Raw genomic sequence first — 54,755 nt, 5'->3', positions numbered from 1 at the left:
CCCCGGGGCGCGGAACGCGGCCGGGAGACAGCGGGCGGACGCCCCCCGGTCGCGGTCAGCTGCCGACGAAGGTGCTGAGCAGCAGGACGCCGCCGAGGCTGAGCAGCGACTGCAGGGAGAGCATCAGAGTCCAGGTGCGGAACGTCTGCGCCACAGAAAGCTGGAAGTACTCCTTGAACAGCCAGAAGCCCGAGTCGTTGACGTGGGACAGCATGACGGCGCCCGAGGCGCTGGCCAGCACCATCAGTTCGGGGGAGAGTCCCGGGTAGGCCCCGAGCAGGGGGGCGACGATCCCCGTCGCGGCGGCGGTGGCGACCGTCGCCGAGCCGAGGCAGATCCGTAGCAGCGCGGCGACCAGCCAGGCCAGCAGCAGCGGCGGCACCGACCAGTCGACCGCGTAGTCCGAGATGAGTTTGTCGATGCCGGTGGCTGTCAGCATCGCCTTGAGGCCGCCTCCGGCACCCAGGATCAGCACGATGCCGCCGACCGGTCCGAGTCCCTTGCCCGCCATCTTCTGGAGCTGTCCGAGGCCGAAGCCGGAACGGACGCCGAGGGCGAAGAAGGCGAAGACGACAGCGGCCAGCAGTGAGAGGACCGAGGAGTCGCACGCCTCGAACACGGCGTACGGGAGAGACCCCTTCGCCGTGTTGGACGTGCCGAGGGTGCCGATCAGCATGAGGACGGGCGGCAGCAGCACCGTGATCAGCGCGAGCGTGAAGGACGCGGGCCTGCGCTGGTTCTCCGGCAGGGGCTCCGGTTCGGGGACCGGGCCCTTGTCCAGGTCGGGAGCGGGCCCGAACCAGCGGCCGGCCACCTTGGTCAGCAGCGGCCCGCTGATCACGGCGATCGGGATCCCGATGATGAGTCCGTAGAGGATGGTCAGGCCGGTGTTGGCGCTGTACGCGGAGACGGCGAGGGTCGGCGAGGGGTGCGGGGGCAGCAGCCCGTGCGAGATGTACAGACCCGCGGCCATCGGCAGTCCGACGTACAGCAGATGGGTGCCGGTGCGCTTGGCGACCGCGTACACCAGGGGTACGAGCATCACGAAGCTGACGTCGAACAGGTGCGGCATGCCGATGAGCAGGGCAGCCGCGGTGATGGCCGTCGGGATCCACTTGACCGGCCGGGCTCCGATGAAGACGGTCGCGATGCGATCGGCGCCGCCGGAGCCGAGCAGGATGCCGCCCAGGACGGTGCCGAGCCCGATGGTGGGGCCGGTGCTCTTCAGGGCGTCCCCGAAGCCGTTCTGGAAGTTCTCGACGGTCTGGCCCGGACCGATCCCGGCCGCCAGCCCCAGCCCCAGCGCGGCGATGCTCAGCGCCAGGAAGGGGTGGAGTTTCGCCTTGGTGATCAGCAGGATCAGAACGACGACAGCCGCGGCGCCCAGGAGCAGATGCTGTATGTCCGTGTCCACTACTGCGCTCCCCCGGTGACGGTGGTGCGGGAGGACCGGCCAAGGGTCCAGGCCAGCAGCAGGTCCTCGTCCGCGTCGGCCAGGTCGGCCAGCCCGATCAGTTCACCGGTCGCGACGGGGCGGGCGAGGGTGCAGTGGGCGGCCAGGTAGAGCGGGGCGACGTCCGCAGGGGTGTTCTCGTCGCGCAGCAGCACGGCCTGGACACCGGTCACGTCGTGGTGGTGCCCGCCCATGGTGAGGACGGTCCCGGCGGGCAGGTCCTGCTGGGCGCGGCCGGCGAGGGTGGCGTGGGCGCGCGGGTCCGTGCCGCCCGAGGGGCGGTGGTGCAGGACGGCCGAGAGGAGGGAGAGCGGGGTCTCGACGCCCATCAGGTGGTAGGGCAGATAGATCGCGGCGTAGCGGCCGTCGCGGCTGACGACATGGCCCTTGCCGCGCAGGGTCTCCCAGGTGACCGGGTCCGTCGTGCGCACGACGACGAACACGCCGCCGGCGAAGGATGCCTCGTCGGGCAGCCGCAGCGCACTGAACACGTCGACCGCTCCGGGGCGGTGGAGGAGTCCGCCGTCCTCGCGCAGCGCGTAGACGTCGGCCAGCTCGGCGATGCGCGCGACCGGGTAGTGCAGGCGCTCCACGTCGGGGCGGAAGCCGGTGTTCGTGGCGACGACGGCCATCTCGCAGTAGTCGGCGGTGGCGCCGGTGGGCAGTGCCGCCACCGCCGCGGCGCGGGCGGCGAGGGTGGCGCGGGTGGCGTCGCCGAGGGTGAGCAGGCCGGCCAGCTCCGGGGCCGGGACCGTGGTGTCGAGCTGGGTCACGGTGCCGGTGGCGGGGTCGAGGACGAGGTCGTACTCGCTCGACTTCCCGATGGCCACGATGTCCAGGCCCAGCAGCTGCGCCCACGTCACCAGGCCGATCAGGTTGGCCGGCTGGTCGCCGTCCGCCGTCGTGTAGACGACGCCGTTGTCCTTCGCCAGGTCGGCGAGGTGCAGTCCCGCGACGGAGTCGACCTCCTTGCTCACCATCGCCACGTGCCGGCCGAGGGTGAGGGCCTCGCGCGCCATCGCGTATCCGTCGGCGGGGCTGCCGGTGGCCTCGACCAGGATGTCCCAGGGAGCGGCGGGCAGCAGGGCGCCGTCCGCCACGAGGGCGACGCACCCGTCGCCGGCCGCTGCGGCGACCTCGTCCGCCGTGCCGCAGGCACGCAGCTCCGACGGGTCGTGACCGAGTTCCAGGAGCATCGTGCGCAGGCGTTCCACATCGCGGTCGCACAGGACGGCGGGCACCAGCCGGCCGAGCTGCCGGGTCTGGGCCAGCAGGGTCCGGGCGAAGCCGCCCCCGGCTCCGGACAGTGCGTACCGCACGGTCCGGTCGCCGGCGTCGGCGAACAGGTGGTGCAGGTTCATGGGCCCTCCTGGGTGGCGCGAGCAAAGTGGTGACGTGCTCCCGGCGCGGGCGGACTCGTCAGCAGAGCGAGAGCCACGAGGAGCGTGTTAACAAGATGTATCAGCAGATCCCATTCTCGTAAAGTCTGTTAACATTTTTTCACAAACACCTGGTCGGCACCGCCTCCGGCCAGCAGGACAACGCACCGCACCCAACGCAAGGAGGCCTGATGCCGACCCTCGGGGCCATCGCCGACGATTTCACCGGAGCAACGGACCTCGCGACGATGCTCGTCGCCCGCGGCCATCGCACCGTGGTGACCGTCGGCCCCGGCGCAGTCGCCGACGACCATGCCGTGACGGCGGACGCCGTCGTGGTCGCGCTCAAATCGCGCACCGCACCGGCTTCCGAGGCGGTCGGCTCCTCGCTCGCGGCACTCCGCGCGCTGCGCGCGGCCGGCTGCGAACGTTTCTACTTCAAATACTGCTCCACCTTCGACTCGACCCCGCACGGCAACATCGGGCCGGTGGCCGATGCGTTGCTGACCGCGATCGGTGAGCGACGCGCTGTCGTCGTGCCCTCGTTCCCTGACACGGGCCGCACCGTCCGGGGCGGGCACCTGTTCGTCCACGGCCGGCCCCTCGACGAGAGCCCGATGCGTCACCATCCGCTCACACCGATGCGCGATTCCGACGTGGGCCGGCTGCTGACCCCGCAGACCACGCACCCGGTGCGCCGCGTCGGGCTGGAGACGGTGCGGTCCGGAGCCGAGGCGCTGGAGGCCGCACTGGACGACCCCGCGCTGGCGGACGCGCTCGTCGTCGTGGACGCCATCGACAACGAGGACCTGCGCACGGTCTCGGCGGCCACCGCGCACCACCGCCTGGTCACCGGCGCCGCCGGCCTCGCACTCGGCCTGACCGGCCCGCACCCCGGGGCCTCGCGTGCACCGGCTGCCTCGCGCCCCGGCGATCCCGCGGTGGTTCTCTCCGGCAGCGCCTCCGAGGCGACCCGCGCCCAGGTGGCCCACGGCCGCGCGCACCTGCCGCACCGCAAGCTGGACATCGCCGCCCTGCGGGCGGACCTCGACGGCGCGGTGGAGGAGCTGGTCGGCTTCGCCCGCGCCTGCTGGCAGGACGACCCGCAGCGGCCACCCCTGCTCTACGCCGTCGACGACCTGCGCGACCTGGCGGAGACGGCGGAGGACACCACACCCCCGGCCGCCGTGCTGGTCGAGCAGGCGCTGGCCGACTGTGCCGTACGCCTGGTCGGTGCCGGGGCGCGACGCCTCCTCGTCGCGGGCGGCGAGACCTCGGGGGCGGTGATCACCGCACTCGGCGTGCGCACGCTCGCCATCGGCTCCCCCATCGCCCCCGGCGTCACCTGGGCCACGGCGGCCCTGGCCGCCGAGGACGCCGGTCCGGCGGTCGACGTCGCGCTCAAGTCCGGCAACTTCGGCGGCACGGACATCTTCACCGAGGCCTGGAGCGCCCTGGCATGAGCGATCCCCGAACCGAACTCGCCGCTGCGGGCGCCCATCTCGCCGCGCTCGGCCTCAGTCCCGGCTCCTCCGGCAACCTGAGCGTCCGTGAAGGCCCGTACGTCTGCATCACCCCCACCGGCACGGACCTCTCCCGGATCGACCCCGCCGGACTCAGCGTCCTCGACACGGCAGGCGCCCACCTCGACGGCCCGAAGCCCTCCAAGGAATTCCCGCTGCACACGGCGTTCTACCGCCGCGATCCGGCCACCCGCGCCGTCGTCCATCTGCATTCCCGGCACGCCACCGCGGCTGCCTGCCTGCCGGCGTGGAGCGAACACAGCGCAATACCGCCGCTGACGCCGTACTTCGTCATGCGGGTGGGCCAGACACCGCTTCTGCCCTATGCCGCGCCGGGTGACATGGGACAGGCGGAGCGGATGTACGCCCTGCCGTTCCCGTTCCGGGCGGCCCTGCTGCAGAACCACGGACCCGTCGTCGCCGGCCACTCGATGTCCGCGGCCGTGGACGCCGCCGTGGAGCTGGAAGAGGTCTCCGCGCTGCTCCTCGCACTCGGCGACCGCACTCCGCGGCTCCTGACACCCGAGGAGATCGCCCCGCTGGCGCAGAAGTACGCCTCACCCTGGACGGGCAGTCCGGCGGCCTGACGCACGAACCGCCGGAGAGCCCCTGCCGTACGACGGCGGGGGCGGGCGCACTTGCCCCGCAGGCTGAGGCCGGATCCCAGGGTGGCACCGGGGCTCCTGGCAGGACGGCCTTGTGGGGTGGGTGGAGCTGTTCTGTCCGCCGCGTGGTGGTTCGTCTCAGGCTGGTTGCGGGAGGGAGGGCTGGTGGCCAATGTGCTGGAGGTACCAGTGGTAGTACTCGGCGAGGTCGGCGACGTCGAGGTCGAACGCGGGCAGGGCCGCGGTCGGGACGGCGGTGAGCAGCGCGCTCTGGTCGAAGATTTTCTCGCCGCGCATGTAGGACTTGTAGAAGTCCATTTGCCGGGAGATCACCCGGTCGATGGCGGTGGCCTGCACATTGTCGAGGGAGTAGCGGGGTGGGGCGAGGCCGGTCATGGCGCTGGCCAGATCCAGGGTCTGGCCCAGAGCCAGGGGGCGGGGGTGCGTCAGGTGGAAGATTCCGGCGTCGGCGCGGGCGGTGCTGAGGGAGACGGCGTCGTCGGCGACGAGGTCGACGGGGACGAAGTTGATCGGGATGGCCGGGTCGGCAGGCAGCAGGACGCTGACCTCGTCGGTGACGCCACGCCTGGCGAGCGCCTGCTGCGCCTGGGCGAGACGGTGGACGACGGAGTATGCGCCGGTCAGCCCGCCGACTGCCTTCTTGGTCACGCTGTGGCCGATGACGATGCTCGGCCGGAGGATCCGTGTGGTCATCCCGGTCGCACGGCTGACGATGTCTTCGCCGGCGACTTTGCTCTCTTCGTAGCGGTTGTTGACGCAGGAGGGGGCCGCGGGTTCCTCGTACAGGATTCCTTCACGGGATCCTGCGACGTAGGCGGTGCTGACCTGGTTGTAGACCTCGCAGCCGAGTGTCTCGGCGAGTGTGACCGCGTGCCGGGTGCCGGTGATGTTGGTGCGCTGCAGGTCGGGCCAGTACCGGTCTTCGTAGCGGAGGTCGGCCGCGCAGTGCCAGAATTCCCGCGCCCCGCCGGCATGGGAGGTGGGGGCGACGCCGCAGAGGGGCTGCGTGAGATCGGCGGAGACCGCTCGGCAGCGCCCGGCGATCTCCGCGTCCAGCGTGGCGTCGTGACCGTATGCGCGGGCCGCGGCCTGCAGGACCTGCGTGAGGCGTGCCTGGGGTGCCAGTCCCTCCTTGGGGCGGGTGGGGCAGACGATGCGGTGGTCGGTGCGCGTCAGCAACTCCACGACAAGTGCGGCCCCCACGAGGCCGGTGCCCCCGGTGACCCACTGCGCTTCGGACATCATCTGGCTCCTTGAAAGGACGTTGGTGTGAGAGTTGTTGCTGGTTGGCCGTCTCTGCGAACCGGCTGTCAGCAGAATCGTTACGGCGCGCCTGGACGGATCAGCACAACGAGTGATCTTGGTAGGCAGTGTGCCGGGGGCGCGCTACCTGTCGGGCTCGCACGGGTTGTCCGGTCACGGGCGTTCATGCCCGTGACCGTCTCGCCCTGGCCCTGTCAGGCGAGGCGGACAGGGCGCGGATCTATTCCGCAGACAGGACGGAACACCCTTGTACGCGCAGACGGCTCTTGCGGCGCAGGCTGGTGATGTGGTGCTGATGGACATGGCCCCGCTGACGCACGCGGCGCAGATGTACATCTCCACTGCCCTGATCCTGGAGGGCGCCGCACCCGGGGTCGCTGAGGTCGCGGATCACCTCGCACCCCGTCTGCGGCGCGTTCCCGGGCTGTTCCAGCGGTATGCCGAACGGTCCGGCCGGCCGGGCTGGCACGCGCAGCAGGTGCGGGCCGCTGACCATGTCGCCCTGCTCGATCTGGGTGGGGACGAGGCGGAGGCCGGTATCGAGGGGCTGATGGGGGAGGTGCGGCGGCGTCCGCCGGTCTCTCCGGCGGGGGCGCCGATGTGGGATGTACTGATCGCGGCCGGCTTCGCTCCGGGCCGCTGGGCGCTTGTCCTGCGCTGCCATCACACGCAGATGGACGGTGGGGCCATCACCCACGCCCTGGACCATCTGTTCGGAGACGGGGTGCCAGCCCGGCGCCGTCCCCTTCTGTCCGGCGCACTGCGAGCCGGGCTGCGGTATCTGCCGTCCGCGGCAGCCTCCATCCTGCGGGCCGCTCAGCCCACCTCGCCCTGGCCCGCCCCGAAGGCAACTCTTCGCGAGGGTGAGGCCACCTATGCGGTGACCGGGCCGTTGGACGTGGCGCACATCAAGCAGCCCGGCGCCACCCTCACGCAGGTATTCGCCGCCTGCTTCGCACTGGCTGCCGACTCCTGGTGGCCGCTTCCCGGCGACCGGGAGGTCCACGTCGTGGTCCCGATGGACCTGAGGGAGCCCGGCGAACAGCGGGCACTGGGTAACCACTTCGCGCCGATGCGCCTGGCACTGCCCACCGGAGAGCCCGACCGCGTCCTGCGCGAGACCGGAAGGCAGCTGGCCGCCTGGCAGCGGTCCGGATTCCGGGCCGCCCTCGACCTGACCATCCGGCGGATCACTCCGTTCCCGGCTACCCTCGCCCTCGGCAAGCGCATCAGCTCGGGCACCCGCTGCCGTGCCGTGGTCTCCTCCGTCCGCTCGAAGAACCCCCTGTCCTTCAAGGGTTCCCCGGTGCTGGACCTAGTTCCCGCTGCCCCCACGTTTCCCGGGCACGCCCTGTCGTGCCTGCTCTGGTCCTATCAGGGACGCGCTCGCGTCGCGTTCGGCTCGCACACGGTCATGCCCGGTGTGGGCGACCTCCCCGGTGCATGGGAGCAGGCCCTCAAATCGGTCCAGGTCGGAGAAGCATCTTCCCTCGGTTAGCACCGGCACCAGGAGGAGGGTGCTGCCGGTCATCTCTTCCCGGCCCGGACCGGCTTCCCGCGCTTCGCCGGCCCGGGAAGCCGGTCCGGTTCCATCGACTCGTCGGCCGGAACCGCCGCACCGTGCCCGCTCCTGTGCCCGTGGCCGTGAAGGTCCAGGCGATTCAGCATGCGCTGCACAGGTGCGGGGGCCCACCAGTTCGCTCGGCCCGCCAGGCACATCGAGGCGGGCACCAGGACGGCGCGCACCACAGTGGCATCGACGAGGACCGCGAGGGCCAGGGCGAAACCGAGGACTTTGAGCAGTGCGACGGACGAGGTGATCAGTGCGCCCACCGACACCGCCAGAGCCAGCGCTGCAGTCGTCACCAACCGTCCGGTCTGCTCGACGCCCTTCGCCACCGCAGCACGGTTTCCGGCGCCGAGCAGGTGTTCCTCCTGAATGCGCGACAGGAGGAACATCTCGTAGTCCATCGACAGCGCGAAAGCCAGGCAGAGCGCGAGCAGGAGCATGCAGGCGTCCACCGGACCGGTCCGGGAATCCATACCCACCAGTGCGGCGAGCAGGCCGTCCTGGAAGACCAGCACCACCACCCCGGATGAAGCCCCCAGACTGAGTGCACCCACCACGATGGCCTTCACCGGGATCAGGACACTACGGGTGAACAGCAGCAATAGGACCGCCATACAGGCCACGGCCCACACCGCTGCGGGCCCCAGCGCGGCCCGCAGGGCGCTCGTGGTGTCGCTGAAGCGGGCCGCCTCGCCCCCCCACCCACACGGTGCCGCCAGGGGCGGGCAGCGCTCTGACGTCGTGCACCAGTGCACGGGCGGCCGGCTCCGCCGCGTCCACGCCCGCATGCACCGCCAGCCACGTCCCGGCAGCGTTGTGCGTGAATCCTGCGGGCGCCGATGCGATCCGGCGGCCGTCCCGGTAACGGCCTGCCGCGCTGTCCACCGCGGTGACCGCGGGCAGCCGGGAGAGCACGGCCGCATAGGGTTTCAGTTCCGTCCCGGGCGCCGAGGACGGCAAGGTCACCACCACAGTCGCTCCGGGGAAGAGCTGGGGGAAGCCGGCGCTCAGCTGGTCGGCGGCGCTGTGTGAGGAGGCGTCCGCGGGCAGGGTCCGTTCGTCGATCGGTGCGACGTTCAGCCGGGCCAGGGGCAGGCTCATGGCCGACAGCAGCACGAGGGCAGCCGCCAGCCATACGGCGGGTCGCTGGCATACGAGTACGGCGAAACGATGCCAGCCGGCGCTGAACTCCCACTCGCCCGCACGGCTGCGCTGCGACCCGTCCCCGGCCGGCCGGGGGTCGGCCAGACGAGCACCGGCCAGCAGCAGCACCGCAGGCACCAGCACCGCCACCACCGCACCTGAGCACACCGCGACGGTAATCCCGGCCCAGGCCATCGAGTGCAGGAAAGGGACTGGGAAGGCGAAGAGGCATGCCATCACCAGAGCCACTGTCACCACCGAGAACATGACCGTGCGGCCAGCGGTACGCACGGAGGCCGCGACCGCGGACGGCACATCCAGCCCTGTGGCTCTCTCCCGGCGGAAGCGCGTGAGGAGGAACAGGCAGTAGTCGACCGCCAGCCCGAAGCCCAGTGCCGTCGTCAGATTCGGAGAGAACGTCGACAGATCCATCACCGAGGCCAGCGGCCGCAGCAGCGCCAGGGTGATCACCGACGACACGGCAGCCACGGCCACCGGCAGCAGTGCCGCCAGCAGTGAACGGAACGCGAACACCAGCAGGAGGAACACCAGGGGTGCGGTGAGCAACTCGGCCTGCAGCAGATCGCTTTCCGTACGGTCGACGGCCTCGGCCCCCATCCACGCCGGACCTGCCGCCTGCACCCGCGCACCGTGCTGCCCTCCGGTCAGCTCGGGCACCAGGACACGGGCAGTTCGCACCCGCTGGTCCTCGTCGCCCGCCAGCACCGCAAGGACCAGGGCGCTGTTCCCCGAACGGGAACGCAGCAGCGGATCCCGGGCGTCCCAGTAGGACGCAACGGACAGCACCCCCGGGGAACTGGCCAGGCGGGCAGTCAGCGCCCGCCCCTCCTCAGCAGCAGCCGGAGCGTCCACTGGAGCGCCTGTGCCCACCAACAGCATCAGCTGTGCTTCCCCGCCGCCGAAGTGCTCCGCGGCGTAGGTGTCCGCGCGGAACGCCTGTGTCTGCGGCGCGTCGAACCCACCGCTGACCAGCCGCCCCTGCACACCCGCCGCAGCCCCCGCACACAACACCGCGACCGAGGCGGTCAGTGACACCACCGCCCATGCCCGTCGTCGTCCCTGCGCGGGCGCGCCCGACATCCGGTGAGCCGGTTTGCTCTCACCTCGTGCGACATCGACTGACAGGCAACGCTTGACAGGAGAACGGAGACTGATCACTCATGATCAACGATTGCGTTCCAGCCCGGTTGCGGTAGCCCCGCCCCAAGCCCGCGAGCCCCGTCGAGCGCCTGCGACTCGCCCAGCAGGGCGAGAAGCGGCTTCACCGTGTGATACCAGGTCACGAGTGCAGCCCGCATCGCCCCCCATCACCCTGCAGGCGATAACGGAGTCCGCCGAAATCGCAAGCCGGGATGGCTGAGCGGACATCGCTCTTGGAGACAACACATACGGGGAATACGCGAGTTGCCGCGCTCCGCGTTTTCCCTATCCCCTCGTCACCGAGGTGCGCGGCGAGAAGGTCGAATGGGACGGGACAGCCGAAACCACCAAGCAGGGCGCCGAGGCCCTCTTCTCCGGCAGCACCAGGATCGTCCAGCTGCCGCACTCCCTGCCCGACTGGAACACCCTGTCCAGGGCGGACAGCGAGCCCGGCTTCCAGAAGGTGATATTCGGCAAGACGACCGCCAAGGAGTTCCTCGACACCCTGGCCGACCGGCTCAACGCGGCTCAGTCGGAGCGGCAGGGCGGCTGACGGCTGTGCCGGCGAGGAGCAACTCCGCCCTCACCGCATCTCCGCGGTGATCGCCCAGCGCTCGTGGTCGCGCCAGGCGCCGTCGATGAGGAGGAAGTCCGGCGAGAAACCCTCCAGCCGGAAGCCGGCCCGGCGCACCAGGGCGAGGGAGCCCTCGTTGGCCGGCTGGATGTTGGCTTCGAGGCGGTGCAGGCCCAGGGGGCCGAATGCGTGTCGCAGGACGAGGTCGAGGCCCTCGCCCATCAGCCCGCGGCCGGCCGCGTGGGCGAAGGCGCCGTAGCCGAGCGCGCCGCACCGGAAGCCGCCGCCGACGATGTTGTTGATGTTGATGAATCCGGCGATCCCGCCGCCGGCCGTATCGCCGTCGTCGCGCCGCTCGCAGACCAGGAAGCCCGCCCGCGCGGGGTCCTCGATGAGTGCGGACGCGTACGCGGTGTACGTGTCACGGTCGGTGGGCGGGAACAGCCAGGGGCTGTGCAGTTCCCGGCTCTCCCGGGACCTGGCGGTGAATTCCTCGGCGTCCGCGAGCGTGAAGGGGCGGATGGCCGTGCGCGGACCCTCGGCCGGATAAGTGGTGTCGGACATCCGGCCAGCGTAGATGGCCCCCTGCGCTGCTGTGCGCCCTACTTGGCCCGCCTGCGGAAGACGTACGCACCGCACCCCATGCCGGCCACGAACATCACGATCAGCCACACATAGAGCGGCGCGGTCACCAGCGGGATGATGAGCCGGGCCTCGACCTCGTGCGTGTTCTCGGCGATGAACACGATCGACAGGACCGCGATGACGAGGACCAGGATGCGGGCCGGGGTGAACGCCCCGCTGCTGCCTCTTCCGCTGCTCGACACGTCCTTCGGGCTCATGGCAGCCTCTTCCCTGGTCCTGGTGCACCACCGCCCCCTGAAGCACCAGGATGACTCCGTCCCGGTGCCGGGGGGCGGCGCTGTACAGCCATTCGAGTGACGCCGGTTACGACACGGGCCCGCGGTGCCGGTTCACGGTGCCACCGGCAGCTCCAGCACTCCGGTGTCCTCGGGCGCGCTGACGACGGTGACCGGCTTGATGCCGCGGTTCCCGAAATACGCGTCGTCGCTGGCCGCAATCGCGAATTCCAGCCGGTGCCCTGCCTCGTACCGGTGGACGATTCCGGGCAGCCGCACGGTGAACGGCCTGGTGACATCCGGCACCCGGACCGGCGAGACCAGCCGGTTCACCAGGGTCCTGGAGCCGTCCGGCGCGACGTCGTACACCTTGGCGAACAGCACCAGCTTGTCGGAGGCGTCACCGCTGTTCTGTACGCGCTCCGTCTTCGGCGAGACGACCTTCAGCGTCGCCTTCGGGGAACCGACGACATCGACCGCGGAGGTCAGCGGGGCGCTCGTCCAGCCGAGGTAGGTGCCCTTGGTGTCGTACGGCTTGGGGTCGGGCAGGCCGATGAGACCGCCGAGCGAGCTCTCCGAGTGGCTGGTGGGGACGAGCCAGTTGCTGTACTGACGGCTCCCACGTGCCACCTTGGAGCGGTTGTCGACCAGCTTGCCGTCGCCGGAGAGGTACATCTTCCGCGTCAGGCCCGGCACGGCGTCCGCGGTGCCGTAGCCGCTCTGCCAGTCGCGGTAGTAGGCGAACTCGGGCCCGGTGTCCGTGTTCGTCTCGTGGCGGAGGTAGCGGTCGAACCAGGCGAGGATGCGGCCGCCGACGTAGCTGCTCTCCAGATTGCCCTGGCCCAGGTCGAGTTCACCGTCGACCTGGCCGCCGCTGTGGCCCCAGGCCTGCCAGATCATCTTGGCCGTGGTCCCCTGCTCCTTGAGCGTCTTGTACGTGGCCGTGGCCTCGTTGAGGTTGAAGAGGCTGTCTGCCTGGCCCTGGATCAGGAGCGTCGGCGCCTTGACCCGGTCCAGGTAGGAGACCGGGGAGACGCTGCGCGCGTAGTCCAGCATGGCGGCGGTCTTCCCGTCCGGGTAGCGGCCCGAGTTGAGCAGCCGGACGGTGTCACATGCCTTGGCCGCGAAGTGGAGACAGGTCAGGCTGCCGAACCGGGACGGGTCGAGGCTGGGGCTGAGGATCGTCTGCCCCTCTCCCATCAGGTAGAAGCCGTTGGTCCACTGCCACTTGAAGACTCCGGCGGTGTCGGACGAGACACCCTGGGCCGCACCGGTGTTGTTGGGGGCGAGTGCGTACCCGAGGTCGTTCCAGGTGATCAGCGGGACCAACGCGTCGACGCGGTGGTCGACGGCAGCCGTGGCCATCTGGACGGCCCCGCCGTACGAACCGCCGATCATGCCGACCCGGGGGTCGCCGGGCGCGTCCTGGGTGACGAAGTCGGCCTTCGTGCCGTCGTCGGCCGCGCGGGTGCCGCCGAGGAAGTCGACCAGGGCCGCCGCGGCCGTGCCGTCGGCCTCGGGGTCGTCGAGGGTGATGAGACAGCCGGACTTGCCGAAGCCCAGCCCCGAGTAGACGAGCCCCACGTAGCCGCGCGAGGCGAAGGCCTTGCCGATGCCGTCGGTGGAGCCGTCCGACTTGCTGCCGCCGAAGCCGTTGGTGGCGAGCACGGCGGGCGCCGGGTGCTGGGCGTCGGCGCCGGAGGGACGGTAGAGATCGGCGTCGACGGTGCAGGAGCGGCCGCCCGCGGAGACGGTGAACTTCAGCGGAGTGACGGTGTATTCGGAAGACGCCGCCGTCGCCTGTGCGGCGCCGGCGAGTGCGAGCGGCGCGGCGAGCGCCGCCCCGGCGACGAAGACGAGCGGCTTGCGGGACAGTGACTTCGTCCGGGACCGGAAACGGGAGCCGGGAACAGCACGCGACACGAGGACCTCCACACCGAGGACACCTTACCGACTGGTAAGTACTGGGCCGCGCTCATGCTGTGACACTGGTCATAGCGGTGTCAACGCTCGGGACGGAGTTTCCTGAAGGTTGTTCAACTTCTCCGCATCGCAGTCCCGTTCGGCGTGCGCGGGCCGGCCTGCGGCGCTCAGACCAGCGCCGGCACCTCGACGGTGAGGGTGGCCGGAGCGCCGTCCGCCGGTGCGTCCAGTACGGCGGGCACCCCGAGCGGGATCGTCAGCGCGGTGGGGCCGTGCCCGAAGCCGAGCTCCTCGACGACGGGAACACCGAGGCCGCCGAGCCGGTCCGCGAGCACCGCCCGCACCTTCTCGTACGGACCGCAGCCCGCCCAGGAGCCGCAGACCACCCCGGCGATGCCGTCGAGCGCCCCGGCCCGCAGCAGCTGCGTGAGGATGCGGTCGATACCGTACGGCGCCTCGTTGGTGTCCTCGATGACCAGCAGCCCGCCGCGGGCCGACGTCCGGGCATGCGGGGTGCCCAGGCCGGCGGCCAGCAGACTCACACAGCCGCCGTAGGTGATCCCCCGCGCCCTGCCCGGCACCAGCGCCCCCGCCCCGCCGAGCCCCAGCGTCCGGACCGCCTCCGGCTCGAACAGGGTGGCCCGCAGGGACTCCTGGGTCCGCGGGTCCTTGAGGAAGGTCTCCGTGCCTGCCATCGGGCCGTGCAGGGTGGCGAGGCCCGTACGGACGGCGAACGCCTCGTGGAGCACGGTGATGTCGCTGTAGCCGACGAACACCTTGGGTCCGGCGGCCCGCATCGCCGCCCAGTCCAGCAGATCGACCAGGCGGTGCGCACCGTACCCGCCCCGGGCGCAGATCACCGCGTCGACCGACGGATCGCACCAGGCGTCCTGGAGGTCCCGGGCGCGCGCCTCGTCCGTACCGCCGAGGTAGTCCAGCCCGGGGTGCACGTCCAGGACATGAGGCAGCGTCACGGGGTCGAGCCCCCACCCGCGCAGGATGTCGAGGCCGGGCTCCAGGCGGTCGACGGGCACCGGTCCGCTCGGGGCGACGACCGCCACCCTGGCGCCCGCGCGCAGCCGGGCGGGGCGGGCCAGGGGTGCGAGGGTCACTTCCGCAGCTCCAGCCGCGGCACGTCCGGCCGGTCGATGCCGAAGGTCTGGGCGTACAGGGAGAGTTCGGACTCCAGGGCACTGATCATGGTGTCGGCGCGCCGGAATCCGTGGCCCTCGCCCGGGTAGGTGAGGTAGGCGTGCGGGATGCCCCGCCCCTCCACGGCGGCCAGGAAACGCTCGCACTGCACGGGCGGGCAGATGGGGTCGTCCTCACCCTGGAGCAGCAGGAACGGTGTGGTGAGCCGGTCGGTGCGCGTACTCGGGGACCGTTCGCGGTAGCGCTCGGGGACCTCGTCGAGCGGGCCCACGATCGACTCCAGGTACTGCGACTCGAAGTCGTGGGTCTCCCCGCTGCCCCAGCCGGTCAGATCGAGGATGGGGTAGATGATCGTGCCGCAGGCGTAGACATCGGTGCCGGTCAGCGAGGCGGCCGTGGTCCAGCCGCCGGCGCTGCCGCCGCGGACGGCCAGCCGGTGCGGGTCCGCGGTGCCCTCGGCCGCGAGGGCACCCGCGACGGCCGCGCAGTCCTCCACGTCGACGACGCCCCACTGTTCGCGCAGCCGGTTGCGGTAGGCACGCCCGTAGCCGGTCGAGCCGCCGTAGTTGACCTCGGCGACGCCGATGCCGCGCGAGGTGAAGTAGGCGATCTCCAGGTCGAGGACGAGCGCCGCGTGCCCGGTGGGGCCGCCGTGCGCCCAGATGACGTAGGGCGGCAGTTCGTCGTCCGGACCGGTGCGGTCGGGGCTGTGCGGCGGGTAGATCTGGGCGTGGATCCCGCGTCCGCCGGGGCCGGCGAAGGTGCGCTCGACGGGCTCCGGGTAGTAGGCGGGGTCGACCGCGTCCTCGTGCGGTGCTCCGATGATCCGGGTGTGCCCGGTCGAGGTGTCCAGCTCCACGATCTCGTAGGCGCTGCGCGGGCTCGCGGCGATGCCGATGACCCGGCTGCCCTGCACGGCGAGCGTTCCGGCCCATTCGGTCCAGGGTCCCGCGATGTCGACGAGGCTGCCGGTCTCGGGGTCGAGGATGCCGAGCGTGGTGGAGCCTCTGCCGTGCAGGGTGGCGACCAGTCCGTTCTCCAGCGGCCGGAACCAGCTGAGCCCGATCTTCCACAGCGGCCCGGCGAACTCCTCCTCCCGGGGGCAGAGTTCGACCGCGTCCCCGTCCGGGTCGGCCCGGTACAGGTTCCACCAGCCGTTGCGGTCACTGGCGAAGAGCAGCCGGCCGTCGGCGGTCCACTGGATCTGCGGTACGGATTCCTCCGGTCCGCCGAGCACGGTCCGGGTGTTGTGGAACGTGCCGTCGTCGCCGAGGTCCGCCAGGATCACCTCGGTGCCGTCCCACGGCATCCGCGGATGGTCCCAGGCGATCCAGGCCGCCCGCCGCCCGTCGGGCGAGAGCTCGGGTCCGGTGACGAACCGGTGCCGGTCGTCGGAGAGTTCACGCACCGCGGACCGGTCATCGGCGGCCGATCCGTCGAGCGGCACAGCGGCGATCAGCCGGCGCAGCTCGGTGGGTCCTTCGCCGGTGAACTCCTCCAATACGCACCAGACCTCGCCCGAACCGCCCCGTTCCGGGCGCAGTTGCGGATCCACCCAGCGCAGCCCGCCGCCGGTCCCGGAGACCGGGGTGAGCGGCCACGGTTCGCCGGAGCCGTCCGGCTCGTAGGCGTACAGCCGCTGGTCGTCGAAATGGACGAAGACGATCAGCGGGCCGCCGCCGGCGCGTTCCGTACCGGTCCAGGGCCGTCCGCCGTACTCGATGACGCGGCTGCGCACGTTCCACGGGGCGGGCAGCTCGGCGGTGGTCCCGTCGGGCAGCCGGCGGACCAGGGCGCGCCGGCCGGCCTCGGCCGGGCGCGGTTCCGTCCACCACAGTTCGTCGCCGACCGCTTCGACGTACTCCGGACGGCCGTCCCGCGAGGCGGCCAGCGCGGCGTCGATCGGTGACGGCCAGCTTCCGTAGGCCCCTGTGGTTGCCATGTTCGATTCCCCCGAGTGGTTCAGGCGGTACGCAGGTAGTGGTCCAGGACCCGGACGCCGAAGTGCAGCGCATCGACGGGGACACGTTCGTCCACGCCGTGGAAGAGGGCCTGGTAGTCGAAGCCGACGGGCAGCTTCAGCGGCGAGAAGCCGTAACCGGTGATGCCGAGCCGGGAGAACTGCTTGGCGTCGGTGCCGCCGGACATGGAGTACGGCACGACGTGCCCGTCCGGGTCGAACCGCTCGACGGCGGCCCGGAGTTTGGCGTACGTGGGCGAGTCGACCGGGGCCTGGAGCGCCACCTCGCTGTGGTCGAACTCCCAGTCGACCGAGGGGCCGGTCAGCCGGTCCATGGTCGCGCGGAACTCGTCCTCGCCGCCGGGCACCATCCGGCCGTCGATGAAGGCGGTGGCGTGGCCCGGAATCACGTTGACCTTGTATCCCGCGTCCAGCATCGTCGGGTTGGTGCTGTTGCGGACGGTCGGCTCGACGAGGGCGGCGGCCGGTCCGATCTTGCCGAGGAGCTCGTCCACGTCGAAGCCGGGGGCGTCCAGGTCGGGGTGGATGCCGTGCAGGGCGGCGATCTCGGTGAGCGCGGCGCGGACCGTCGGGGTGAGGCGCAGCGGCCATTCGTGCGAGCCGATCCGGGAGACGGCGGCGGCCAGGGTGCTGACGGCGTTGGCCTTGTTGACCTTGGAGCCGTGGCCCGCCTTGCCGTGTGCGGTGAGCTTGAGCCATCCGGTGCCGCGTTCACCCGCCGCGATGGGGTAGAGCGGCATGTTCGGCCCGGCGTGGAAGGTGAAGGCGCCGGATTCGCTGATGCCCTCCGTACAGCCCTCGAAGAGCCCGGGGTGCTGGTCGGCGAGGAAGCCCGAGCCGTCGTCGGCGCTGGCCTCCTCGTCGGCGGTGTACGCGATCACGATGTCGCGGCGGGGCCGGATGCCGGCTCTGGCCCAGTACCGGACGACGGCGAGGACCATCGCGTCCATGTTCTTCATGTCGATGGCTCCGCGCCCCCAGACGACGCCGTCGCGGATCTCGCCGGAGAAGGGGTGCACCGTCCAGTCGTCGGCCTCCGCGGGCACCACGTCCAGGTGCCCGTGGACCAGGAGGGCGTCGGCGCCCGGGTCGGTGCCCGGGATCCGGGCGACCACGTTGGTGCGCCCCGGGGTGCGCTCAAGGAGTGCCGGTTCGAGTCCGGCACCGGCGAGCCGCTCGGCGACGTACTCGGCCGCGGGGCGTTCACGGCAGTCGCCGCCTCCCCGGTTGGTGGTGTCGATGCGGATCAGTTCGGAGGTGAACGTCACCGATTCGTCGAGCGCGACGTCGTCGACGCGGTCCTGGGGGTTGGTCACCTCAGCCATACTGTTCCTCCACGGCGGACGACACGATGGTCGTCACCGCCTTGAACGTGCGGATACCTTCGTACATCGTCTCGCTCGTGTAGTCGACACGCCTCTCGCCGGATGCCGCCACACCCGGTACGACGGTGGCCGCGGCGGCCAGATGCTCGGCGTCGAACTCCAGCTCCACGGTGAACGGTCCACCGTCCACGGGCGTGTACCGGCCCGCCAGCGCGACCGCCTCCTTGGCCGCCGCACGGATGTCGGCGGCGGTACGGGCGGGGGTGCGGCAGACCGCGGCGTAGCGCGAGACGTAGTCCTTCACCGCGACCGTACGGGCGTCGGGGGCGTACCCCCGCGCGTCCACGCACGTCAGGTCGTCCCCGGTGACCAGGACGACGGGGACGCCGTACTCGGCGGCGACGTGGGCGTTGAGCAGACCCTCACTGGCCCTGATCCCGTTCAGCCAGACGCCGGTGATGGAGTTGGCCAGATAGGTGTGGGCGAGCACACCTTCCGTACCGGCGCCCGTGTGGTAGCCGACGAAGGCGACCGCGTCGACGTCACCGTGCTGGATGCCCTCCACCATGCTGAGCGACTTGTGCTTGCCGGTGAGCATCTGGACCCGGTCGTCGAGCTGCTCCAGCAGCAGGTTGCGCATGGTCCAGTGGGCCTCGTTGATGAGCACCTCGTCGGCACCCCCGTCGTAGAAACCGAGGGACGCGGCGTTGACGTCGGAGGTGAACAGGGAGCGGCACCGCTCCCACTGCGGCGTGCCGGGCAGCACATCGGCCGGCCAGGTCACGCCGGTGGCGCCTTCCATGTCGGCGCTGACGAGGATCTTCATGCGGCCACACGGTACGCGCCGCAGAACGGGCAGGCCAGGGCTGTCCGGACCTCCATTGGTCCATTCCACTGAAGGGCGTCGTACGGCTCAGCCCGCCGGGTAGTCGCCGGTGGCGCCGTCGGTCCGTTCGCGCAGCAGATCCGCGTGGCCGTTGTGCCGGGCATATTCCTGGATCATGGCCAGGTAGACCCAGCGCAGGCTGCAGGTCCTGCCGCCGCGCGTGGTCACGAAGGTCTCGTCGAGGTTGCGCCCCGCGACCGCAGCCCCGGCCGCCTCGACCTCGGCCAGATAGGCGGCGTAATCGTGTTCCGCATGGGCCGCGTCTACACCTTCGAGACCTTCGTCACCGTCGTCCGGTCCGGTGAACACGTCACCGAGCGGCTCCCCGGCGAAGCTCCGCCGGAACCACCAGCGTTCGATCTCGGCCAGATGCCGGACCAGGCCGAGCAGGCTGAGTCCGGAGGGTTCGGCGGTGGTGCGGGCCAGTGCCTCCTGGTCGAGTCCGGCGCATTTGACCAGGAGCGTCTCGCGGTGCCACTGGAGCCAGCCGGCCAGCATGCTCCGCTCGTCCACGGTGCCGAGTGCGAGCTGGAGGTCGCCGGCGGTCGTACGGGTGATGCGGGGTGCCGTCCATGTCATGGCGGCCATCCTCACAGCCCCGGCCCGGACGGGGGTGCAGGCGCCCCTGCCGGGGGCGCCTGCGTGCCTGGCGCTCAGCGGCGCTTGGCGCCCTTCAACAGCTTTTCGATCCGGCTGAGTTCCTTGTCGCTGAACTCCAGGTTGCGGACCGCCTGGACGCTGTTCTCCAGCTGGGCGACGCTGCTCGCGCCGACGACGGCGGAGGTGACCCGGCCGCCTCGCAGCACCCAGGCCAGGGCCATCTGGGCCAGTGACTGGCCACGCACGGAGGCCAGTTCGTTCAGTTCACGCAGCCGCGCAACCAGGTCGGGGGTGACCGCGTCGGCCGACAGGAAGGGGCTGCTGCCCGCCGCCCGTGAGCCCTCCGGGATGCCGCGGAGGTAGCGGTCGGAGAGGATGCCCTGCTCCAGCGGCGAGTAGGCGATCGAGCCGGTGCCCAGCTCGTCGAGGGCCGTGAGCAGACCGTCCTCGACCCAGCGGTCCAGCATCGAGTAGCGCGGCTGGTGGATGAGCAGCGGGGTGCCGAGGTCCTTCAGGATCCGGGCCGCCTCCCGGGTCTGCTCGGCCGAGTAGTTGGAGACGCCCACATAGAGCGCCTTGCCCTGCTGCACCGCCGAGTGGAGAGCGCCCATCGTCTCTTCGAGCGGCGTCTCGGGATCGGGCCGGTGCGAGTAGAAGATGTCGACGTAGTCGAGGCCGAGGCGGCCGAGGCTCTGGTCGAGCGAGGAGAGCAGGTTCTTGCGCGAGCCCCACTCCCCGTACGGGCCGTCCCACATCAGGTAGCCGGCCTTGGTGGAGACGATGATCTCGTCCCGGTGCCGGGCGAAGTCGGTGGCCAGCGCGCGGCCCATCGCCGTCTCGGCGGAGCCGGGCGGCGGGCCGTAGTTGTTGGCCAGGTCGAAGTGGGTGATGCCGAGGTCGAACGCCCTGCGGAGGATCTGTCCCTGGGTCTCCGGCGTCCGGTCCCCGCCGAAGTTGTGCCACAGGCCGAGCGAGAGGGCGGGCAGCTTCAGACCACTGCGCCCGGTGCGCCGGTAGGGCATGTCCTGGTAGCGGTCGGCGGACGGGATGTACATGCGGGGCTCCACGGGAGAGATCGTTCCGGTCCGCCGGGGACGAGGTGCCGTTCGGCTCCGTCCCGGCGGGGTGCAGGGTCCAGGCTCGCTCACAATGATCCAGCAGTCCAACAGGAGATTCCGCTTGGATTCAGCGTCTATATTTCTCAATCATGGAGTTGCGCCAACTGGAACATTTCGTCGCCGTGGCCGAGGAGCAGCACTTCACCCGGGCCGCCGAGCGCCTGGCCGTGTCGCAGTCCGGTCTCTCCGCCTCCGTCCGGGCACTGGAGCAGGAGCTGCGGACCCCGCTGTTCAGCCGGACCACCCGCAGTGTCCGGCTGACGGAGGCCGGGCGCGCCCTGCTGGTGGAGGCCGAACGCACGCTGGCCGGCGCGCGGGCGGCGAAGGACGCCGTCGACGCCGTACGGGGGCTGCTGCGCGGCACCCTTTCGGTGGGCGTCGAGCAGTGCGTGGCCGGGGTGAGCCTGCCGCGGCTGCTCGCCGCCTTCCACCGTGAGCATCCGCACATGGAGATCCGGCTACGCCAGGAGGGGACGACGAGCCTGGTGGACGGGGTGGCCGGAGGGCGGCTCGACATCGCCTTCGCCGCGACGGTCAGCTCCGTGGAGTGGCGCGGCGAGCTGGTCCCGCTGGCGCGTGAGCCCATGGTCCTGCTGTGCGCCCCCGGCCACCGGCTTGCCGGGCAGGACCGGGCCGGCTGGGACGAGCTGCCGGCCGAGCCGTTCATCGACTTCCATCCGGACTTCGGTCCGCGCCGTGCGGCCGACGAGGCGTTCGCGGCGGCGGGGGTGCGCCGCACGGTGGCGCTGGAGGTGAACGACGTGCACAGCCTGCTGGAGCTGGTGCACGAGGGGCTCGGCATCGCGGTGGTGCCGCACCACTTCGCCCGCAAGCCCGAGGCCCGGGGCCTGGTGACGGTGGCGCTCGACGGGCCGGACCAGCCGTACTACGAGAGCGTCGTGGTCCTTCCGGACGCAAGGGCGATGAGCCCCGGGGCGCGGGCCCTCATGGCACTGGTGCGCGACACGTCCGGGCGCTGAGGCCTTTCCCCGGGCGGCGGCTCAGCCGCTCAGTGCCTTCGCGAACGCTCCCGTCCCCTGGTCGACCCCGCTGCAGGTGTCGCTCGCCTTCGAGTTGTCCTCGTCGGTGCACGGCCGGTCACGGAAGGCGGCCCACAGCGAGAGCGCGCCGACGCCCCTGCTGCGCGCGAAGGTGCGCAGCGACACCGCGTCGGCGAGTGTGAAGGTCTCCCCGGCCACGTCGTTGACGCCGATCATCGCGGTGATGTGCAGGGCCTGCCAGGCCTTCTTGTCCGAGAGACCGAGCACATCGGCGATCTGGCCATGGGCCGCCTCGGCCGCCTGCTGCGCGTAGTCGCCCATGTCGCCGTCCTGGGACGTGCTGTAGTTCATCGCCATGATGTTCACGGCGGAGACATCGACGCCCTGCGCCACGGCGGCGTCGAGAACAGCTGTTCCGCTCGACTCCAGGCCGTCTGGCATGACCGGCAGGGTGTACGTGACGTCCACGTCCCGCTCCCGCTGGAGCAGGTGCAGGGCCTCGTTCCGGCGGGTGAGCGACGCCTTGTCGGTGAGCGCGTCGCCCTCGATGTCGCTGTCACCGGTGCTGCTGCGGATCTTCCGGCTCGCCCCGCTCCCCGTGCTGGTGCTCTCGCTCGTCCCGGTTCTGGCGCTGACGAAGCTGGACGTCGTGCCGGACGGGCGGCTGGGCAGCGCCGTCAGCGATGTGTCGGTCTTCCTGTTCTGCTGGCTGCTCGGCTTCGCCCACCGCGACGGGGTGCTCGACCGCCTGCGCCCGGGCACGGTCGTTCTCGCGGCCCCGGTCCTGCTGGCGGCCGGCGGCTGGTGGGCGCTGCGCCACCGGGTGGACGGCTCCTACGACCTCGACGACATCCCGCTCGCCCAGGCGCTGTGGTCCGCGGGCTTCGTACCGCTGCTCCTGCGGTTCCGGCCCGGCCTCGGGTGGCTCGGCCGCTGCCCATCGGTGGAGCGGGTGGTGAAGGTCTTCAACGCCCGTGCCGTGACGGTCTATCTGTGGCACGAGGTCGCGTTGATGGTGAGCGTGCCCCTGATCGACCTGATGTGGACCGTGCCCGCGTTCGAGAGGCATCTGCCGCTCGAAAGCACCTGGCTGCAGTTCGGTGTCGCCTGGGTCCTCATCGCCGCCGCTGTGCCGCTCCTCGGCTGGGTCGAGGACGTCGCGGCGAGACGGCCGCCCCGGCTGCTGCCCTGAAGGACGCCCGGCCCCGGACACAGCCTCGTCCGGGGTCGGTTGCGCGATGGTCAGCCGACGGCCAGCACGAACCATCTCGCCGGCAGGTCGATCCTGCTCCCGTCGGGCAGATTCTCGGTCTGCGGCAGGACCGTGTCCCCGCTGTCCAGGGTGGTCAGCCCGGCCGCCCGCAGGACGTCGGGCACTTCCTCCTCGGTGGCGCTCGCCGGTTTCAGCCCGTGGTCGAAGACACGGCGCAGCTTCTTGGGCGGCCCGTCCGGGCCTTCGGCCGCCTGCTGCAGGACGGCCTTGGATGCCGGGGTCAGCTCGGCGACGAACGCCCGGCCGCGCGCCCCGAGCAGCGTCGCCACAGCCGCGGCTACCGCCGGCCTGGCCTCGGCCTCGCTCTGGTGAATGACCGCTCGCATGTACACGTTGGCGTCCCCGATCCGCTCGTGCAGCGCGCGCACCGCGTCGCCGTCGGTCAGGTCGAGCTGTTCGAACTCGGCGACGCCGTCGGGGTCCGCCCGGCGGGCATGGCCGATCGCCGCGTGCGAGAGATCCACTCCGATGGCGCGCGCGAACCGGGTGGCAAGGTAGCGGGTCTGGGTGCCGTTGCCGCAGCCGAGGTCGAGGACGGGCAGTCCGGCGTCGGCGTACGGCAGGAGAAGCTCGCTGTGCGGTACGGCGCTCAGGGAGGGGTCGGCGTCCCAGATGGCCTCGCCCGGCTCGTCCGATGTGCCGGCCCAGAAGCCTTCCCATGCCTCGCGGTACCGCTGTGATACGTCCATGCGCACTCCCAAGTCCCGTCACGCCGAGCCACCTTGCCCATCAAGGGACTACCGCCTCGGGCCGATCGCGGCAAGGGCGCGCGCAGGGGCGGGGGTGCCCGCCTTCACCAGCCGCGCGGCCGGGTGCGTGGCACCCGCGTGAGCGCCAGCTCGAACCAGACGGTCTTGCCGCGGGCCGTGGTGCTGGTGCCCCACTCCCGGGCGAGGCTGCTCACCACCACGAGCCCGCGCCCCGACTCGTCCTGTGCGGTGGCGTCGAGGAGCGCGGCGGGGGCGGGGTCGTCGTCGATGACCTCGCAGAGCAGGGCGCCGGTGCGGACCAGCCGGAGCCCGATGTGGTGGGTGCGGCCGTGCTGTACCGCGTTGGTGACCAGCTCACTGACCATCAGTTCGGCCGCCTCGACGGCGTCCGGCAGCTCCCAGTCGAGCAGCTTGCCGCGGACCAGCCGACGGGCACGGGCCACCTCACGGGGGTCCAGGGCGAGTTGCCACTCGGCGACATCACCGTCGGGGATGCCATTGAGCCGGGCCATCAGCAGCGCGACGTCGTCCTTGCGGCCGCCGCTCGGGTTCAGTGCGCGGATGATCGTGTCGCAGGCGTCGTCCATCGACGCGGCGGGATGCGCGGCACTGGCGCAGAGGGCGGCGAGTCCGGCACCGATGTCCTGGCCGCGCACCTCGACCAGTCCGTCGGTGCAGAGCACCAGGCGGTCGCCCGGCAGGACCCGCACGGTCGCCGTCGCGAAGGCGACCCCGCCGACCCCGATCGGGGCTCCGGTCGGCAGGTCGAGCAGCTCGGCCCGGCCGTCCTCGGCGCGGACCAGCACGGGCGGGATGTGCCCGGCGTTGGCGATCTGGAGCTCGGAACGGATCGGGTCGTACACCGCGTAGAGACAGGTGGCCAGATACTGCTCGCCGAGGCGCTGGGCCAGGTCGTCGAGGTTGCGCAGCAGCTGGGCGGGCGGCATCTCCATCGTGGCCATCGTCAGCACGGCTGTACGTAACTGGCCCATCATCGCTGCCGCGTTGAGGCCGTGCCCCATGACATCTCCGACGACGAGGGCGGTCCGCGAGCCGGGGAGCTTCACCGAGTCGAACCAGTCGCCGCCGACCCTGCCGAGCCGGGCGCCGGGCAGATAGCGGGTGGCGATGTCACAGCCGGCCATGCGCGGCTCGACCTTGGGCAGCATGCTGTCCTGGAGGGTCTCGGCGACGTTCTCCTGGTAGGTGTACATGCGGGCGTTGTCGAGGACGAGCCCTGCCCTGGCGGCGAGTTCCGCGCCGGTGGTGCGGTCCATGTCGTCGAAGGGCTCCCGGCCGGGGCGCCGCATCAGGACCATGAAGCCGAGCACCACGTCGCGGGCCTTGAGCGGCACGATGAGCAGCGAGCGGTGGGTGATCAGCGGGCGCAGGTCGCGCTTCTCGAACTCGCCCGAGATCCGGTTGCTCAACTCCTCGCTGACATACGGGACGATGACCGGCTCACCGGTGACCATGCACTGGAAGAACGGGGTGTGTTCCGGGAAGGCGATGGACTCGCCGACGGGCACGGTGTCGTCCCAGCGGCCGGGTTCGTCGTTGTGCTCGACCCAGACCCGGTGCCAGATCGTGGTGACGTCGGGCGGCCCGTCCGGGAAGCCCTCACCGGCGAGGACCGCGGCGCGCAGATGCGTACCCGCGAAGTCCGTGAAACGGGGCACCGCGGCGCTGGTGACCTCACGGATGGTGCGTTCCAGGTCGAGGGAGGTGCCGATGCGGCCGCTGACCTCGTTGAGGAACTCCAGCCGCTCGCGGACTGCCGCGTATTCGAGGTCCAGCTCGGGGCGTGGCACCTCGGGGGGTACGAGCTGCGTGTCGGGGCGGTGGTGCGGGTCCAGGGGGCTGTGGCGTCCGGCCCACTGCGGCACGCCCCAGTCCGGGGTCACCGGCACCCGGTCATGGTGACTGAACTCCAGTACGGGGTAGCCGAGTTCGAGCACCTGGGAGACGATTCCGGTGGCTTCCTGGACGCTCATGCTGGGCAGGATCTCGGGCAGCCGTCCGGACAGCTCGCGGTAGCCGGGGAAATCGGTGTGCAGGGCGAATCCGGGGGCGACCGTCTCGCCGCCCCGGCTCTTCTCCCGCTCCTCGCGGTGCAGTTGAGCGGAGTCCGCGGCGAGGACGAGCAGCCGCCCCGGGCCGGGACCGACGAGCGGGTAGGCCCACCACAGGACCTCGATCCGGCCCCCGTCCCGGCCCTCCACCCGGGCCCGGCCGGCCGCCGGGTAGGCGACGGTGCCGCTGAGGGAGCTGTCGAGCTCGGGACCGAACTCGGCGTACATCCCGTCCCGGGAGGGCTCACCGCGGTCCCGTAACGCCCCGGCGACCGGGAGCAGTTCACCGGCAGGGCAGCCGACGGCGGCCTCGCGGGCGACGCCGAAGAGCTTTCTCGCGCCGGACGACCAGTGCGACACGAGTCCGTCCGCGTCGACGACGACCACGGCGAGCGGCACGCGGCCCGCGGCGGTGTCTCGCGACGGTGGTGTCCTCTGCGGCGGCACACCGAGGTCCATGAGTGGAAGGCTCCTTCCCCACCGCAACGTTCTGCGGTACGTGACTCCACGCTACGGGTCGGCGGCGCGGGCCCGCCGGGCATCGGCGGAATCCCCCTCGAAGGTGGTGCGCCCCCTGGAACTCACCCGTACCGGGGGCGCACCGCACATCGCACCGGCGCCTGTGCCTGCGGACCGGCGGTGCGTGACGGACGCCGGATACTCAGTCCTCGTGGCCGAGCTGGAGATCCCGTTCGGTGCGCCCGCCGCCCGCGACCTGGAGGACGGTGGCGACCGGCGGGTAGCCCGCCGCGATGACGGTGTACTCGCCGGTGGACAGGTCGACGAACCGGAACGCCCCGTCGGGCCCGGTGGTCACCGTGTCGACCACGTTTCCGGCCGCGTCCAGGAGGGTGACCCGCGCGTCCTCGACGAGCCGGCCGCCACCGGCCCGCACGACACCGCGCAGCACGGCGCCGCCGGCCAGTTCGATGTCCTGCCGGGTCTCCCGGGCCGCCTGCACACTGACCGGCAGCGCGGCCGGCCGGAACGCGGGGGCGCTGGCCGCCAGGGTGTACTCCCCCGCCACCAGCTCCGAGATCACATAGCCGCCCTCGCGGCCGCTGCGGGTCGAGGAGACGACCTCGCCGCGCACGTCGGTCAGGGTGACGGCGGCGTCCCGCACGGGAACGCCGTCCGCCGTCAGGACCGTCCCCGCCAGCCGGCCGGCGCCCCCGAGCACCACGTCGAGTTCCACGGGCCGCTCGCCGACGGTGACGCTGACCGCCTGCGGCTGATGGCCCCCGGCCGCGGCGATGAGGACGTACGAACCGGCCCCGGGAGCACTGAGTGCGTACCGTCCCTCGTCACCGCTGGCCCCCCGGCCGACCTGCCGGCCCTGGACGTCGATGAGGGTGAGGGCAGCGCGCGGAACCTTGGTGCCGTCGGGGTGCTGGACGCTGCCGCAGACGGGCACCCCGGAGAGGTGTCCGGCGGAGTGTGTGCCGGGGTCGGTGCGGGCGGAGGGGATCGTCGCGGGCTCGGCTGCGGTTTCGGGGGTGGGGTGGGACACCAGCGGTTTCTCCTTGAGGAAGAAGGCGAAGAACAGGCCGAGCACGAGGACCGGCACAAGGTAGAGGAAGATCCGGGGCATCGCGTCGGCGTATGCCTGGATATAGCTGTCACGCAGCGCGGGTTCCATGGCGTGGACCAGCTGCGGGGTGATCGACTCCGGGTCGGGCAGATCGGCCCCGGACGGCAGGCGCACCTCCAGCGCGTCGGCCAGCCGGCCGGCGAAGACCGTGCCGAACACGGCCGCCCCGACGCTGCCGCCGATCTGCCGGAAGTAGTTGTTGGCGCTGGTGGCGGTGCCGAGGTCGGCGGGCCGTACGGAGTTCTGCACGGCGAGCACCAGCACCGGCATGATCAGCCCGATCCCGAGCCCGAGCACCGCCTGCGCGATGCTGTACTGCCAGCGCGGAGTGTCGGTTTCGAGCAGGGACAGCAGCCACATGCCCAACGCCGAGAGCGCACTGCCCGCGATCGGGTAGGCGCGGTAGCGCCCGGTACGGGAGATCAGCTGGCCGGAGACGACGGAGGCGGCCACGACGCCGCCCATCATCGGCAGCATCAGCAGCCCGGACTCGGTGGCGGTGGCCCCGTCGACCATCTGCAGGAAGGTCGGCAGGTAACTGGCAGCGCCGAACAGGGCGACCCCGACCACCGCACCGACGAGTGCGGTGACATTGAAGATCGAGTCACGGAAAAGCCGCAGCGGAATGATCGGTTCGGGCGCGCGGTGCTCGACGGCGATGAAGAGCAGAGTCGTTACGGCAGCTCCGGCAGAAAGCCCCAGGATGGCACCCGAGCCCCAGGCGTACTCCGTACCGCCCCAGCTGGTCACCAGCACCACACAGGTGGAGGCGGCGGCCAGCAGGACGGCGCCGAGGATGTCGAGCCGGGGCCGGACGGTCGGCTTCGGGAGCTTCAGTACGACGGTGACGACCGCGAGGGTGATCAGGCCGAACGGAATGTTGATGTAGAAGCACCAGCGCCAGGACGCGTGGTCGGTGAAGAATCCGCCGAGCAGCGGCCCTGCCACGGAGGCGAGTCCGAAGGCCGCACCGATGAGCCCCATGAACCGGCCGCGCTGACGGGGCGGTACGACGTCCGCGATGATCGCCTGGACGCCGATCATCAGCCCGCCGCCGCCGACGCCCTGGAGGGCGCGGAAGGCGATGAGTTCGTCCATGGTGCGCGACCAGCCGGCCAGCGCGGAACCGATGACGAAGGTGACGATCGCGAACTGGAAGACGCCCTTGCGGCCGAAGAGGTCACCGAGCTTGCCGTAGACCGGAAGGCCGATGGTCGAGGCGAGCAGATAGGCGGTGACCGCCCAGGACATCTTCTCCAGGCCGTGCAGCTCACCGACGATCTTCGGGAGCGCGGTGGCGACGATCATCTGGTCGAGCGCCGCGAGCAGCAGCGTGAGCATCAGCCCGACGAAGATCAGCCGGATCCGGCGCGGGTCCGTCTCGAAGCCCGGAGACGGGGCGACCGGTTCCACCACGGGCGGCGGCGGCGGGGGCGGTTCGGACATCCGCACCGTCGCAGTGTCGCCCGTACCGTCCGGCTCGTCCTTCACCAGAGTGATCCCACCCACCACGTGCCGCTCCCCTCGTCGCATCTGCGCCGCCCATTTCTCGCATTGCGCGACAAGGGAGGGCAAACGCGACGGGGGGCGCTTACGGCGCACTCAGAGGGCTTAGCCCCCGGTGGGAGGCACTACGGCGCACAACCGACCGGCTGGAAAGACCACCCGAACCGGTGAGGCCGGAAAGCGGGAGCGGGAGCTACTTCTCGACCTCGGTGGCGAGATTCTGCAGGAGCTCGTCATAGATGCGCCCAAGTCCCTTGGGCGCGAAGGTCTTCTCGAAGAAACCGCCGATGCCCCCGGCACCGTTCCACACGGTCGAGACGACAGCCTTGGACTTGCCCTCACCGGCCGGGGTCACCGTCCAGGTCGTGACCATCGAGGAGTTGCGGTCCTTCTCCACGAGCTGCCCATCGGTGGGCTCACTGACCTCCAGCAGGCAGTCGCGCACCCGCTTACTGGTTGCCTGGAGCTTCCAGTGGACGAGCGTGCCATCGCCGTCGCCGCCCTCACGCACCTCGTACTCGCTGAAGTGACCGGGCAGCACCTTGCCGCGGACGTCCTTGTAGTCGGCCAGCGCGTCGAACACCGCTTCCGGGTCCGCCGCGATGATCCGCTCTGTCGTGGCCTCGACCTGCGCCATGGCTGTTCCTCCAGCACTCGGTTGTTCGGGGTGTGCTGAGCCAACCACCTCGCCGGCCCGGCTCAAAATCCGGTCCCGGACGAAGGGGAGAAAACGATCAAGGGAACAAGTGTTCTATTCTCGGGGCAGTGCTACCTAGGAGGCGTCCATGCGCTGGGACAATCTGGCAGATAACCCCGCCAAGATCACCAAGAGCGATGCCGGCGCGCTCTTCGCCGCGGACGCGGTGACGACGCGCACCTTCGACACCCCGGAGTTCCGGGGCATCACCTTCCACGAGATCCGGGCCCGCTCGATCGTGAACCGGGTACCGGGAGCGTCCCGGATGCCGTTCGAGTGGACCGTCAATCCGTACCGGGGCTGCTCACACGCCTGCGTCTACTGTTTCGCGCGCAAGACCCACAGCTATCTGGACCTCGACACCGGACTCGGCTTCGACTCGCAGATCGTCGTCAAGGTCAACGCCCCGGAGCTGGTGCGCCGCGAGCTCACCTCCGGGCGCTGGCACGGCGCGCACATCGCGATGGGGACCAACGTGGACTGCTACCAGCGCGCGGAGGGCCGCTACCGGCTGATGCCCGGCATCCTCACGGCCCTGCGCGACCACGCGAATCCCTTCTCCATCCTGACCAAGGGCACGCTGATCCTGCGTGATCTGGAGCTGCTGCGACAGGCGGCCGAGGTCACCGAGGTGGGCGTCTCGGTCTCGGTGGGCTTCACCGACCCCGAGCTGTGGCGCACCGTGGAGCCCGGCACGCCCTCCCCCGAGCGCCGCCTGGACGTCGTACGCACCCTCAGCGAGCACGGCATCGGCTGCGGGGTGCTGATGGCGCCGGTCATCCCGTTCCTCGGCGACCGGCCGGACCAGCTGCGGGCCACGGTCCGCGCCATCGCCGCCGCCGGGGCGACCTCGGTGACCCCGCTCGTCCTCCATCTGCGCCCCGGCGCCCGGGAGTGGTTCATGGAGTGGCTCGGCCGGCACCATCCCGGACTGGTCGGGCGGTACGAACGCCTGTACGCGGACGGGGCGTACGCGCCCAAGTCGTACCAGCGCCGCATCACGCGCCATGTGCACGAGCTGGCGGCCGAGTACGGGATCGGCCCCTCGTACCGAGGGACCCCGCGCGCCCTGGCCGCGCCCGCCGGGCCGCAGCCGCCACCCGCCTCCGAACCCACCCAGCTGACCCTGCTCTGACGGGGTGCCACGGACCCGGCACACCGGGCGTCCCACGGGCAAACGGGTCATCTCTCGGCAGAACAGATCCTCCGGCCCCGAATGCGGGGAGCATGCGGCGGGGGCTGCCGTCACGCGCAGCCGTGTTCCCCCCACCACGGGAGGCCATATGACGAAACGTTCAGGAATTCTGTTCGCCGTCGGGGCGACGGTCGCCGGTCTGGTGACCGCCGTGCCGTCCCCGGCGACCGCCGACACCGGTGCGCAGCGCGCCGTATCGCTCAAGTGGACCGACTGCGGCACCGAGGCGTCGCCGACGCTCCAGTGCTCCTCGGTGCGTGCCCCGCTCAACCATGACGACCCGTCGGGCCGCACGGTCACGCTCGCCCTGACGCGGGTGCCGCACACCTCGAAGACCTTCCAGGGCCCACTGCTGGTCAATCCGGGCGGTCCGGGCGGCAGCGGCCTGTCGATGGCGGGATTCGTCGCCGCCTCGCTGCCGAAGGCGGTGGCCGCCCAGTACGACGTGATCGGCTTCGACCCGCGTGGCGTGGGCAGGAGCCGGCCGGCGCTGGACTGCGTGCCGAAGTACTCCGATCCGGTACGGCCCGACTCGGTGCCGCACTCCTTGCGGGACGAGCAGGTCAACCGGGACCGCGCCCGGTCCTTCGCGGCCGCCTGCGGGAAGAAGTACCCGGACCTGCTCCCGTACATGGACACGGTCAGCGCGGCCAAGGACCTCGACGTGATCCGCCGGGCGACGGGCGCCGCGAAGCTCAACTACCTCGGCTACTCGTACGGCACCTACCTGGGCTCGGTCTACGCGAAGTTGTTCCCGGACCGCGTCCGGCGCCTGGTGCTCGACTCGAACGTCGACCCGACCGGCGTCTGGTACGACGACAACCTCAGCCAGGACTACGCGTTCGACACCCGCCACAAGGCGTTCGCCGCCTGGGTCGCGAAGTACCACACCACGTACAAGCTGGGGAGCGACCCGGCGAAGGTCGAGGCGGCCTGGTACCGGATGCGGGACGCGGTCAAGAAGCACCCCGCGGGCAAGAAGGTCGGCGCGAGCGAGCTGGACGACACGTTCCTGCCGGGCGGTTACTACAACGGCTACTGGCCCGCGCTGGCCGAGGCGTTCGCCGCCTATGTGAACGACAAGGACGGGGACGCGCTGGTCAAGGCGTACGAGCGGTTCGGCGCCGTCGACGCGGAGGGCGACAACGGCTACTCGGTCTACACCGCCGTGCAGTGCCGCGACGCCCAGTGGCCGCGCGACTGGAACGTCTGGCGCAGCGACGCCTGGAGGGTGAACGCCAAGGCGCCGTTCATGGCCTGGAGCAACACCTGGTACAACGCGCCGTGCGCCGACTGGCCGGTGGAGCCGCTGAATCCGGTCCGGGTCTCGAACCACGACCTGCCGCCGGCGCTGCTCTTCCAGGCCACCGACGACGCCGCCACACCGTACGAGGGCGGGGTCACCCTGCACCGTGCGCTCCGCGGTTCCAGCCTGGTCGTCGAGCAGGGCGGCGGCAACCACGGCATCACGCTGAGCGGCAACGCCTGCCTGGACAAGTACCTGGCGGACTACCTCGCCAAGGGCACCGTGCCGCGTGCGGAGCGGGGCGATGTGGACGCGGTCTGCGCCAGGACGCCGGACCCTAAGCCCGCGACCGCCAAGGCCGCAAAGCCCGCGTCCCGCGTGGACGCGGCGGGCCGGGGCAGCGCGCTGCACGGAATGGTCGGCTTCCGGGGCTGACGGCCCCGGGGGCTGCCGTCCTTTCGGGGGCGTGCGCCAGGATGGGCGTGTGACCACACGACCCACTCCGGCGCACGCCCCCGAACTGCTGGTCCGGGACATGACCATCGACGACTGCGAGGCCGTCGCGACGGTCCGGGTACGCGGCTGGCAGAGCGCGTACGCCGGGCTGATGCCGCAGACGCATCTGGACGCGATGGACATCGCCGAGGACGCGGAGCGGCGGCGCGGCTTCTTCACCGCCGCCCGTGAGGTCGTCAATGTGGTGGCCGAACGGACGGCCAGCGGCGTCGTCGGCTGGGCGGCGTACGGCCCGTACCGCGAGAACGGCAGGCGGCTCGCACGCGGCGAGCTCTACGCGATCTACGTGTCGCCGGAGAGGACCGGGACGGGGGTCGGCCGGGCCCTGATGGCCGAGGTGCTGGCGCGCGCCACCGCGGCCGGTTATCCGGACCTGGCGCTCTGGGTGCTCAGGGAGAACGCGCCTGCCCGCCGCTTCTACGCCCGCGCGGGCTTCCGCCCGGACGGCGCGGAGGAGCCCTTCGAAGTGGACGGCGTACCGGTGCCCGAGGTGCGCTACGTACGCTCTCTCGGCCCTTCCTGGGCGCACTGACCCGACGTGCCCCCTCATCCCGCCGGCAGCCTGCTGAGCGCCTCCTCGGCCGCGCCGCCCAGCCGGGGGTGCGGCAGGGCCGCCTCCAGCACCGGACGTGCCTGCGCGTCGCCGAGCAGCCCCAGTCCCTCGACGCAGGCGAGCGCCACCCGCCAGTGCGGTTCGTCCGGCCCGAGCAGTCTGCGCAGGGTGCTCGTCAGCGCCGGCAGGGACTCCGGTGCCCGCAGTTCGCCGAGCAGCCGGACCGGGTACAGGGCGTACGCCGTGCGCAGGGAGTTGGTCGCGAGCGCGGCTGCTGCGCGCGGGGTGCGCGGGTCGCCGAGACGGGCCAGGGCGTGGGCGGCGCCGGCGCAGCGCTCCGGGTCGCGGTGGTTGAGCAGCAGCACCAGGGTCTCGAAGGCCCGGCGGTCTCCTCCGCAGCCCAGCCGGAAGGCAGCGATCTCGCGGGCCCACAGCGGGCGTTCGGGCTCGACGAGGACCTGCGCGAGTTCCTCGTCGTCATCGGTGGCGAGCAGTCTGCGGTAGGCCGCTGACTCCCCCGCCTCGTCGGCCAGCCGGTGCGTCAGCGACCGGTACTCCTCGTCCATGACCGTCAGCGTATCGGTGACCACGCAGCGTACCGACGGGTGGCGTGAATGTGAGGTGGCCCATAACGATCCAGGGCTGGCGCGCTCGTTACTCGCCGGTTAACCTCATGTGAGCGGGACACTCCCCCGCCGGCTCCGGTGGCCTGGTGACGCAGCCACCCGGAGTGAATGTCGGTTCGGCAGCTTTGCGAGGCGTGACTCCGGGACAGAGTCCGCCGCCCCTTCCCGGTCCCGGCGCGCCCTTCGCGCCCGGACCCGAGCACCACGACAGGCAACTCCCGCACGCCGTGCGGCGGTCCGGGCCACCGGCCCTCCCATCGGCCGCGCGCCGTGCGTCCCTCAGTCGTCACTCATCCCTGGAGTCCCGTGATGGACACCCCGCTCAGCACCATCGCCGTCGTCGGCCTCGGCACGATGGGCACCGGCATCGCCGAGGTCCTCGCCCGATCCGGCCGCGAGGTCATCGGTATCGACGTCAGTGACGCGGCAGCACGCCAGGCCGTCGCCGCGTTGGAGGCCTCCACCGCACGCGCCGTGCAGCGCGAGCGGATCACCGAGGAGGAACGGCGCGACATCCTCTCCCGGTTCCGCACCTTCTCCGACCTCCGGGCCGCTGCCGAGGCGGAGCTGGTCATCGAGGTCGTGCCCGAGACGTACGAGATCAAGCAGCAGGTCTTCCGGGACCTCGACGCGGTCGTCTCGCCCACCGCGATCCTCGCCACGGGCACCAACGCCCTGTCGGTGACCCGGCTCGCCGCCGAGTCGCAGCACCCGGAGCGGGTGCTGGGCCTGCACTTCTTCAACCCGGCGCCCGCGATGAAGCTGGTCGAGGTGGTCTCCTCCGTGCTGACCGCGCCGCCCGCCGTCGTGGCGGTCACCGAGCTCGCCCGCCTGCTGGGCAAGGAGCCGGTCGCGGTCGGCGACCGGCCGGGGTTCGTGGCCGACGGCCTGCTGTTCGGCTACCTCAACCAGGCGGCCGCGATGTACGAGGCGAACTACGCCTCCCGCGAGGACATCGACGCGGCGATGAAGCTGGGCTGCGGGCTGCCGATGGGCCCGCTCGCCCTGCTGGACCTGATCGGCATCGATACGGCCCGTACCGTCCTGGAGGCGATGTACTCCGCCTCGCACGACCGGCTGCACGCCCCCGCACCCGTCCTCGGCCAGCTCAGCGAGGCCGGGCTCACCGGCCGCAAGACGGGCCGCGGCTTCTACACGTACGCGGAGCCGGGCAGCCAGACGGTGGTGCCGGACGCGCTGACGCCCTCCCGGGACGGCGGGGCGGATGCCGGGCGCACCGTGCGTTCGGTGGGCGTCGCCGGCTCCGGGACGATGGCTTCGGGGATCGCCGAGGTCTTCGCGAAGGCCGGTTACGACGTGGTGCTCGCCGCGCGCAGCCAGGACAAGGCGGACACCGCCAGGGGCCGGATCGCGAAGTCCCTGGAGCGCTCGGTCACCAAGGGCCGGATGACGGCCGGGGCGCGGGACGAGACGCTGGCCCGGATCACCGCGGCGGGCTCGCTGGACTCCCTCGGCGAGGTCGATCTCGCGGTCGAGGCCGTGGCCGAGGACCTGCTGGTCAAGCAGCAGCTGTTCGGCACCCTGGACAAGGTGTGCAGGCCGGGCGCGGTGCTCGCCACCACCACGTCCTCGCTGCCGGTGGTCTCGATCGCCCGGGCCACCTCGCGGCCCGAGGACGTCATCGGGATGCACTTCTTCAACCCGGCGCCCGCGATGAAGCTGGTCGAGGTGGTCCGTACGGTGCTCACCGCCGACGATGTGCACGCCACGGTCCGCGAGGTCTGCGTGAAGGTGCGCAAGCACCCGGTGGACTGCGGGGACCGGGCCGGGTTCATCGTGAACGCGCTGCTGTTCCCGTACCTGAACAACGCGATCAAGATGGTCGAGGAGCACTACGCGACCCTGGACGACATCGACGCCGCGATGAAGCTGGGCGGCGGTTACCCGATGGGCCCCTTCGAGCTCCTGGACGTCGTGGGGCTCGATGTCTCGCTGGCCATCGAGAAGGTGCTGCACAGCGAGTTCCGCGACCCCGGCCTGGCCCCGGCGCCGCTGCTGGAGCACCTGGTGGCCGCCGGCTGCCTCGGCCGCAAGACGGGGCGCGGCTTCCGCGAATATGCCCGCCGCTGACGGAGGAGCAGGGTGGGGCGGGCTGCTCGGCCCTCCGGGCAGCCCGCCCCCACAGGCGCACTCCCCTGCACTGATGCAGTACGTTCACACCATGTCCCAGCCCGCCAGGTCCCCCCGTGTGTCCACCGCACCCGACGCCCCGGAAAGCGCCGCAGGCACCCGTGCCGCCGCCCAACGGCTCAAAATGCGCCGCGAACTGGCCGCCGCGGCGATGGAGCTCTTCGCCACGAAGGGGTACGAGGCGACGACGGTCGACGAGATCGCGGGCGCCGCGGGCGTCGCCCGGCGGACCTTCTTCCGGCACTTCCGCTCCAAGGAAGAGGCGATCTTCCCGGACCACGACGACACGCTCGTACGGGCCGAGGCGGTCCTGAACGCCGCCCCCGCGCACGAGCACCCGCTCGACACGGTCTGCCAGGGCATCAAGGAAGTCATGCGGATGTACGCGGCGAAGCCCGCTGTCTCCGTGGCCCGTTACAAGCTGACCCGTGAGGTGCCCACCCTGCGGCAGGCCGAGATCGCGTCGGTGGCCCGCTACGAGCGGCTGTTCACGCGCTATCTGCTGGGCCACTTCGACGAGCGCGACCAGCATCCGGGCAACGACGACCCGCTGCTGGCGGAGGTCGCGGCGTCCGCCGTGGTCACCGCGCACAACCACGTGCTGCGCCGCTGGCTGCGCGCGGACGGACAGGGGGACGTGGAGGCCCAGCTGGACCAGGCCTTCGCCATCGTCCGGGACACCTTCGGAACCGGGATCGGCGCGGGCCGGACCGCCGGCAGCGAGCCGGCGAAGCCGCCGGCCGCCTCGGTGAGCACGGAGGGCGAGGTGCTGGTCGCCGTGGCCCGCACGGACGCGCCACTGGACGAAGTGATGCGCACGATCCAGCAGGCGCTCAAGGAGCGCTGAGCGGCGCCGCACACCCCGCCGGGCCGCCACCACGGCTCCGACGGCCCCGACGGCCCCGACGGCTCCGACGGCTCCGACGGCTCCGACGGCCGGGAAACGCGGTTGCCGGTGGCCCGGTCCGGTGCTGTGGTGTGCGGATGACCACGAACCAGGACCGCCACCCTCTGCTCGCCGTGTTCGACCGGGAGATGCGCGAGCACGCGCGCCCCGACGGCCCCGGCGTCCGCGTCGAGCGCACCGGCGACGTCGTTCGGCAGGTCGGCGGGGCCCACGACTGGAACGGGGTCGTCTGGTCGTCCCCGAACCTCGGCACCGAGCGGGCGGACGCGGCGATCGCCGCGCAGCTGGCCCACTGCGCGGAGCTCGGGTACGACGCCTTCGAGTGGAAGCTGTACGCGCACGACCGCCCTGCCGATCTCGGGGCCCGGCTGCTGGCCGCCGGTTTCGAGCCGGAGGAGCCGGAGACCCTGCTGGTCGCGCCCGCCGCGGACCTTCCTGCCGAGGTCGCGCTCCCCGACGGCGTCCGGCTGCGTACCGTGCGTGACGAGGCCGATGTGGAGCTGCTGGCCCGGGCCCATGAGCAGGCGTTCGGCTCGGACCTGCCCCGGCTGCGGCACCAGGTGCTGGCCCGGCTCAAGGAGGACCCGGACCACTTCGTGGGGGTACTCGCCATGGCAGGCGACGAGCCGGTGAGCTCGGCCAGGATGGAGCTGTATCCCGGCACCGGCTTCGCCGGGCTGTGGGGCGGCGGCACGGTCGAGGCGTGGCGCGGCCAGGGCGTCTACCGGGCCCTGATCGCCTTCCGGGCGCGGATCGCCGCCGAGCGCGGCTACCGGTACCTCCAGGTGGACGCGACCGAGCAGAGCCGCCCGATCCTGCAGCGCCTCGGCTTCACGGCCCTGACCACCACCACCCCGTACGTGTACCGCCCCACCACCTGAGCGCCCACAACGGGGCGCAACACACCAAAACGCTCCCCGTGTTGCTCATGCGTGGCACCCGGATGACAATTGAGGGAAATTGCTGGCACCCAGTGCCTTGTCAGCTGTCACGGAGTGCCATACGTTGAAGTCGTCCGGGCGGCCGGCGTGCAGAGACCTCACGTACGCCGGCTGTCCCCGCAAGCCAGGTGCCTGCGCGCCCGGACGCCTGCGTCACAGGCAAACCCTTCTGCTCCACAGAGCAAACAGCCGAGCATCACCCGCCGAACCGACGGCACACCTCCACGCAACACCGCTCCCCCTGCTCCGCAGGACCCTCAAGCGTTCCCTCGACGCCGCGCCACCGGAGGCACACCGTGAAGGAAATCCTGGACGCGATCCAGTCGCAGGACAGCACGGCCGCGGACTTCGCGGCACTGTCCATCCCCGAGTCGTACCGCGCGGTGACCGTGCACAAGGACGAGGCCGAGATGTTCGCCGGCGTCGCCAGCCGTGACAAGGACCCCCGCAAGTCCCTCCACATCGAGGACGTGCCGGTGCCCGAGCTCGGCCCGGGCGAGGCGCTGGTGGCGGTCATGGCCAGCTCGGTCAACTACAACTCCGTGTGGACGTCGATCTTCGAGCCCGTCTCGACCTTCGGCTTCCTGGAGCGGTACGGCAGGCTCAGCGACCTCAGCAAGCGCCACGACCTCCCGTACCACGTCATCGGCTCCGACCTGGCGGGCGTCGTCCTGCGCACCGGTCCCGGCGTCAACGCCTGGAAGCCCGGTGACGAGGTCGTCGCGCACTGCCTCTCGGTCGAACTGGAGTCCTCGGACGGCCACAACGACACGATGCTCGACCCCGAGCAGCGCATCTGGGGCTTCGAGACCAACTTCGGCGGGCTCGCCGAGGTCGCCCTGGTGAAGTCCAACCAGCTGATGCCGAAGCCGGACCACCTCAGCTGGGAGGAGGCGGCGGCCCCCGGCCTGGTCAACTCCACCGCCTACCGCCAGCTCGTCTCGCGCAACGGCGCGGGCATGAAGCAGGGCGACAACGTGCTGATCTGGGGCGCCAGCGGCGGACTCGGCTCCTACGCCACGCAGTTCGCACTGGCAGGCGGCGCCAACCCGATCTGTGTCGTCTCCAGCGACCAGAAGGCGGAGATCTGCCGGAAGATGGGCGCCGAGGCGATCATCGACCGCAACGCCGAGGGATACAGGTTCTGGAAGGACGAGCACAACCAGGACCCGCGCGAGTGGAAGCGGTTCGGCAAGCGCATCCGCGAACTGACCGGCGGTGAGGACGTCGACATCGTCTTCGAGCACCCGGGCCGGGAGACCTTCGGCGCGAGTGTGTACGTGACCCGCAAGGGCGGCACGATCGTCACCTGCGCCTCGACCTCGGGCTACACCCACGAGTACGACAACCGCTACCTGTGGATGTCGCTGAAGAAGATCGTGGGCTCGCACTTCGCCAACTACCGCGAGGCGTGGGAGGCCAACCGCCTGGTCGCGAAGGGGAAGATCCACCCGACCCTGTCGAAGGTCTACTCCCTGGAGGACACCGGCCAGGCCGCGTACGACGTGCACCGCAACCTCCACCAGGGCAAGGTCGGCGTCCTGGCGCTGGCGCCCACCGAGGGCCTGGGCGTGCGCGACGGGGAACTGCGCGAGCAGCACATCGACGCCATCAACCGATTCAGGAACATCTGACATGACCGGCCGTCAGAAGGACCGCCCCTGGCTCATGCGGACGTACGCGGGCCACTCGACCGCCGAGGCGTCCAACGAGCTCTACCGGCGCAATCTCGCCAAGGGCCAGACAGGCCTGTCGGTCGCCTTCGACCTGCCGACCCAGACCGGGTACGACCCCGACCACGTCCTCGCCCGCGGCGAGGTGGGCCGGGTCGGCGTGCCCGTCTCGCACCTCGGTGACATGCGCCGGCTGTTCCAGGACATCCCGCTGGAGCAGATGAACACCTCGATGACGATCAACGCCACCGCGATGTGGCTGCTGGCGCTCTATCAGGTGGTCGCCGAAGAACAGGGCGCCGACCCGGGCAAGCTGCAGGGCACCACCCAGAACGACATCGTCAAGGAGTACCTGTCGCGCGGGACGCACGTCTTCCCGCCCGGCCCCTCGCTGCGGCTCACCACCGACATGATCACGTACACGATCAACCGCATCCCGAAGTGGAACCCGATCAACATCTGCAGCTACCACCTGCAGGAGGCGGGGGCCACCCCGGTCCAGGAGATCGCGTACGCCATGTCCACGGCCGTCTCGGTCCTCGACGCGGTGCGCGACTCCGGGCAGGTGCCCGAGGAGAGGTTCGGCGATGTGGTCGCACGGATCTCCTTCTTCGTGAACGCGGGTGTCCGCTTCATCGAGGAGATGTGCAAGATGCGCGCCTTCGGCCGCATCTGGGACCAGATCACCCGGGAGCGCTACGGCATCACCGACGCCAAGCAGCGCCGCTTCCGCTACGGCGTCCAGGTCAACTCGCTGGGGCTGACCGAGGCGCAGCCGGAGAACAACGTCCAGCGGATCGTGCTGGAGATGCTGGCCGTCACCCTCTCCAAGGACGCCCGCGCCCGTGCGGTGCAGCTGCCCGCCTGGAACGAGGCGCTCGGGCTGCCGCGCCCCTGGGACCAGCAGTGGTCGCTCCGTATCCAGCAGGTACTCGCCCACGAGAGCGATCTGCTGGAGTACGAGGACATCTTCGCCGGGTCCCATGTCATCGAGGCCAAGGTGGACGAGCTGGTCACCGAATCGCTCGCGGAGATCGACCGGATCCAGCAGATGGGCGGCGCGATGGCGGCCGTCGAGTCCGGCTATCTCAAGTCCGAACTGGTCTCCTCGCACGCGGCGCGGCGGGCCCGGATCGAGGGTGGTGAGGAGAAGATCGTCGGTGTCAACATCTATGAGACGACCGAGCCCAACCCGCTGACCGCCGACCTGGACGCCGCGATCATGACGGTCGACCCTTCGATCGAGGCCAAGGTCGTGGCGGCACTCCACGAGTGGCGCGACAACCGCGACGAGGCCCGCGCCACCGAGGCGCTGGCCGTCCTGAAGAAGGCCGCCGCCGGCACCGAGAACATGATGGAGGCCACCGTCGAGTGCGCCCGCGCGGGTGTCACCACGGGCGAGTGGTCCTGGGCGCTGCGCGACGTCTTCGGCGAGTTCCGCGCACCGACCGGGGTGTCGTCCGCTCCGGTGGCGGTGACGGCGGAGGCGGGCACCCCGCTCGCCCTGGTCCGCGAGAAGGTCACCCGGACCGCCGAGGACCTGGGCGTGGGCCGGCTGCGGCTGCTGGTCGGCAAGCCCGGCCTGGACGGGCACTCCAACGGAGCGGAGCAGATCGCGGTACGCGCGCGCGACGCCGGTTTCGAGGTCGTCTACCAGGGCATCCGCCTCACGCCCGAACAGATCGTCTCGGCCGCCGTCGCCGAGGACGTGCACTGCGTCGGCCTGTCGATCCTGTCCGGTTCGCACGCCGAGCTGGTGCCCGACGTGCTGACCAGGCTCCGCAGGACCGGCGCCGGCGACATCCCGGTGATCGCCGGCGGGATCATCCCGCCCGCCGACGCCGCCGCCCTGATCGGTGCCGGTGTCGCAGCCGTATTCACCCCGAAGGACTTCGGTATCACGGAGATCATCGGCCGTATCGTCGACGAGATCCGGAAAGCGAACAAGCTCGACCCTCTGGAGGTCCCCGCATGACTGCCGTCAACCGCCTGCGCCCCCGCCGCTCCTGTCTCGCGGTACCGGGAAGCAACCCCCGCTTCCTGGAGAAGGCCCAGGGCCTCCCGGCCGACCAGGTCTTCCTCGACCTGGAGGACGCCTGCGCGCCGCTCGCCAAGGAGGGCGCCCGCCACCACATCGTCGACGCGCTCAACAACGGCGACTGGAGCGGCAAGACCCGGGTCGTGCGGGTCAACGACTGGACGACGCACTGGACCTACCGCGACGTCATCACGGTCGTCGAGGGCGCGGGCCCGAACCTCGACTGCATCATGCTGCCGAAGGTCCAGGACGCCCAGCAGGTCGTCGCCCTGGACCTGCTGCTCACCCAGATCGAGAAGACGATGGGCTTCGAGGTAGGGAAGATCGGCATCGAGGCGCAGATCGAGAACGCCAAGGGCCTGGTGAACATCGACGACATCGCCGGCGCCTCACCCCGGTTGGAGACCCTGATCTTCGGCCCGGCCGACTTCATGGCCTCGATCAACATGAAGACCCTGGTCGTCGGCCAGCAGCCGCCCGGGTACGGCGCGGACGCCTACCACTACATCCTGATGCGCATTCTGATGGCGGCACGCACCCACGACCTCCAGGCGATCGACGGGCCGTTCCTCCAGATCCGGGACGTGGACGCGTACCGCGAGGTCGCGGGCCGTGCGGCGGCCCTCGGCTTCGACGGCAAGTGGGTGCTGCACCCCGGTCAGGTCGACGCCGCCAACGAGGTGTTCTCGCCCTCGCAGGAGGACTACGACCACGCGGAGCTGATCCTCGACGCCTACGACTGGTGCACCTCCGAGGAAGGCGGCAAGAAGGGCTCGGCGATGCTCGGCGACGAGATGATCGACGAGGCCAGCCGGAAGATGGCCCTGGTCATCGCGGGCAAGGGCCGGGCCGCCGGCATGGAGCGAACCTCCAAGTTCGAAGCGCCGGAGGCCTGATATGCAGTTCGGACGCACATACGAGGAATTCGAAGTCGGTGCGATCTACAAGCACTGGCCCGGAAAGACCGTCACCGAATACGACGACCACCTCTTCTGCCTGTTGACCATGAATCATCACCCGCTGCACATGGACAGCAACTACGCGGAGAGCACGACCGATTTCGGCAAGAACGTTGTCGTCGGCAACTACATCTACTCGCTCCTGCTCGGCATGTCGGTGCCGGACGTCTCCGGAAAGGCGATCGCCAACCTGGAGGTCGAGTCGCTCAAACACGTCGCGCCTACGTTCCACGGCGACACGGTCTACGGCGAGACGACCGTTCTGGACAAGACTCCTTCGAAGTCCAAGAGCGACCGCGGAATCGTTTATGTGGAAACCCGGGGATACAAGCAGGACGGGACACTGATCTGCGTGTTCCGCCGCAAGGTGATGGTCCCCACGGAGACGTACATCAAGGAGCGGGGCGGGGAACAGCCCGGCCGCCCGGAGCCGAAGCAGCCTTCGCAGAAGAACGTGGAGAAGCAGCCATGACCCGACTCGCCCAGACTGCCGGGCTCAGCGATGTCCAGCAGGAAATCCTCTCGACGGTCCGGGATTTCGTCGACAAGGAGATCATTCCGGTCGCGACCCAGCTGGAGCACCGCGACGAGTACCCGACCGAAATCGTCGAGGGCCTCAAGGAGCTCGGACTTTTCGGGCTGATGATTCCCGAGGAGTACGGCGGTCTGGGTGAGTCGCTGCTCACCTATGCGCTGTGCGTGGAGGAGATCGCCCGCGGCTGGATGAGTGTGTCGGGGATCATCAACACGCACTTCATCGTGGCGTACATGCTCAAGCAGCACGGCACGCAGGAGCAGAAGGACACCTTCCTGCCGCGGATGGCGCTGGGCGAGGTGCGCGGCGCGTTCTCGATGTCCGAGCCGGCCCTGGGCTCCGACGTCTCCGCGATCAGCTCGAAGGGCGTCAGGGACGGTGACGAGTACGTACTGAACGGCCAGAAGATGTGGCTGACGAACGGCGGCACATCCAATCTCGTCGCCGTGCTGTGCCGGAGTGACGAAGGCCACCCCGAGGGCACGCCTCCGCACAAGTCGATGACGACCTTCCTGGTGGAGAAGGAGCCCGGATTCGGTGAGGTGCGGCCGGGCCTCACGATCCCCGGGAAGATCGACAAGATGGGTTACAAGGGCGTCGACACGACGGAACTCATCATGGACGGACTACACATTCCGGCCAATCGCGTCCTCGGCGGCACCACCGGCCGAGGGTTTTACCAAATGATGGACGGCGTGGAGGTCGGCCGGGTGAATGTCGCCGCACGTGGCTGCGGCGTCGCACAGCGTGCATTCGAGCTGGGCGTTTCCTACGCACAGCAGCGCCACACCTTCGGAAAGCCGATCGCGCAGCACCAGGCGATCCAGTTCAAGCTGGCCGAAATGGCCACCAAGGTCGAAGCTGCGCATGCGATGATGGTAAATGCAGCGCGCAAAAAGGACTCCGGGGAACGAAACGACCTGGAGGCAGGGATGGCGAAGTACCTCGCCTCCGAGTACTGCAAGGAAGTCGTCGAGGACGCCTTCCGGATCCACGGCGGTTACGGCTTCTCCAAGGAGTACGAGATCGAGCGCCTCTACCGGGAGGCCCCGATGCTGCTGATCGGTGAAGGTACCGCCGAGATCCAGAAAATGATCATCGGGCGCCGACTCCTCGAGGAGTACCGGTTCCAGGGCTGATTGTCCACTTCGCGGTGATTTAATCGCGAAGAAGATCACACCCTGTCATCCTCATCCGGTGCCTTCCAGACGTCCGACTCGGCTGCTGGCTTGCCCAGTTGCGGTCCGCAACCGATAACATCGCCGGAAAAGCCGCCGTCCCCCGTTGCCAGCGCGGCATCATCCGCTACGAAGGTCATCCATGCCCGACAGCCATACCTCTGCACCACGCGGCGGGGTCCGCCTTGCACGCGGAGCTTCGCCGTGGCTCCTCCCGACCGTCGCCACCGCCGCACTCAGCCTGTCCCGGGCCCGCAGGTCCGGGCGCTGGGCGGCGGTGGCCGTGCCCACCACCGCGCTTGCGGCGGGCATGCTGTGGTTCTTCCGCGACCCCGAGCGCGAGATCACCCAGGGGCGCGTCATCTCACCGGCCGACGGCGTGGTGCAGAGCATCATGCCGTGGAAGGACGGGCGTACCCGCGTCGCGATCTTCATGAGCCCGCTCAATGTCCATGTCAACCGGGCGCCACTGGCCGGCACGGTGACATCGGTCGAGCACATCCCCGGTGGCTTCGTCCCGGCGTTCAACAAGGAGAGCGAGAACAACGAGCGCGTTGTCTGGCACTTCGACACCGAGCTCGGCGACATCGAGATGGTGCAGATCGCGGGCGCCGTCGCCCGCCGCATCGTGCCCTATGTCCCGCAGGGCACGAAGGTGGACCAGGGTGAGCGGATCGGCCTGATCCGCTTCGGCTCCCGGGTCGACATCTACCTTCCGGAAGGTATCGATGTCGCGGTCGAGGTCGGCCAGGCCACCACCGCGGGGGTGACTCGAATTGACCGTGATTGATCCTGAGACACAGGCAGGCTGGGTGCCCGAGGCCGACGAGGCGGACGACACCGAGAACATGCCGCTCTCGATGCGGCTGTCGATAGCGGACACCCTCACCCTCGGTAACGCCACGTGCGGCTTCATGGCGGTGTACTTCACCACCACGGGCATTCTCATCCCGCACCTCACGGGCAGCGACGAGAGCGGCATGGCCCGGCACTCCGCGGCCACTGCCGTGATCCTCATGCTGATGGCAGCCATCTTCGACCTGTTCGACGGACTCGTGGCCCGCAAGCTGCGCTCCTCGCCGATGGGTGCCGAGCTGGACAACCTCTCGGACCTGGTCAGCTTCGGACTCGCCCCGGCGTACTTCGTCCTCGTGTACGGCATGGTCGCGGACGACGCGCACCAGCGGGTCTCGGCCCTGGCGGCGATCGTCGTGCTGCTGGCGGTGGTGCTCAGGCTTGCGAGATTCTCCTGCGTGACCTTGAAGGACGGCATGTTCCAGGGCATGCCGAGCCCCTTCGGTGCGCTCACGGTGATCTCGGTCGTGCTCCTGGAGCTGCCCTTCGTCCCGACGCTGCTCGCGATCATCGGAGTGGCATGGCTGATGGTCAGCCGGGTCGAGTACCCCAAGCCGCGAGGTGTCCTCGCGGTGGCGATGCTCGGCTGGATCGTGGCCGCGATGGGGCTGCTGGCCGCATGGGCGTTCGATGCCCCCGGCGGTCAGCTGCTGCTCCAGACCGGCTGCGCGCTCCAGGTGGTCCTCGGTGCGGTCATCCCGCTCTTCGCGACCGCCCGCCGGGTGAACACGTTCCGCGACAACCGGCGCGAGGCACGGGCGGCACAACTGCCGTAAACGGCGCACGCACGTCATGCACGAAACGAGGGCCCGGATGCTCCCCAGCATCGGGGCCCTCTCGCATGGCACAGCAAAGAGAAAAACCGATCCGGAATTCGGGCGTACGCTGAAAGGGCCGGTAACCCGCGACGAGTCGGCCGGCTATTCAGAAGGTGGTACGGAAAAGCGAGTGAGCACCTGAATGCGTGCGCACGTTTTACCACCGGAGCCCGGGGTACGCGACAAGTCCGCCCGACTGCACAACCCGGACCCACTTACGGCGGGACCACGGGAAGGAAAGTCACATGCTCAAGGCAATCGCAGACGTTTTCCGTTCGATCGGTGGCGCCGTCGCCACTGTTGTCAGCCTGCCCTTCCGGGCGATCGGCCGGCTCTTCGGCGGTGCTTCCGACACCGCGCACCGCCACGGCTGACATCTGAAATCCCGCGCCCCCACAACCCCATCCGTGCGCGGGTCGCACTCCCTGATATGCCACGCTGCGCCCGCTGCCGCTCCCTCTTACGGAGACTTCCCTGTTTCCGGGCCGGGCGCAGCTGTACGGTGCCAACGCGAAGGCACCGTCGGGACACGGCGGGCTCGGACGAGGGGCAGCGCAGCGAATGTCGGACTGGCCACTGGCGATCGGCGTGCTCGGAACGCTGACCATGCTTTTCTTTCTCTGCGCCGGTGACCGGCTCGTCGGAAAGTCGAGCGGCCGCATGTCCTGGGGCATCCTGGGATTCGTCGTGTCGCAGCTGGTGGAGGAGGGCGTCTGGCTGTTTCCCGGCTCCACTCCCTCCTGGTACGGGCCGTCGACCTATGTCTCGGCGACAGTGGCGGGCACGGTCGCCTTCGCACGTCTTCAGCTGACCACGCCGGAGCAGCGCGCCAACGCGGCGAACGACCCGCAGGCGGCGAGCGAGCACGCGGCCTCCGGTGAGGAGCGGCTGCGCAGCTACGCCGCTTCGGATGATCTGGCCGTTCTGGACCTGGCCGTCGAGGACTTCCGCACCGCCGCCCGGCAGACCGTGGGCCACTCCTCCCATCTCGGTCATGTCACCGGGCTGGTCAGGGCCGTGCGGATGCGGTACGAGCGGCTCGGCCGACTGCGCGATCTCGACGAGGCCGTCGAGGCCGGTGCGCGGGCCGAGGGGGACCGTGGCACACGCCAGACCCGGGGCAGGTTGCTCTGTCAGCTCAGCACCGCGTTACGGCTGCGCTACGACCATCTCGGCGCGGCGGACGATCTGACACGGGCCGTCGCAGCCGGGCGCGATTCCGTCGGGCTCGTCCCCCGCCGCAGCCCGTACTTCCCCGGTACATGCGGTCAGTTCGGCGCCGCACTGCACAGCGAGTTCCTGCGCACCGACGACATGGACGTCCTGGAACGGGCCGTGGCCCAGGTGTCGGCGGCGGTGGAGTGGGCGGACCGCCGCGGCGACCGGCGCGCGGCGGACCGGACCACGCTCTGCTACCTGCTCGTGCAGCGGGGAAAACGGACCGGTGACCTCTCGGATGTCGACAGGGCGGTGAAGCTGGGACGGGAGGCTCTGGAGACGCTCGAGCCGAGTGAGGCGCTGTTCGCGACATGTCTGAGCAACCTCGGCCTGGCACTGCGTACCCGGCACGGACTGCGCGCGGGTCAGGACCGGCAGCCGCCCACGGCCGATCTGGACGAGGCCGTCGGCCTGAGCGAGCGGGCTCTGCGCACGGCTCCGGACGACGCCCCCGAACGGGCGGTGTACCAGGTCGTCGCGGCGCTGGCGCTCCGCGACCGCAGCCAGTACGACACGGCCGACGCGCCGGACGGCGACGGTCCGGGCCGTACGGGGCGCCTGGAGTCGGCGCTCGACGCGGCGCGGGCGGCCGCGACCCACCCGAGGGCCGACGTGCCGACGCGGATGCGGGCCGGACTGCTCTGGAGCGACATCGCCGCCTCGGCCACCCGGTACCAGGACGCGGTGACGGCGTTCGAGACCGTCATCGGCCTGCTGCCCCGGCTGGCCGGCCGCGAACTGCGCCGAGCCGACCAGGAGGACCGGCTCGGCCGCTACACCGGAATCGCGGCGGACGCCGCCGCCTGCGCCCTCGCCGAGGGTGCGCCCGAGCGAGCGGTCGCGATGCTGGAGCTGGGGCGGGGCGTACTGCTCTCCCGGGAACTGGACCTGCGGGCCGACATCGGCGAGCTGCGGGCCCTCGATCCCTCACTGGCGCGGGAGTTCGAGGAGCTGCGGGCGGCTCTCGCCGAGGGACGTACCGAACGGCTCGCAGCCGATGCCTCGGGCTGCCGCTTCCGGCGTCGCGAGGAGGGCGAGCGCTGGGACGTGCTGCTGCGGGAGATCCGGTCGCTCGACGGGCTCACGGACTTCGCCGGGCCGCCCTCCCCGCAGCGGCTGCTCGCCGGGGCTGCCGAGGGCGCCGTCGTGTATCTGAACGTGAGCCGGTACCGCTCCGATGCCGTCATCGTCGCCCCCGACGGCATCCGTTCCGTCCCGCTGCACGTCACCCCGGACGAGGCCGAGCACCGGCAACGCACTCTGGACTCGGCACTGGACCCCGCGAGCGCAGACGAGTCGGAGCGGGCCGAGGTCGTGCAGGAGGTGCTCGGCTGGCTGTGGGACGTCCTGGCGGAGCCCGTACTGAACGCTCTCAAGGACCTGCACGGCGCCCGTCGTGGTCAGGACCTGCCCCGCGTGTGGTGGGTGCCGACCGGATCGCTCGCCCTGCTGCCGGTCCACGCCGCCGGACACCACGACGGCACCCGCTCCCTGCTCGACCGGGTGGTCTCCTCCTACACGCCCACGGTTCGGTCCCTGGCCACCGCCCGTGCCGCCCGAGCCGCTCCCTCGGGACAGCGAGTGCCCCTCGCGGTCACCATGTCCAGCACCCCCGGCGCGAGTCCGCTCAGCGGCGCCGAGGCGGAGGCGCGGATGGTGCGGGGGCTCTTCCCGGATACCGTCCGTCTCAGTAACGCGGAGGCGACCCGGGAGCGGGTCCTCAGGGCGCTCCCGCGCCACTCCTGGGCCCACTTCGCCTGCCATACGGTGTCCGATCCGGACGTCCCCTCACGCGGCGGGCTGCTCCTGCACGACCACCATCAAAACCTGCTGACCGTCGAGGACGTGTCCGGGCTCGACCTGGGGAGCCCCGAACTCGCCTATCTGTCCTCGTGCGACACCGCCCGCACCGCGCCGCGTCATGCGGACGAGGCCATCCATCTGGCCTCGGCCTTCCAACTGGCGGGTTACCGCCATGTCATCGCGACGCTGTGGCCGGCCGAGGACGAGGTCAGCTCCGTGTTCGCCGAGAAGGTCTATGCGGAGCTGGCGGACGCGGTTCGGCGCGACGTGCCGGTCGACGCGGCGGCCGCGGTACACCGCGCCACCCTGGCGGTTCGTGAACTGTGCCCCAACAGGCCGCAGTTCTGGGCGAGTTATCTGCATGTGGGCTGCTGAACGACGAGCGGGGAGCTCAGGCCCCGTCCGACGGCGCGTCCACAGGCTCGGACTGCCGTGCGACCGTGTCGGTATCACGCGGCGGAGCGGAGACCCCTGCCGGGTCCGAGGGGCCACGCGTCGGTTCGGGCAGGCTCGCGCCCGGCGTGTATCCCCGGTACTCCCCGGCGCCCTTCTTGAGCAACTTCTTCTCGAATTCGGTCAGTTCCGGCTCTTCGGCCCGGGACGCGGTCATCTCGGCTCCTCGGTGGTTCGGGCGGCCGGCACGGCCGGGACGGCTGTCCGAGCGGTGTCGGGCGGCGTGACGGCGGCGGTGGGCGGGGAGAGGAGCTCCAGCACATCGGTGTCGGCCGCGCGGACATGGATCCCCGCACTGTCCCGGACGGGCCGGACGAAGCTGCCGTCGGGCCTCATCAGCCACGCCGATTCGAGGTAGATCTCGGGCGCCTGTGGATACGAGGTGGCGTACGACCTGCTCCCGTACCAGCCGCCCACCCACGCGCCGTCCCGCAGCCGCATGCGCACGAAGCAGGGGCCGGAGCGGCGGAACAGATGGTCCCAGGCCGTGGGCGTCGACCCGTAGCGCGCGGGCCGCCTTCTCCGCTGCCACCAGGTGACACCGCCCGCCGCCACAGCCGGCACGACGACGAACAGCACCAGCCCCAGCAGCCCGGCCGGCCGCGGTTGCTGTGCGGCCGCTCCCCAGCCGTCCGCCCAGGTGCGCCGGGTGAGCCTCACCAACTCGGGCCCTGCCGCCACCAGATACAGGGTGTCGAGCACGACGGAGGCCGCCACTGCCCGCAACACCCTCTCCCCCAGGTCTTGTTCGCCGGGGACGGGGCCGCGCCAGCGCTCCCGCAGGAACTGGTAGGTGACCCCCGGGAGGACGAACAGCACCAGCAGGACGATCTGGAGGACGGTGGACGGGGACTGCCCCATCACGTACCCCGCATACCTTCGGACGGGTCGTGCGCGATCAGCCTGGCCCGCCGCGCCCGGACGGCCAGCGCACCCGCGGCCACCCCCGTCGAGACCGCCACCCAGGGCCTCGCGTGCACGATCAAGTCGGCGGTCTCCGACTTCCGGGCGAAGGCCAGCGCCACCAGCACCCCGCAGAACAGCCACAGGGCGCCCGACAGCCCGCTCGCAATGGACATCTCCGCGAGCAGCAGAAGAGCCCCCAGCAACGCGGTGACGGCCACCGCCATCGTGAAGGGGTCCTTCTCCATGAGCACCCGGTACTCACCGATATCCAGCAGGGTCAGGACCGCTACCCATTTGGCCCGGCCGAAGCCGATCAGGGGCGACAGGACCACAAGGGCCAGCACCAGCCCGTACACCACCGGCTCCGGTACATGCATGAACCGACTCCCCCCACCCGTCTGTACGCCCGTGGACGCCTGCAGGAAATGCTAGTCACGTCCCGGGGCCACAGAGGTCCCTCGTTCGGGTGATTGCATGGGCGGAGGGTTTCCGGTCACCGGGCCTTCAGGCCGTCGAGGACCACCGTGACCAGCGGGTCGTCGACGCGGGCGCCCGGACGGCAGACCGCGGTATTCAGCACACCGATCACCGCCCGCGGAGCAACATCCCCGCGCAGATCACCCTCTTGTTGCGCCCCGCGCGCAAGCTCCTCGAACAGTGCGTCCGATTCGGCGGCCAGCGCGGCCAGCCGAACATGGGCGCCGATGTCACCCAGGAGCGACTTGGTCATGGCCAGCGGCAGAACCGTGCAGTGGGCGACCAGTCGCACCAGCACCTCCCACCGGGTGGCGCTCTGCTCGGCGGAGGCGGCGCGGCCGAAGGCCAGCAGGTCGCTCAGGGCATCCGTCGCGATGTGTTCCAGCAGCGCCCGCCGGTCGGGGAAGTGCCGGTAGAGCGCGCCGACACTCAGCCCGGCGGTTCTGGCGACCCGGTCCATCGACGCATCGGCGCCGCACTCGGTGAACACCTCCAGCGCCGCCGCGACGATCAGTTCACGATTGCGCTGCGCGTCGGCTCGCACGTTCCGCTTCCTCCGTCGGCCCAAGAACATGAACTACGCCTTCACTTTACGGTAGAGTCCCGGGCGGCCGGAAAGTGAATCGAGAATTCAGCTTACTGGAGGGTTCATGCGGATCGGTCTGTACGTCGGCCAGGCGCCCGGCGTGACGGAAGCGCTCGCAGAGGTGCGTGCCGCGGCGCAAGCACGGCTGGACAGCGCCTTCTTCAGTCAGGTCTTCCGCTGGGACGCACTGACGGTCGCGGCCCTGGCGGGGCAGTGCGCACCTGATATCGAACTGGGCACGGCGGTGGTCCAGACGTACCCACGGCACCCGATCGCCCTGGCCACTCAGGCGCTCACCGTCCAGGCGGCCACCGGCAACCGGTTCACGCTCGGCATCGGCCCGAGCCACGCCGCCGTCATCGAGGGCCAGTTCGGACTGGCCTACGACCGCCCGGCACTGCACACCCGCGAGTACCTGTCGGCACTGATGCCTCTTCTGCGCGGTGAGCCCGTGGACCACCGCGGCGAAACGCTCCGCACGAAGGCCGAGATCACGGTGCCGGGCGCCACGCCGCCACCGGTCCTGGTCTCCGCGCTGGGACCGGTGATGCTGCGCACGGCAGGCGAGTTGGCCGACGGAACCGTCACTGTCTGGGCGACCCCGCGAACGATCGCCGAACATGTCAGGCCGCGCATCGAGGAGGCCGCGGCGGCGGCCGGCCGCCGCGCACCGCGCATCGTGGCCGGAGTACCGGCCTGCGTGACCACCGACCCCGAAGGGGTGCGCGCCGGCGTCGCGGCCCAGCTGGGCCCCGCCTCCCAACTGCCCGCCTACCGAACGCTCCTGGACCGCCAGGGGATGTCCGGCGTACACGAGACGGTCCTGGCGGGCGACGAGGACACCGTGGCTGCGGGAATCCGCGCCTTCGCTGCCGCCGGCGCGACAGACCTGCTGGTCAGCAGGGTCGGCGACGCAACCGAGAAGGCCCGGACGCTGGAACTGCTCTCCCGCATCCGACACCGCTGAGCACCGGGGCCGATGGCGGCCGACCTGCCGGCCGCCACTCCCTCGGTGTCAGCCGTTTTTTACGCATCAATGCAAAGGATTTGCACCCCATCCTTGACTGCCACACCGACCCTCCCCGAAGCCCCTTGCACGCGCGGCCCGACGAGACTCGGCACGCGCCCCGCGCATCGCCGGTCACCCACACCGACGTCCGCGCCTCGCACATCACCCATTCTTCACAGGTTTGAGTCATGAATTTGAGTAACCTAAGTGGAATCTTGCGCATCGGCATAGACTTCCTTGCGGCACTGCTCCTAGCCTGTGGGGCGTCCGAAGAGCCCCACGAGCCGCAAGGACGACTGCCACGTGACCCCAACTCCCAGACGCCAGTTGCTCAGACGCTCCATATCCGCCTCGCTCTCACTGGCACTCGCCGCGTTCGGCACCGCCGCCGCCGTGGTCCTGTCCAGCGCTCCGCCCGCCCAGGCGGCGGGGGTCCCCGCCCCTTCCCCCGTCGCGGTTCCCGGTCGCGGTGCGACCGTTCCGTTCAAGGAACAGGAAGCCGAGTACGCGGCCACCAACGGCACGCTGATCGGCCCGAACCGGCTGTACGGCACGCTGCCTTCCGAGGCCTCGGGCCGGCAGGCGGTGACACTTGACGCCGTCGGTGAGTACGTGGAGTTCACGCTCACCGCACCGGCGAACGCGATGTCGTTCCGGTACTCGCTGCCGGACAACGCCGCCGGGTCGGGCCGGGACGCCTCGATCGACGTCACGGTGAACGGCGCATCGCCGAAGGCAGTGCCCGTCACCTCCAAGTACGGCTGGTACTACGGCGGTTACCCCTTCAACAACAACCCGGGCGACACCAATCCCCACCACTTCTACGACGAGGCCCGGACGATGTTCGGGTCGACGCTCGCCGCCGGCACGAAGGTCCGGCTGCAGGTCTCCTCCACCTCCGCGTCTCCGTCGTTCACCATCGACCTGGCGGACTTCGAGCAGGTGGCCGCGCCGACGGCCAAGCCCTCGGGCGCACTCGACGTCGTCTCCGACTTCGGCGCCGACCCGACCGGGGACGCGGACTCGACCGCCAAGATCCAGGCGGCCGTGGACGCGGGCAAGGAGCAGGGCAAGGAGGTCTACATCCCGCAGGGCACCTTCCAGGTCCGCGACCACATCGTCGTGGACAAGGTGACACTGCGCGGCGCCGGCCCCTGGTACTCCGTCCTGACCGGGCGCGACCCCTCGAACCGGAGCAAGGCCGTCGGTGTCTACGGCAAGTACGCCAAGGACGGCGGGAGCAGCGACGTCACGCTCAAGGACTTCGCCATCATCGGCGACATCCAGGAGCGGGTGGACGACGACCAGGTCAACGCCATCGGCGGTGCCCTGTCGGACTCCACGGTCGACAACATCTGGATGCAGCACACCAAGTGCGGCGCCTGGATGGACGGCCCGATGGACAACCTCACCATCAAGAACAGCCGCATCCTGGACCAGACCGCGGACGGAGTGAACTTCCACTACGGCGTCACCAACTCCACCGTGACGAACACCTTCGTCCGCAACTCCGGTGACGACGGTCTGGCCATGTGGGCGGAGAACGTGCCGAACGTGAAGAACAAGTTCACGTTCAACACCGTGGTCCTGCCGATCCTCGCCAACAACATCGTGACGTACGGCGGCAAGGACATCACGATCTCCGACAACGTCATGTCGGACACCATCACCAACGGTGGCGGGCTGCACATCGCCAACCGCTATCCTGGGGTCAACTCGGGCCAGGGCACGGCCGTTTCGGGAACCACCACAGCGGCCCGCAACACCCTGATCCGGACCGGGAACAACGACTTCAACTGGCAGTTCGGCGTCGGCGCGATCTGGTTCAGCGGGCTCAACGAGCCGATCAACGCCACCATCAACATCTCCGACACCGAGATACTCGACAGCTCCTACGCCGCGATCCACCTCATCGAGGGCGCGACCAACGGGCTGCACTTCAACAACATCAAGATCGACGGTGCCGGTACCTACGCACTGCAGATCCAGTCCCCGGGCACGGCCACGTTCACCAATGTCGTGGCCACGCACATCGCGCAGTCCAACCCGATCCACAACTGTGTCGGCAGCGGTTTCGAGATCACTCGGGGCACGGGCAACTCCGGCTGGTACGCCGACCCGCCGGCCTGCACCGGCACCTGGCCGGACCCGGTGTGGACCAACGGCGGTGTGCCGCAGGGCGGCAGTGGTCCGACGGATCCCCCCACAGACCCGCCCACCGACCCGACCGATCCCCCCACCGACCCGCCGGCCGACACCGGCAACCTGGCCCAGGGCCGTACGGTCACCGCGTCGAGCCATGCGGACGTGTACGGCGCGTCCAACGCGGTGGACGGCAGCGCGAACACCTACTGGGAGAGCGCCAACAACGCGTTCCCGCAGACCGTCACCGTGGACCTGGGGGCCGCCGAGGCCGTCAAGCGGCTGGTCCTGAAGCTGCCGCCGGCGGCCGCCTGGGCCACTCGCACGCAGACCCTGAGCGTGTCGGGCAGCACCGACAACGACACGTTCAACCCGCTCAAGGCGTCGGCGGGTTACACCTTCGACCCGTCGAGCGGGAACAAGGCGACCGTCACCCTGCCCGGCACGTCGGCCCGCTATCTGCGGCTGTCCTTCACCGGAAACACCGGATGGCCGGCGGCGCAGCTCTCCGAAGTAGAGGCGTACACCACCGGCTGACCACGGCACGAGCAGGTCGCCGGACGGAGCGCTCAGCGCGTACGTC

General features: G+C 70.6%; 45 protein-coding genes and 2 pseudogenes. 23 read left to right on the top strand and 24 right to left on the bottom strand.

Annotation, left to right across the window (positions count from 1 at the left end; translation table 11 throughout):
- Positions 1–55 precede the first annotated feature (55 nt).
- Both ACFVW8_RS16290 and ACFVW8_RS16285 read right to left on the bottom strand, forming a co-directional pair.
- Entirely contained in the window at positions 56–1,414 is a 1,359-nt protein-coding gene (locus ACFVW8_RS16290; RefSeq protein WP_389690343.1) for a gluconate:H+ symporter, read from the bottom strand.
- A complete protein-coding gene (locus ACFVW8_RS16285; protein ID WP_389690341.1) occupies positions 1,414–2,814 on the bottom strand; it encodes a homoserine dehydrogenase in 1,401 nt (466 codons plus the stop codon). Before ACFVW8_RS16285 ends, ACFVW8_RS16290 begins: the two co-directional genes overlap by 1 nt.
- Positions 2,815–3,023: 209 nt before the next feature.
- On the opposite strand from ACFVW8_RS16285, the gene otnK reads away from it, so the two are divergent.
- Positions 3,024–4,295, top strand: coding sequence for a 3-oxo-tetronate kinase (otnK, locus tag ACFVW8_RS16280; RefSeq protein ID WP_389690339.1), 1,272 nt, complete (start codon positions 3,024–3,026; stop codon positions 4,293–4,295).
- On the top strand, positions 4,292–4,942 hold the full coding sequence (locus ACFVW8_RS16275) for a class II aldolase/adducin family protein (protein ID WP_389690337.1): 651 nt from the start codon (positions 4,292–4,294) through the stop codon (positions 4,940–4,942). The genes otnK and ACFVW8_RS16275 overlap by 4 nt, the downstream gene beginning before the upstream one ends.
- Before the next feature lie 156 nt (positions 4,943–5,098).
- Here ACFVW8_RS16275 and ACFVW8_RS16270 read toward each other — a convergent pair whose 3' ends face one another.
- Positions 5,099–6,223 carry an SDR family oxidoreductase gene (locus ACFVW8_RS16270; RefSeq protein WP_389690335.1) on the bottom strand — a complete coding sequence of 375 codons (1,125 nt, stop codon included), beginning with the start codon at positions 6,221–6,223 and terminating at the stop codon, positions 5,099–5,101.
- A gap of 268 nt (positions 6,224–6,491) precedes the next feature.
- On the opposite strand from ACFVW8_RS16270, the gene ACFVW8_RS16265 reads away from it, so the two are divergent.
- Entirely contained in the window at positions 6,492–7,742 is a 1,251-nt protein-coding gene (locus tag ACFVW8_RS16265; RefSeq protein ID WP_389690333.1) for a WS/DGAT domain-containing protein, read from the top strand.
- 29 nt (positions 7,743–7,771) lie between these two features.
- Here ACFVW8_RS16265 and ACFVW8_RS16260 read toward each other — a convergent pair whose 3' ends face one another.
- Together ACFVW8_RS16260 and ACFVW8_RS16255 are read right to left on the bottom strand one after the other, a co-directional pair.
- Positions 7,772–8,461, bottom strand: a complete 690-nt coding sequence (locus tag ACFVW8_RS16260) for an MMPL family transporter (RefSeq protein ID WP_389690347.1) — start codon at positions 8,459–8,461, stop codon at positions 7,772–7,774.
- A complete protein-coding gene (locus ACFVW8_RS16255; protein WP_389690331.1) occupies positions 8,397–10,016 on the bottom strand; it encodes an MMPL family transporter in 1,620 nt (539 codons plus the stop codon). The genes ACFVW8_RS16260 and ACFVW8_RS16255 overlap by 65 nt, the downstream gene beginning before the upstream one ends.
- Before the next feature lie 427 nt (positions 10,017–10,443).
- On the opposite strand from ACFVW8_RS16255, the pseudogene ACFVW8_RS16250 reads away from it, so the two are divergent.
- Positions 10,444–10,671: pseudogene (locus ACFVW8_RS16250) on the top strand (sugar ABC transporter substrate-binding protein); the annotation flags it as partial.
- 30 nt (positions 10,672–10,701) lie between these two features.
- On the opposite strand, the gene ACFVW8_RS16245 reads toward ACFVW8_RS16250, so the two are convergent.
- The 9 genes from ACFVW8_RS16245 to ACFVW8_RS16205 form a co-directional block, all read right to left on the bottom strand.
- Complete coding sequence (locus ACFVW8_RS16245; RefSeq protein ID WP_389690329.1) at positions 10,702–11,256, bottom strand: GNAT family N-acetyltransferase; 555 nt, start codon at positions 11,254–11,256, stop codon at positions 10,702–10,704.
- Between the two features lie 38 nt (positions 11,257–11,294).
- The gene (locus ACFVW8_RS16240) at positions 11,295–11,534 is read right to left on the bottom strand and encodes a DUF1049 domain-containing protein (protein ID WP_389690327.1); all 240 of its coding nucleotides are present in this window, start codon (positions 11,532–11,534) and stop codon (positions 11,295–11,297) included.
- 132 nt (positions 11,535–11,666) lie between these two features.
- Entirely contained in the window at positions 11,667–13,475 is a 1,809-nt protein-coding gene (locus ACFVW8_RS16235; protein ID WP_389690325.1) for a CocE/NonD family hydrolase, read from the bottom strand.
- A gap of 167 nt (positions 13,476–13,642) precedes the next feature.
- Positions 13,643–14,587 carry an LD-carboxypeptidase gene (locus tag ACFVW8_RS16230; protein ID WP_389690323.1) on the bottom strand — a complete coding sequence of 315 codons (945 nt, stop codon included), beginning with the start codon at positions 14,585–14,587 and terminating at the stop codon, positions 13,643–13,645.
- A complete protein-coding gene (locus tag ACFVW8_RS16225; RefSeq protein ID WP_389690321.1) occupies positions 14,584–16,569 on the bottom strand; it encodes a prolyl oligopeptidase family serine peptidase in 1,986 nt (661 codons plus the stop codon). The genes ACFVW8_RS16230 and ACFVW8_RS16225 overlap by 4 nt, the downstream gene beginning before the upstream one ends.
- Positions 16,570–16,589: 20 nt before the next feature.
- Entirely contained in the window at positions 16,590–17,933 is a 1,344-nt protein-coding gene (locus ACFVW8_RS16220) for a M20/M25/M40 family metallo-hydrolase (protein ID WP_389690319.1), read from the bottom strand.
- Positions 17,926–18,759 carry a M55 family metallopeptidase gene (locus ACFVW8_RS16215; protein ID WP_389690317.1) on the bottom strand — a complete coding sequence of 278 codons (834 nt, stop codon included), beginning with the start codon at positions 18,757–18,759 and terminating at the stop codon, positions 17,926–17,928. The genes ACFVW8_RS16220 and ACFVW8_RS16215 overlap by 8 nt, the downstream gene beginning before the upstream one ends.
- A gap of 87 nt (positions 18,760–18,846) precedes the next feature.
- Complete coding sequence (locus ACFVW8_RS16210; RefSeq protein WP_389690315.1) at positions 18,847–19,398, bottom strand: DinB family protein; 552 nt, start codon at positions 19,396–19,398, stop codon at positions 18,847–18,849.
- Between the two features lie 74 nt (positions 19,399–19,472).
- Positions 19,473–20,474, bottom strand: coding sequence for an aldo/keto reductase (locus ACFVW8_RS16205; protein WP_389690313.1), 1,002 nt, complete (start codon positions 20,472–20,474; stop codon positions 19,473–19,475).
- Between the two features lie 152 nt (positions 20,475–20,626).
- Here ACFVW8_RS16205 and ACFVW8_RS16200 point away from each other — a divergent pair, with 152 nt between their 5' ends.
- The gene (locus tag ACFVW8_RS16200; RefSeq protein ID WP_389690311.1) at positions 20,627–21,517 is read left to right on the top strand and encodes a LysR family transcriptional regulator; all 891 of its coding nucleotides are present in this window, start codon (positions 20,627–20,629) and stop codon (positions 21,515–21,517) included.
- A 21-nt stretch (positions 21,518–21,538) separates the two neighbouring features.
- On the opposite strand, the gene ACFVW8_RS16195 is transcribed toward ACFVW8_RS16200, so the two are convergent.
- Entirely contained in the window at positions 21,539–21,979 is a 441-nt protein-coding gene (locus tag ACFVW8_RS16195) for a hypothetical protein (protein WP_389690309.1), read from the bottom strand.
- 112 nt (positions 21,980–22,091) lie between these two features.
- Between ACFVW8_RS16195 and ACFVW8_RS16190 the strand changes: the two are divergent.
- Positions 22,092–22,730: pseudogene (locus tag ACFVW8_RS16190) on the top strand (acyltransferase); the annotation flags it as partial.
- A 50-nt stretch (positions 22,731–22,780) separates the two neighbouring features.
- Here ACFVW8_RS16190 and ACFVW8_RS16185 read toward each other — a convergent pair.
- From ACFVW8_RS16185 to ACFVW8_RS16170, 4 genes are all read right to left on the bottom strand, one after another.
- Entirely contained in the window at positions 22,781–23,500 is a 720-nt protein-coding gene (locus ACFVW8_RS16185; protein ID WP_389690307.1) for a class I SAM-dependent methyltransferase, read from the bottom strand.
- Between the two features lie 104 nt (positions 23,501–23,604).
- A complete protein-coding gene (locus tag ACFVW8_RS16180; protein ID WP_389690305.1) occupies positions 23,605–26,052 on the bottom strand; it encodes a SpoIIE family protein phosphatase in 2,448 nt (815 codons plus the stop codon).
- Positions 26,053–26,254: 202 nt separating this feature from the next.
- Positions 26,255–28,696 (bottom strand): MFS transporter, encoded by a 2,442-nt coding sequence (locus ACFVW8_RS16175; RefSeq protein ID WP_389690303.1) that lies wholly within the window; start codon positions 28,694–28,696, stop codon positions 26,255–26,257.
- Positions 28,697–28,883: 187 nt separating this feature from the next.
- The gene (locus ACFVW8_RS16170; RefSeq protein WP_389690301.1) at positions 28,884–29,327 is read right to left on the bottom strand and encodes an SRPBCC family protein; all 444 of its coding nucleotides are present in this window, start codon (positions 29,325–29,327) and stop codon (positions 28,884–28,886) included.
- Positions 29,328–29,475: 148 nt separating this feature from the next.
- Between ACFVW8_RS16170 and ACFVW8_RS16165 the strand changes: the two genes are divergently transcribed.
- The 3 genes from ACFVW8_RS16165 (at position 29,476) to ACFVW8_RS16155 (ending at position 32,876) form a co-directional block, all read left to right on the top strand.
- Complete coding sequence (locus ACFVW8_RS16165; RefSeq protein WP_389690299.1) at positions 29,476–30,522, top strand: Rv2578c family radical SAM protein; 1,047 nt, start codon at positions 29,476–29,478, stop codon at positions 30,520–30,522.
- Positions 30,523–30,670: 148 nt separating this feature from the next.
- Positions 30,671–32,263 (top strand): alpha/beta hydrolase, encoded by a 1,593-nt coding sequence (locus ACFVW8_RS16160; RefSeq protein WP_389690297.1) that lies wholly within the window; start codon positions 30,671–30,673, stop codon positions 32,261–32,263.
- A 100-nt stretch (positions 32,264–32,363) separates the two neighbouring features.
- The gene (locus tag ACFVW8_RS16155; RefSeq protein WP_389690345.1) at positions 32,364–32,876 is read left to right on the top strand and encodes a GNAT family N-acetyltransferase; all 513 of its coding nucleotides are present in this window, start codon (positions 32,364–32,366) and stop codon (positions 32,874–32,876) included.
- Between the two features lie 14 nt (positions 32,877–32,890).
- Here ACFVW8_RS16155 and ACFVW8_RS16150 read toward each other — a convergent pair whose 3' ends face one another.
- The gene (locus ACFVW8_RS16150; RefSeq protein ID WP_389690295.1) at positions 32,891–33,463 is read right to left on the bottom strand and encodes an adenylosuccinate lyase; all 573 of its coding nucleotides are present in this window, start codon (positions 33,461–33,463) and stop codon (positions 32,891–32,893) included.
- Positions 33,464–33,832: 369 nt separating this feature from the next.
- On the opposite strand from ACFVW8_RS16150, the gene ACFVW8_RS16145 reads away from it, so the two are divergent.
- From ACFVW8_RS16145 to ACFVW8_RS16090, 12 genes are all read left to right on the top strand, one after another.
- Positions 33,833–35,614 (top strand): 3-hydroxyacyl-CoA dehydrogenase family protein, encoded by a 1,782-nt coding sequence (locus ACFVW8_RS16145; RefSeq protein ID WP_389690293.1) that lies wholly within the window; start codon positions 33,833–33,835, stop codon positions 35,612–35,614.
- Between the two features lie 91 nt (positions 35,615–35,705).
- Complete coding sequence (locus tag ACFVW8_RS16140; protein ID WP_389690291.1) at positions 35,706–36,521, top strand: TetR family transcriptional regulator; 816 nt, start codon at positions 35,706–35,708, stop codon at positions 36,519–36,521.
- Positions 36,522–36,658: 137 nt separating this feature from the next.
- Positions 36,659–37,462 carry a GNAT family N-acetyltransferase gene (locus ACFVW8_RS16135; RefSeq protein WP_389690289.1) on the top strand — a complete coding sequence of 268 codons (804 nt, stop codon included), beginning with the start codon at positions 36,659–36,661 and terminating at the stop codon, positions 37,460–37,462.
- Between the two features lie 356 nt (positions 37,463–37,818).
- Positions 37,819–39,156, top strand: a complete 1,338-nt coding sequence (gene ccrA / locus ACFVW8_RS16130; RefSeq protein ID WP_389690287.1) for a crotonyl-CoA carboxylase/reductase — start codon at positions 37,819–37,821, stop codon at positions 39,154–39,156.
- 1 nt (position 39,157) lies between these two features.
- On the top strand, positions 39,158–41,170 hold the full coding sequence (locus tag ACFVW8_RS16125; RefSeq protein WP_389690285.1) for a protein meaA: 2,013 nt from the start codon (positions 39,158–39,160) through the stop codon (positions 41,168–41,170).
- The gene (locus ACFVW8_RS16120; RefSeq protein ID WP_389690283.1) at positions 41,167–42,129 is read left to right on the top strand and encodes an HpcH/HpaI aldolase/citrate lyase family protein; all 963 of its coding nucleotides are present in this window, start codon (positions 41,167–41,169) and stop codon (positions 42,127–42,129) included. The genes ACFVW8_RS16125 and ACFVW8_RS16120 overlap by 4 nt, the downstream gene beginning before the upstream one ends.
- Position 42,130: 1 nt before the next feature.
- Positions 42,131–42,664, top strand: a complete 534-nt coding sequence (locus ACFVW8_RS16115; protein ID WP_389690281.1) for a MaoC family dehydratase — start codon at positions 42,131–42,133, stop codon at positions 42,662–42,664.
- Positions 42,661–43,866 (top strand): acyl-CoA dehydrogenase family protein, encoded by a 1,206-nt coding sequence (locus ACFVW8_RS16110; RefSeq protein WP_389690279.1) that lies wholly within the window; start codon positions 42,661–42,663, stop codon positions 43,864–43,866. Before ACFVW8_RS16115 ends, ACFVW8_RS16110 begins: the two co-directional genes overlap by 4 nt.
- A gap of 181 nt (positions 43,867–44,047) precedes the next feature.
- Entirely contained in the window at positions 44,048–44,695 is a 648-nt protein-coding gene (locus ACFVW8_RS16105) for a phosphatidylserine decarboxylase (RefSeq protein WP_024489890.1), read from the top strand.
- Complete coding sequence (gene pssA, locus ACFVW8_RS16100; protein ID WP_389690277.1) at positions 44,682–45,536, top strand: CDP-diacylglycerol--serine O-phosphatidyltransferase; 855 nt, start codon at positions 44,682–44,684, stop codon at positions 45,534–45,536. Before ACFVW8_RS16105 ends, pssA begins: the two co-directional genes overlap by 14 nt.
- Positions 45,537–45,823: 287 nt before the next feature.
- Entirely contained in the window at positions 45,824–45,952 is a 129-nt protein-coding gene (locus ACFVW8_RS16095) for an LPFR motif small protein (protein ID WP_389690275.1), read from the top strand.
- A 187-nt stretch (positions 45,953–46,139) separates the two neighbouring features.
- The gene (locus tag ACFVW8_RS16090; protein ID WP_389690273.1) at positions 46,140–48,974 is read left to right on the top strand and encodes a CHAT domain-containing protein; all 2,835 of its coding nucleotides are present in this window, start codon (positions 46,140–46,142) and stop codon (positions 48,972–48,974) included.
- A 16-nt stretch (positions 48,975–48,990) separates the two neighbouring features.
- Here ACFVW8_RS16090 and ACFVW8_RS16085 read toward each other — a convergent pair whose 3' ends face one another.
- The 4 genes from ACFVW8_RS16085 to ACFVW8_RS16070 form a co-directional block, all read right to left on the bottom strand.
- Complete coding sequence (locus tag ACFVW8_RS16085) at positions 48,991–49,209, bottom strand: hypothetical protein (protein WP_389690271.1); 219 nt, start codon at positions 49,207–49,209, stop codon at positions 48,991–48,993.
- Entirely contained in the window at positions 49,206–49,913 is a 708-nt protein-coding gene (locus ACFVW8_RS16080; protein ID WP_389690269.1) for a DUF6338 family protein, read from the bottom strand. The genes ACFVW8_RS16085 and ACFVW8_RS16080 overlap by 4 nt, the downstream gene beginning before the upstream one ends.
- Positions 49,913–50,335 carry a hypothetical protein gene (locus tag ACFVW8_RS16075; protein WP_389690267.1) on the bottom strand — a complete coding sequence of 141 codons (423 nt, stop codon included), beginning with the start codon at positions 50,333–50,335 and terminating at the stop codon, positions 49,913–49,915. Before ACFVW8_RS16075 ends, ACFVW8_RS16080 begins: the two co-directional genes overlap by 1 nt.
- A gap of 116 nt (positions 50,336–50,451) precedes the next feature.
- Complete coding sequence (locus ACFVW8_RS16070; RefSeq protein WP_389690265.1) at positions 50,452–50,979, bottom strand: TetR/AcrR family transcriptional regulator; 528 nt, start codon at positions 50,977–50,979, stop codon at positions 50,452–50,454.
- Positions 50,980–51,085: 106 nt separating this feature from the next.
- Here ACFVW8_RS16070 and ACFVW8_RS16065 point away from each other — a divergent pair, with 106 nt between their 5' ends.
- Positions 51,086–51,988 (top strand): TIGR03564 family F420-dependent LLM class oxidoreductase, encoded by a 903-nt coding sequence (locus ACFVW8_RS16065; protein ID WP_389690263.1) that lies wholly within the window; start codon positions 51,086–51,088, stop codon positions 51,986–51,988.
- A gap of 345 nt (positions 51,989–52,333) precedes the next feature.
- Positions 52,334–54,709, top strand: coding sequence for a discoidin domain-containing protein (locus ACFVW8_RS16060; RefSeq protein ID WP_389690261.1), 2,376 nt, complete (start codon positions 52,334–52,336; stop codon positions 54,707–54,709).
- Positions 54,710–54,755: the final 46 nt, after the last annotated feature.

It is taken from the genome of Streptomyces sp. NPDC058221 (genome assembly GCF_042882365.1).
Lineage (GTDB): Bacteria > Actinomycetota > Actinomycetes > Streptomycetales > Streptomycetaceae > Streptomyces.
Note: the sequence above shows the minus strand (reverse complement) of the source record. Positions and strands in the feature narration are given on the sequence as shown.

What these genes read in the sequence shown, in the direction of transcription:
- ACFVW8_RS16110 (WP_389690279.1), top strand. Translation starts at nt 42,661, where the DNA reads ATGACCCGACTCGCCCAGACTGCCGGGCTCAGCGATGTCCAGCAGGAA.
- ACFVW8_RS16135 (WP_389690289.1), top strand. Translation starts at nt 36,659, where the DNA reads ATGACCACGAACCAGGACCGCCACCCTCTGCTCGCCGTGTTCGACCGG.
- ACFVW8_RS16245 (WP_389690329.1), bottom strand. Translation starts at nt 11,256, where the DNA reads ATGTCCGACACCACTTATCCGGCCGAGGGTCCGCGCACGGCCATCCGC.
- ACFVW8_RS16115 (WP_389690281.1), top strand. Translation starts at nt 42,131, where the DNA reads ATGCAGTTCGGACGCACATACGAGGAATTCGAAGTCGGTGCGATCTAC.
- ACFVW8_RS16120 (WP_389690283.1), top strand. Translation starts at nt 41,167, where the DNA reads ATGACTGCCGTCAACCGCCTGCGCCCCCGCCGCTCCTGTCTCGCGGTA.
- ACFVW8_RS16240 (WP_389690327.1), bottom strand. Translation starts at nt 11,534, where the DNA reads ATGAGCCCGAAGGACGTGTCGAGCAGCGGAAGAGGCAGCAGCGGGGCG.
- ACFVW8_RS16270 (WP_389690335.1), bottom strand. Translation starts at nt 6,223, where the DNA reads ATGTCCGAAGCGCAGTGGGTCACCGGGGGCACCGGCCTCGTGGGGGCC.
- ACFVW8_RS16170 (WP_389690301.1), bottom strand. Translation starts at nt 29,327, where the DNA reads ATGGCGCAGGTCGAGGCCACGACAGAGCGGATCATCGCGGCGGACCCG.
- ACFVW8_RS16225 (WP_389690321.1), bottom strand. Translation starts at nt 16,569, where the DNA reads ATGGCAACCACAGGGGCCTACGGAAGCTGGCCGTCACCGATCGACGCC.
- ACFVW8_RS16215 (WP_389690317.1), bottom strand. Translation starts at nt 18,759, where the DNA reads ATGAAGATCCTCGTCAGCGCCGACATGGAAGGCGCCACCGGCGTGACC.
- ACFVW8_RS16095 (WP_389690275.1), top strand. Translation starts at nt 45,824, where the DNA reads ATGCTCAAGGCAATCGCAGACGTTTTCCGTTCGATCGGTGGCGCCGTC.
- ACFVW8_RS16195 (WP_389690309.1), bottom strand. Translation starts at nt 21,979, where the DNA reads ATGCCAGACGGCCTGGAGTCGAGCGGAACAGCTGTTCTCGACGCCGCC.
- ACFVW8_RS16075 (WP_389690267.1), bottom strand. Translation starts at nt 50,335, where the DNA reads ATGCATGTACCGGAGCCGGTGGTGTACGGGCTGGTGCTGGCCCTTGTG.
- ACFVW8_RS16065 (WP_389690263.1), top strand. Translation starts at nt 51,086, where the DNA reads ATGCGGATCGGTCTGTACGTCGGCCAGGCGCCCGGCGTGACGGAAGCG.
- ACFVW8_RS16125 (WP_389690285.1), top strand. Translation starts at nt 39,158, where the DNA reads ATGACCGGCCGTCAGAAGGACCGCCCCTGGCTCATGCGGACGTACGCG.
- ACFVW8_RS16085 (WP_389690271.1), bottom strand. Translation starts at nt 49,209, where the DNA reads ATGACCGCGTCCCGGGCCGAAGAGCCGGAACTGACCGAATTCGAGAAG.
- otnK (WP_389690339.1), top strand. Translation starts at nt 3,024, where the DNA reads ATGCCGACCCTCGGGGCCATCGCCGACGATTTCACCGGAGCAACGGAC.
- ACFVW8_RS16285 (WP_389690341.1), bottom strand. Translation starts at nt 2,814, where the DNA reads ATGAACCTGCACCACCTGTTCGCCGACGCCGGCGACCGGACCGTGCGG.
- ACFVW8_RS16220 (WP_389690319.1), bottom strand. Translation starts at nt 17,933, where the DNA reads ATGGCTGAGGTGACCAACCCCCAGGACCGCGTCGACGACGTCGCGCTC.
- ACFVW8_RS16210 (WP_389690315.1), bottom strand. Translation starts at nt 19,398, where the DNA reads ATGACATGGACGGCACCCCGCATCACCCGTACGACCGCCGGCGACCTC.
- ACFVW8_RS16080 (WP_389690269.1), bottom strand. Translation starts at nt 49,913, where the DNA reads ATGGGGCAGTCCCCGTCCACCGTCCTCCAGATCGTCCTGCTGGTGCTG.
- ACFVW8_RS16275 (WP_389690337.1), top strand. Translation starts at nt 4,292, where the DNA reads ATGAGCGATCCCCGAACCGAACTCGCCGCTGCGGGCGCCCATCTCGCC.
- ACFVW8_RS16155 (WP_389690345.1), top strand. Translation starts at nt 32,364, where the DNA reads ATGACCATCGACGACTGCGAGGCCGTCGCGACGGTCCGGGTACGCGGC.
- ACFVW8_RS16185 (WP_389690307.1), bottom strand. Translation starts at nt 23,500, where the DNA reads ATGGACGTATCACAGCGGTACCGCGAGGCATGGGAAGGCTTCTGGGCC.
- ACFVW8_RS16200 (WP_389690311.1), top strand. Translation starts at nt 20,627, where the DNA reads ATGGAGTTGCGCCAACTGGAACATTTCGTCGCCGTGGCCGAGGAGCAG.
- ACFVW8_RS16205 (WP_389690313.1), bottom strand. Translation starts at nt 20,474, where the DNA reads ATGTACATCCCGTCCGCCGACCGCTACCAGGACATGCCCTACCGGCGC.
- ACFVW8_RS16105 (WP_024489890.1), top strand. Translation starts at nt 44,048, where the DNA reads ATGCCCGACAGCCATACCTCTGCACCACGCGGCGGGGTCCGCCTTGCA.
- ACFVW8_RS16165 (WP_389690299.1), top strand. Translation starts at nt 29,476, where the DNA reads ATGCGCTGGGACAATCTGGCAGATAACCCCGCCAAGATCACCAAGAGC.
- ACFVW8_RS16180 (WP_389690305.1), bottom strand. Translation starts at nt 26,052, where the DNA reads ATGGACCTCGGTGTGCCGCCGCAGAGGACACCACCGTCGCGAGACACC.
- ACFVW8_RS16145 (WP_389690293.1), top strand. Translation starts at nt 33,833, where the DNA reads ATGGACACCCCGCTCAGCACCATCGCCGTCGTCGGCCTCGGCACGATG.
- ACFVW8_RS16160 (WP_389690297.1), top strand. Translation starts at nt 30,671, where the DNA reads ATGACGAAACGTTCAGGAATTCTGTTCGCCGTCGGGGCGACGGTCGCC.
- ACFVW8_RS16140 (WP_389690291.1), top strand. Translation starts at nt 35,706, where the DNA reads ATGTCCCAGCCCGCCAGGTCCCCCCGTGTGTCCACCGCACCCGACGCC.
- ACFVW8_RS16090 (WP_389690273.1), top strand. Translation starts at nt 46,140, where the DNA reads ATGTCGGACTGGCCACTGGCGATCGGCGTGCTCGGAACGCTGACCATG.
- ACFVW8_RS16150 (WP_389690295.1), bottom strand. Translation starts at nt 33,463, where the DNA reads ATGGACGAGGAGTACCGGTCGCTGACGCACCGGCTGGCCGACGAGGCG.